General features: G+C 66.5%; 46 protein-coding genes and 1 pseudogene (2 of these 47 running past the window's edge). 21 read left to right on the top strand and 26 right to left on the bottom strand.

All coding sequences use genetic code 11. From position 1 onward, the window contains the following. Both OOT46_RS14115 and OOT46_RS14110 read right to left on the bottom strand, forming a co-directional pair. On the bottom strand, positions 1-609 hold the start of the coding sequence (locus OOT46_RS14115) for a PglL family O-oligosaccharyltransferase (RefSeq protein WP_265404244.1). Its footprint begins 1,104 nt before the window's first position; 609 of the gene's 1,713 nt are visible here — the first part of the coding sequence; it begins with the start codon at positions 607-609; the stop codon falls past the left edge of the window. A 156-nt stretch (positions 610-765) separates the two neighbouring features. Beyond that, positions 766-1,956, bottom strand: a complete 1,191-nt coding sequence (locus tag OOT46_RS14110) for a glycosyltransferase family 4 protein (protein WP_265404243.1) — start codon at positions 1,954-1,956, stop codon at positions 766-768. Positions 1,957-1,978: 22 nt separating this feature from the next. On the opposite strand from OOT46_RS14110, the gene OOT46_RS14105 reads away from it, so the two are divergent. Then, positions 1,979-3,028: a Gfo/Idh/MocA family protein gene (locus OOT46_RS14105; RefSeq protein WP_265404242.1), complete on the top strand. Its 1,050-nt coding sequence runs from the start codon at positions 1,979-1,981 to the stop codon at positions 3,026-3,028. Further along, positions 3,025-3,420: a GtrA family protein gene (locus tag OOT46_RS14100; protein WP_265404241.1), complete on the top strand. Its 396-nt coding sequence runs from the start codon at positions 3,025-3,027 to the stop codon at positions 3,418-3,420. The genes OOT46_RS14105 and OOT46_RS14100 overlap by 4 nt, the downstream gene beginning before the upstream one ends. On the opposite strand, the gene OOT46_RS14095 is transcribed toward OOT46_RS14100, so the two are convergent. From OOT46_RS14095 to recA, 14 genes are all read right to left on the bottom strand, one after another. Beyond that, positions 3,343-4,596 carry a glycosyltransferase family 2 protein gene (locus tag OOT46_RS14095; protein ID WP_265404240.1) on the bottom strand — a complete coding sequence of 418 codons (1,254 nt, stop codon included), beginning with the start codon at positions 4,594-4,596 and terminating at the stop codon, positions 3,343-3,345. The genes OOT46_RS14100 and OOT46_RS14095 overlap by 78 nt on opposite strands. An 8-nt stretch (positions 4,597-4,604) precedes the next feature. After that, positions 4,605-6,581: a hypothetical protein gene (locus OOT46_RS14090; RefSeq protein WP_265404239.1), complete on the bottom strand. Its 1,977-nt coding sequence runs from the start codon at positions 6,579-6,581 to the stop codon at positions 4,605-4,607. 68 nt (positions 6,582-6,649) lie between these two features. Then, positions 6,650-7,135 (bottom strand): pilin, encoded by a 486-nt coding sequence (locus tag OOT46_RS14085; protein ID WP_265404268.1) that lies wholly within the window; start codon positions 7,133-7,135, stop codon positions 6,650-6,652. A gap of 198 nt (positions 7,136-7,333) precedes the next feature. Beyond that, complete coding sequence (locus OOT46_RS14080) at positions 7,334-8,095, bottom strand: MBL fold metallo-hydrolase (RefSeq protein WP_265404238.1); 762 nt, start codon at positions 8,093-8,095, stop codon at positions 7,334-7,336. Between the two features lie 28 nt (positions 8,096-8,123). Next, positions 8,124-10,370 carry a CHASE2 domain-containing protein gene (locus tag OOT46_RS14075; RefSeq protein ID WP_265404237.1) on the bottom strand — a complete coding sequence of 749 codons (2,247 nt, stop codon included), beginning with the start codon at positions 10,368-10,370 and terminating at the stop codon, positions 8,124-8,126. Between the two features lie 64 nt (positions 10,371-10,434). Continuing rightward, positions 10,435-11,115 carry an FHA domain-containing protein gene (locus OOT46_RS14070; protein WP_265404236.1) on the bottom strand — a complete coding sequence of 227 codons (681 nt, stop codon included), beginning with the start codon at positions 11,113-11,115 and terminating at the stop codon, positions 10,435-10,437. Positions 11,116-11,160: 45 nt separating this feature from the next. Continuing rightward, on the bottom strand, positions 11,161-11,943 hold the full coding sequence (locus OOT46_RS14065) for a Stp1/IreP family PP2C-type Ser/Thr phosphatase (protein ID WP_265404267.1): 783 nt from the start codon (positions 11,941-11,943) through the stop codon (positions 11,161-11,163). Positions 11,944-11,967: 24 nt separating this feature from the next. Then, the gene (locus OOT46_RS14060; protein ID WP_265404235.1) at positions 11,968-14,685 is read right to left on the bottom strand and encodes a CHASE2 domain-containing serine/threonine-protein kinase; all 2,718 of its coding nucleotides are present in this window, start codon (positions 14,683-14,685) and stop codon (positions 11,968-11,970) included. A gap of 174 nt (positions 14,686-14,859) precedes the next feature. Further along, a complete protein-coding gene (locus OOT46_RS14055; protein ID WP_265404234.1) occupies positions 14,860-15,582 on the bottom strand; it encodes a TerC family protein in 723 nt (240 codons plus the stop codon). 194 nt (positions 15,583-15,776) lie between these two features. After that, entirely contained in the window at positions 15,777-16,670 is an 894-nt protein-coding gene (gene sucD / locus OOT46_RS14050; RefSeq protein ID WP_265404233.1) for a succinate--CoA ligase subunit alpha, read from the bottom strand. A 19-nt stretch (positions 16,671-16,689) separates the two neighbouring features. Beyond that, a complete protein-coding gene (sucC, locus tag OOT46_RS14045; protein ID WP_265404232.1) occupies positions 16,690-17,850 on the bottom strand; it encodes an ADP-forming succinate--CoA ligase subunit beta in 1,161 nt (386 codons plus the stop codon). Positions 17,851-17,861: 11 nt separating this feature from the next. Further along, positions 17,862-18,467 carry a DUF2889 domain-containing protein gene (locus OOT46_RS14040; protein WP_265404231.1) on the bottom strand — a complete coding sequence of 202 codons (606 nt, stop codon included), beginning with the start codon at positions 18,465-18,467 and terminating at the stop codon, positions 17,862-17,864. 264 nt (positions 18,468-18,731) lie between these two features. Continuing rightward, positions 18,732-19,178, bottom strand: coding sequence for a recombination regulator RecX (recX, locus tag OOT46_RS14035; RefSeq protein WP_265404230.1), 447 nt, complete (start codon positions 19,176-19,178; stop codon positions 18,732-18,734). Between the two features lie 25 nt (positions 19,179-19,203). After that, a complete protein-coding gene (gene recA / locus OOT46_RS14030) occupies positions 19,204-20,325 on the bottom strand; it encodes a recombinase RecA (protein ID WP_265404229.1) in 1,122 nt (373 codons plus the stop codon). 137 nt (positions 20,326-20,462) lie between these two features. On the opposite strand from recA, the gene OOT46_RS14025 reads away from it, so the two are divergent. The 5 genes from OOT46_RS14025 to OOT46_RS14005 all read left to right on the top strand — a co-directional run bounded on the left by OOT46_RS14025 (position 20,463) and on the right by OOT46_RS14005 (position 28,819). Continuing rightward, a complete protein-coding gene (locus OOT46_RS14025; RefSeq protein ID WP_265404228.1) occupies positions 20,463-21,134 on the top strand; it encodes a response regulator transcription factor in 672 nt (223 codons plus the stop codon). A gap of 99 nt (positions 21,135-21,233) precedes the next feature. Then, positions 21,234-22,703: a sensor histidine kinase gene (locus OOT46_RS14020; protein ID WP_265404266.1), complete on the top strand. Its 1,470-nt coding sequence runs from the start codon at positions 21,234-21,236 to the stop codon at positions 22,701-22,703. Between the two features lie 316 nt (positions 22,704-23,019). Beyond that, entirely contained in the window at positions 23,020-23,967 is a 948-nt protein-coding gene (locus tag OOT46_RS14015) for an esterase/lipase family protein (protein ID WP_265404227.1), read from the top strand. A gap of 9 nt (positions 23,968-23,976) precedes the next feature. Continuing rightward, positions 23,977-24,924, top strand: coding sequence for a lipase secretion chaperone (locus OOT46_RS14010; protein WP_265404226.1), 948 nt, complete (start codon positions 23,977-23,979; stop codon positions 24,922-24,924). 250 nt (positions 24,925-25,174) lie between these two features. Next, the gene (locus tag OOT46_RS14005; protein WP_416136192.1) at positions 25,175-28,819 is read left to right on the top strand and encodes a hydantoinase B/oxoprolinase family protein; all 3,645 of its coding nucleotides are present in this window, start codon (positions 25,175-25,177) and stop codon (positions 28,817-28,819) included. A 45-nt stretch (positions 28,820-28,864) separates the two neighbouring features. Here the strand turns inward: OOT46_RS14005 and OOT46_RS14000 are convergent, their stop codons facing one another. Both OOT46_RS14000 and OOT46_RS13995 read right to left on the bottom strand, forming a co-directional pair. Beyond that, positions 28,865-29,299: a hypothetical protein gene (locus OOT46_RS14000; protein ID WP_265404225.1), complete on the bottom strand. Its 435-nt coding sequence runs from the start codon at positions 29,297-29,299 to the stop codon at positions 28,865-28,867. Positions 29,300-29,440: 141 nt separating this feature from the next. Beyond that, positions 29,441-29,854, bottom strand: a complete 414-nt coding sequence (locus tag OOT46_RS13995; RefSeq protein WP_265404224.1) for a hypothetical protein — start codon at positions 29,852-29,854, stop codon at positions 29,441-29,443. Between the two features lie 307 nt (positions 29,855-30,161). Here OOT46_RS13995 and OOT46_RS13990 point away from each other — a divergent pair, with 307 nt between their 5' ends. Further along, complete coding sequence (locus tag OOT46_RS13990) at positions 30,162-30,872, top strand: autoinducer binding domain-containing protein (protein ID WP_265404223.1); 711 nt, start codon at positions 30,162-30,164, stop codon at positions 30,870-30,872. Positions 30,873-30,933: 61 nt separating this feature from the next. Here the strand turns inward: OOT46_RS13990 and OOT46_RS13985 are convergent, their stop codons facing one another. Then, positions 30,934-31,335, bottom strand: a complete 402-nt coding sequence (locus OOT46_RS13985; protein ID WP_265404222.1) for a DUF4902 domain-containing protein — start codon at positions 31,333-31,335, stop codon at positions 30,934-30,936. 476 nt (positions 31,336-31,811) lie between these two features. Here OOT46_RS13985 and OOT46_RS13980 point away from each other — a divergent pair, with 476 nt between their 5' ends. The 3 genes and pseudogenes from OOT46_RS13980 to OOT46_RS13970 form a co-directional block, all read left to right on the top strand. Beyond that, on the top strand, positions 31,812-32,477 hold the full coding sequence (locus OOT46_RS13980; protein ID WP_322114256.1) for an acyl-homoserine-lactone synthase: 666 nt from the start codon (positions 31,812-31,814) through the stop codon (positions 32,475-32,477). A gap of 78 nt (positions 32,478-32,555) precedes the next feature. Further along, complete coding sequence (locus OOT46_RS13975) at positions 32,556-33,713, top strand: hypothetical protein (protein ID WP_265404221.1); 1,158 nt, start codon at positions 32,556-32,558, stop codon at positions 33,711-33,713. A gap of 349 nt (positions 33,714-34,062) precedes the next feature. Then, positions 34,063-35,337, top strand: a pseudogene (locus tag OOT46_RS13970) (MATE family efflux transporter); the annotation flags it as partial. Between the two features lie 132 nt (positions 35,338-35,469). On the opposite strand, the gene rodA reads toward OOT46_RS13970, so the two are convergent. From rodA to OOT46_RS13945, 5 genes are all read right to left on the bottom strand, one after another. Further along, a complete protein-coding gene (gene rodA / locus OOT46_RS13965) occupies positions 35,470-36,627 on the bottom strand; it encodes a rod shape-determining protein RodA (protein ID WP_265404220.1) in 1,158 nt (385 codons plus the stop codon). Then, entirely contained in the window at positions 36,624-38,861 is a 2,238-nt protein-coding gene (gene mrdA, locus OOT46_RS13960) for a penicillin-binding protein 2 (protein ID WP_265404219.1), read from the bottom strand. The genes rodA and mrdA overlap by 4 nt, the downstream gene beginning before the upstream one ends. A gap of 39 nt (positions 38,862-38,900) precedes the next feature. Then, positions 38,901-39,416, bottom strand: coding sequence for a rod shape-determining protein MreD (mreD, locus tag OOT46_RS13955; protein ID WP_265404218.1), 516 nt, complete (start codon positions 39,414-39,416; stop codon positions 38,901-38,903). Then, positions 39,413-40,333, bottom strand: a complete 921-nt coding sequence (gene mreC, locus OOT46_RS13950) for a rod shape-determining protein MreC (RefSeq protein ID WP_265404217.1) — start codon at positions 40,331-40,333, stop codon at positions 39,413-39,415. The genes mreD and mreC overlap by 4 nt, the downstream gene beginning before the upstream one ends. Before the next feature lie 153 nt (positions 40,334-40,486). After that, positions 40,487-41,530: a rod shape-determining protein gene (locus OOT46_RS13945; protein WP_251777342.1), complete on the bottom strand. Its 1,044-nt coding sequence runs from the start codon at positions 41,528-41,530 to the stop codon at positions 40,487-40,489. Positions 41,531-41,802: 272 nt separating this feature from the next. Between OOT46_RS13945 and gatC the strand changes: the two genes are divergently transcribed. The 3 genes from gatC to gatB are packed head-to-tail and all read left to right on the top strand — an operon-like array spanning position 41,803 to position 45,054. Further along, entirely contained in the window at positions 41,803-42,102 is a 300-nt protein-coding gene (gatC, locus tag OOT46_RS13940) for an Asp-tRNA(Asn)/Glu-tRNA(Gln) amidotransferase subunit GatC (protein WP_265404216.1), read from the top strand. Between the two features lie 8 nt (positions 42,103-42,110). Next, positions 42,111-43,592 (top strand): Asp-tRNA(Asn)/Glu-tRNA(Gln) amidotransferase subunit GatA, encoded by a 1,482-nt coding sequence (gatA, locus tag OOT46_RS13935; RefSeq protein WP_265404215.1) that lies wholly within the window; start codon positions 42,111-42,113, stop codon positions 43,590-43,592. A 1-nt stretch (position 43,593) separates the two neighbouring features. After that, entirely contained in the window at positions 43,594-45,054 is a 1,461-nt protein-coding gene (gatB, locus tag OOT46_RS13930) for an Asp-tRNA(Asn)/Glu-tRNA(Gln) amidotransferase subunit GatB (protein WP_265404214.1), read from the top strand. A gap of 135 nt (positions 45,055-45,189) precedes the next feature. Here gatB and OOT46_RS13925 read toward each other — a convergent pair whose 3' ends face one another. After that, positions 45,190-45,885 (bottom strand): DUF4124 domain-containing protein, encoded by a 696-nt coding sequence (locus tag OOT46_RS13925; protein WP_265404213.1) that lies wholly within the window; start codon positions 45,883-45,885, stop codon positions 45,190-45,192. 136 nt (positions 45,886-46,021) lie between these two features. Further along, positions 46,022-46,696 (bottom strand): orotate phosphoribosyltransferase, encoded by a 675-nt coding sequence (gene pyrE / locus OOT46_RS13920; protein WP_265404263.1) that lies wholly within the window; start codon positions 46,694-46,696, stop codon positions 46,022-46,024. Positions 46,697-47,101: 405 nt separating this feature from the next. On the opposite strand from pyrE, the gene OOT46_RS13915 reads away from it, so the two are divergent. The 7 genes from OOT46_RS13915 to OOT46_RS13885 all read left to right on the top strand — a co-directional run. Then, positions 47,102-47,905, top strand: a complete 804-nt coding sequence (locus OOT46_RS13915) for an ABC transporter permease (protein ID WP_265404212.1) — start codon at positions 47,102-47,104, stop codon at positions 47,903-47,905. Positions 47,906-47,916: 11 nt separating this feature from the next. Beyond that, positions 47,917-48,615, top strand: coding sequence for an ABC transporter ATP-binding protein (locus tag OOT46_RS13910; RefSeq protein WP_265404211.1), 699 nt, complete (start codon positions 47,917-47,919; stop codon positions 48,613-48,615). Then, positions 48,612-49,715: a capsular biosynthesis protein gene (locus tag OOT46_RS13905; RefSeq protein ID WP_265404210.1), complete on the top strand. Its 1,104-nt coding sequence runs from the start codon at positions 48,612-48,614 to the stop codon at positions 49,713-49,715. The genes OOT46_RS13910 and OOT46_RS13905 overlap by 4 nt, the downstream gene beginning before the upstream one ends. Positions 49,716-49,720: 5 nt before the next feature. Beyond that, positions 49,721-51,514, top strand: coding sequence for a polysaccharide biosynthesis/export family protein (locus OOT46_RS13900; RefSeq protein WP_265404209.1), 1,794 nt, complete (start codon positions 49,721-49,723; stop codon positions 51,512-51,514). Positions 51,515-51,821: 307 nt separating this feature from the next. Next, positions 51,822-52,217, top strand: coding sequence for a pantoate--beta-alanine ligase (locus OOT46_RS13895; RefSeq protein ID WP_265404208.1), 396 nt, complete (start codon positions 51,822-51,824; stop codon positions 52,215-52,217). Further along, a complete protein-coding gene (locus OOT46_RS13890) occupies positions 52,210-55,596 on the top strand; it encodes a CDP-glycerol glycerophosphotransferase family protein (RefSeq protein ID WP_265404207.1) in 3,387 nt (1,128 codons plus the stop codon). Before OOT46_RS13895 ends, OOT46_RS13890 begins: the two co-directional genes overlap by 8 nt. Before the next feature lie 161 nt (positions 55,597-55,757). Then, positions 55,758-57,671 carry the start of an XcbB/CpsF family capsular polysaccharide biosynthesis protein gene (locus OOT46_RS13885; protein WP_265404206.1) on the top strand. It continues 3,258 nt past the right edge of the window, so 1,914 of the gene's 5,172 nt are visible here — the first part of the coding sequence; the start codon lies at positions 55,758-55,760; its stop codon lies off the right edge, out of view.

The following is a 57,671-nucleotide window of genomic DNA, read 5'->3' as shown; positions in this document are numbered from 1 at the left end:
CATCAGCCAGCCCATGCGAGAACTGGTCAACACCACGCCTAGCACCAGCAGCGCCTGCACCGGCAGCAGCGCCTGCCATCGCCAGCGCTGCACGCTGCCCATCCAGGCCAGCGCACAGATGGCGAGCATCAGCAAGGTGGCGAGCTGATTGGGCTGCCGGAGATTGCCGACCGCGCGCCCCGCAGTGGCTGGCATGGCGACGAGCCAGCGTGGCAGGAGATCGGGGGCGACGTACTGGCTCAAGCCGATCAGCGCGCTCAGCACGCCGGCACCGAGCCCAGCGAACGCCAGACCGCGCATGGCAACCGCCGCGTCGTTGCGCGACAGGCAGAAGCCGGCCGTCAGCACCGCGGCCGCCCCGGCCAGCAGCAGCGCGTTCAGCGGCGTGACCTGCCATGCGAGCCAGGCGGCTGCCGCGGTTGAAACGGCGAACGCGCCGGGGCCGGCCCAGCTTCCGCGCCAAGCCGGCAGCAGCAGCAACAGGAGACCGACGCCGAAGACGCTCAACGCGGCGTTGTAGAAGACGGTGATCGGGGCTTGGGAATACGCGACCCAGGTGGGAGCGGCGAAGGCGATGATCCAGAGCCAGGCGCGAGGGGGAACGGACACTTGCACAGGGCGGATTTTGCAGGAAAGGCGGGAAAGGTCGACCAGCCGCGTCGGTCGGGTGTCTGGGGTGAGCCGTTGACGGATGTCGGCAGCCTAACGGATCGCTCGGCAATCGACAGGCCAGTCACGGTGAAGCAGATCCCTTCAATGGGACGGCTACTTGCTGTTTTTTGATCCAACCAGGCTTAACAGCACTCGAAGATGCCGATCGGCGCTTCCCTCCCATGACCAATGCTTCTCGGCGAATGCGGCCGCGGTCCAACGGCGTTGCGCCAGCGTTTCTCCCTCTAGCAGAGGCTGAAGTAGTGCAAGCCATGTCTCGACATCGTGATTGGGCTGCCCGACGGGAGCATGAAAGACGACATCTGGGACCCCAGGCAACGCAGTGGCTGTCTCGGTCGCAATCGCGACCGGCAAGCCGCAGGCCATGGCTTCTTGCACGACCAGAGGAAAGCCTTCTCCCTGACTGGGAAGTACCAGCAGATCTGCCATGCGGTACAAGTGCGGGAGTTGCTCCTGAGGCAACCGGCCGAGCACCTCGACGTTCTCCAGCCCCCACATGCGGGGATCGATCGGGCCCCATCCGACGAACTGCCACTTGACGTCCCGCATCTGCTCAGCCAATGCTTGGAGCAGGGCGAGTCCCTTCTTCTCGACAAAACGACCGACGAAAAGAAACGTCTTTCTGAACGGAGGGGCATGATGAACCGCGCGGGTGCTGACCGCTTGACCGCTGGCCGGCGAAGGCTTGAAGAGCGCCCCGTCGACGCCGTTGGCAATCAGCTCGCAATGCAGTTTGCCCAACGGGATGAAGCGAGAAAAATAGGCCCGAACCACATCGCTGATGAAAATAACTGCGCCGGCCTTTCGCATCGCGAGCCGGCCTGCGGTGCGATTCCCCAGTGACACTAGCAGACGCAGCAGAGGATTTTTGAAGGGCACGAACCCCACGTGCTGCACGATGAGGTATGGCGTTCGCGCGACCAGGGCTGCGACCATACCGATCAGGTTGGGTAGGTACAGGATGTCATGAAACATGACGATATCTGCGCGCCTGATGAGTTGTACAAGGTGAAGCAAGGCTCGCGGTGACCACACAGGAAAGGGAACGCCGATTTTCTTCTCGACGGCATTCCAGGAGCGCATGGGCTCGCACCTGATACCTGCTTGTCGATTGGCGGCCGGGTCGTCCGTATCCGAGGCTGCCCATGTGACCGATGCGCCGCGCTGGACAAAGCGGCGAGCCAATTGCCCTGCCACAGCCTCAATGCCGCCCCCGTGATCGGAGAAGTAATGAGTGACAATCAGCACCTGCAGGTGCGGACTTGACCGCTCTGAGTCATTCATCTTTGTACACAGTAGGCGATAGATGAGCGTTGCCCGGATTCCAATCGTTGTCGTCGGCCTCGGCTGGGTAGGATTGAACCGCCATGTGGCAGCCCTCCGACGGAGCAAGGAGTTCGAGCTTATTGGGGTGGTGGATCACCATGATGGCAGGGCGGCGCACTGGGCGAACAAGCTGTCGCTCAAGAATTGGGCGCAATCCTACTCGCTCAACGATGTTCCATGGTTGAGGCAGGCGCATGCCGTCGCGATCGCCACTCCACCGCAGACTCACTTCGGTTTGGTCAAGCAGGCGCTCGACCAAGGTCTGCACGTGCTGACCGAGAAGCCGTTCGCAATGTCCGTGGATGAGGGCCGTCGCATGGTCGAGCAGGCCGAGCGGGTTTCGCGCATTCTCGCCGTGGTTCACAACTTCCAGTTCGCTACCTCGGCATTGGCGCTCCGGCGGGACATCGACAGCGGAGCCTTGGGCACCATCCATCGGGTGCACGCGATGCAGTTGAGCAATCCAGGCCGCCGTTTGCCGAGCTGGTACGAGGATCTTCCGTTCGGGCTCTTCTATGATGAAAGTCCTCACCTTCTGTATCTGCTGCGAGCCTTCTCTCCTGCCGAAATTCGTTTGAAAAACGCCATCGTCGTGCACGACTCGCCGCGACGTACTCCGGCGATGGTTCAGGGATTTTTCGAGTGCCACGCGGGTGGAAGAGAGATACCGGTCACGATCGACATGCAGTTCCTTGCGCCCCTTTCGGAATGGCATCTGGCGGTGGTCGGGGATAAAAGGATGGGCGTCGTCGATATTTTTCGGGATATCTACCTCTCACTGCCGAACGACGGTATGCATACGACGGGTACCGTTCTGAAAACCAGCCTTGCTGCCAGCCTTCAACATTGGGGGCAGCACTTCACGTCGGGCGTTCGTCACCTGCGGGGGACGCTCGACTACGGCAACAACGAGCTGTATGGCCGCTTTGCGCGGGCCCTGAGAACCGGCGTGCCGCCTGCTGGCATGGACGCGAAGGCGGCCCTGGATGTGCTGTCGATGCAGCACGACTTGATGCAGCGGGCAGAGTGAAGTTCGGTCCAGCAGGTAAGGATGTCGAGCAGTTCGCCAGGTATGGGCTGGTGGGCGGATCGTGCCTGGCGCTCAACCTTCTGATGATGTGGCTGTTCGTCGAACATGCCGGCATGCCGGTGCTTGGTGCGACCATCATCTGCTTCATCCTGATCAACCCGATCGGCCATCATCTGTCCCGTCTCCTGGCCTTCAAGGAGGCGCGGCGCACCTATGCGGCTTCCCTGACACGATTCCTTGTGGTCAGCGGACTCAGCTTGATGGCGAACGTCGGCTTGATGGGATTTGCCGTGTTCTGGCTCGGTCTTCCCTACCTACTGGCAAGCGTTTGCGTGGCCGCTCTTTTCTTCCTGCTGAATTTCCTGACCCACAGGAAGTGGACGTTTCGCTAGCTTGCCCCGTTCACCCAATCTGAGGGCCTCGAGGAAAAAGGCAGCGAGGAAGGACTCTCCGCCGAGCGCCATGGCGGTGACCGCTGGCACCACCCAGCGCATCGTGACGCTCGGATCCAAGGGCCCGAACGCTGCCGCAGACCAACTTCCGACGGCTTCGATGCTGAGCAAAATACCGACCAGCATGAGAGCTCCTGCTAAAACCAGGCATCGCTCGAGCGTCAGGCGGCTCAGACGGCGGGCGAACCGTTCATCCGGTGGCAGCCAGCCGTGCGTGATACCGAGGTACTTCGAGAACACCGCGAACAACAGCATCTGGTAGCCCAGGACGACACTCGCGCCGGCGTAGACCAGGGTGTGAATGTCCAGGCCGATGTTCCCCACCTTGACCCCGTGCAAGGCGAGTGTCGCAAAGCCCGTGATGCCCAGCATGGTCATCAGCAAACCCGGCACCAGGAAGAGCCAGCGCGGGCTGAACAGCAACAGGAAGCGCAAGTGCCGCCACCCGTCGCGCCATGTCCTGAGATGCGGAGGGCGCGACCGGCCGTCGGGCGAAAGCGTCACCGGTACCTCCGCGATCTTCAGGCCGTGCAGAGCGCTCTTGACCACCATCTCGCTGGCGAACTCCATACCGGGGGTATGCAGGTTGAGCCGCATGACAGCCTCGCGCGAGAAGCCTCGCAAGCCGCAATGGAAGTCCCCCACGGGCACCCGGTAGAGCAAGCGTCCGATGAAGCTCAGCACCGGATTCCCCAGATATCGGTGAAGCAGCGGCATGGCGCCCGGCTGGATGCCTCCCAGAAAACGGTTCCCCATCACCAGGTCGGCGCCTCCACGCAGCTCGGTCAGGAGGCCGTCGAGGGCTGAAAAGTCGTAGCTGTCATCCGCGTCGCCCATGATGACGAAGCGACTCTGAGCCGACTTGATGCCTTCGAGCAGCGCGGCCCCGTAGCCCCGCTCTTGGACATGTACGACGCGGGCGCCGGCAGCGAGAGCCAGTGCCTGCGAGCCATCCGCGGAACCGTTGTCGGCCACGAGCACCTCGCCGTGGACGCCTGCCCGGCGAAGAAAGGCCAGCCCTTTGCCCACGCACTGTGCGACAGTCTCCGCTTCATTGAGGCAGGGCATGACGATGGTGAGTTCGAAGGTGCTCGCTTGATCGGGGGAAGTGCTCATGGTGATGCTCAGTCCGGTGCCAACAGGGACCACATCTCGCAATTGATGGGCCGTTTTCCTTGCATGACTTCTTCGATGGAGCCAAGGTACTGGTCGATGTTGCGCCGTCCGTGCTGGACGATCACGCCCGCGGTCTCGGACACCGACACGATGGCGTCGGTGTTCGGGTAGAAGCGCTGCCATTGCAGCACCCCACGGTCGGTTGCCATCGCGGGGGGGCCGTATATGCGAGGACAGGTGCGTTCAAGCTTGTGGAACACTGCTTCGGCGGCTTTTCTCTCCGCCTCGTAGTTTGGCCATACGCGTTGGATAGGAGCGGCGCGGCAACTCAAAAGGCGTCGGCCGATCTTTCCGTCTCGATATTCACCGTGTAGCGAGGTCGCCCAGAGCCCGCTACCGGCGGAGGGGTTGCCGAACACAATAGTTTCGCAGTCGCTCCAATCCACATCCAGACCAAAGCGATACAAGGCATCCGAGAGCAGCACCGACACCTTGGGGCCTATCTTGGGGTCCTCCATCGAAAACGCGGGGAAGAGAAATCGAGTTCGACCTTCCCAGTGTTTCAGCCGGCGTTTCAGCTCATGCCCGGTGGGACCGTCCATCGGCAAGGCAAGTTGTCCGATAGGGTTGATCATTGCGCCGCCGTGGTGGAGAAACGGAGCAACTACACCGTTCGTTTGCAGCCCAAGCGTCAGATGCAGGAACGGTTCTGCCTTCAAGCGATCCGGCACCTGAACATCCAGGTAGGACTCGTCGTCCCAGGGTTTAGGTACGAAACGCACATCTCCGGCTGACGAGAAGTACAGCATTTGGGATACGCCAATGACCAGCAGGGCAATGCGTGCGACCGCCTGCGGCAACGCAAGGCAGGCCCAGCGCGCGAGTAGGACGCCGCAAACCATCAGTAGCGGCAAGCCGTAGCGGCCATTGCCCGACGTATAAAGCCAAAGGACGTAGCTGATCAGCGCGAAACCAGTGAGACTGGTGTCGACACGGGTCCACCCCGCCGCGCTCGCGCTCGTTGCCAAGACGCCGAGGCGTCGCAGCGCTGCTCCGGCCAAGCCGATCATCGCGACGCTCAGAGCAGCCGCTGGACGAATGTCAGGAGTGAAGATCTCCTGGTAGATGAATCGCTTCAACCAGGCCATTTCCCAAATGCGAGAAATCCACTGCATTCCGGTGTGCGGGCGGAAACGATCAGCGAGCATCGGCTGCTGCGGCGCGTAAGGTGATTGAAAAATATCGTTGAGAAGCGGGAAGAGCGGATTGCCGAATCGTTCCCAGAGCATCCAGCTCCACCAACCGATCCCAGCAGCAGCACCGGCGATACCTCCCAATCCAAAAAGGAGAACGGTGTGAAGCTTCCTCGTGCCGGTCCATGGCTGTAAAAGCAGCACACCCGCAAGGGCGAGGCAATAAGTCGCGTTACTCTGCTTGAAGGCAAAGGCGAAGCCCGCCAGGAGCCCCGCTCCCACCATCGCCCGGTCGGATTTTGCCGCTCCGGGATGGATCACACATAACAAGGCGCCAAGGACCAGGATGGATGTGAAGGGATCGATCGAGGACGTTCCTGCGTTTTGCAGAAAGACGGGCGTTATTCCGCCGAGGGCGGTGGCAATGAATGCCCACAGCCGCTGCTGATGCTGGTCCTTCCAGAGGCAAAGCGCTAGATGCCACAGAAGCACAAGATTTGCCGAGTGGAGGGCTGCGAGGACGAGACCGATACTCCACGCAGGCCACTCCGAGACGACCATGACGTAGAACGGCACGTAAGCCAGGGGATTCTGATAGCTCTGCGGGCCGACCGGGAACAGATCCGCGTCCGTGCGTCCCGAGAGCCAGGAAAAAGGAAGATAGAGATGATGGTTGACCACGTCCCAGCTGACGTCTTTGCCTGCCGCCATGGACCAAAGCACTGTCGCCAAAATAGCGACGATCCATGGGGTGGCGGCGGCGAAAAAGCGATGCGGGATGTGAGGCAGCATGGTGCAACGGTGCAAAAAAAGAGGTGCCTAGGGCACCTCTTCTGTGGAAGCCTAGGGTCTTCCGCGAATTAGCCGCGGCACGAGCCAGGCAGGTACTTGGCAGGAACTCCATCGGTAGCAGCCGGGCCGCACTTCCACCCCGCCACTTGTTTGCCGCCGTCGGTTGCCGAGTCCATCGCTTGAGTCAGACCAACGTCGGAAAAGGGCGTCAAGATAATTTGCTTGCCGTCGATGGTGTCGTCATTAAAGCCGGCTGCGGTAATGGTGACCACGCCGTCCGCGTCGGTCTCCACCAGTCCGACGTGTTTGGAGGTGGCCCCCGTCGTCTCGCAGCCCCAGCCGTTCTCGCTGACCGTGGCGCCCGAAGAAAGCGACTGGTACACCTCCGTGATGACGGTCCGGCAAGCCGAGGCCGCCAGGATCACTTCCGACATCTTGGCGCGCTTGGTGTAGTCCTGATACGCCGGCAGAGCCACGGCCGCCAGGATACCGATGATCGCCACGACGATCATCAACTCGATCAGCGTGAAGCCCTTCTGGGCGGCGCGCTTCATAGACTTCATCTGCTTCATGAGTACTCCTTCAGGTGTTAGGGGAAGCGCTTTTCACAATGCAGTTGGTGTGCCAGGGGGTTACAGCGCCGAGGGCGTGATTTCCTGCACGATCCGGGCGACCGGGGCTGTCTCCCGGGGGACCCGTCCTGTCATCCGGCCCGGGAAGCTGACAATATTTGTCACCTCCTGGAACCGATTTCAGACTTCGTAGTGCTGTCCCGCTTCCAGGTGGGTCGCCTGGTGCCCGCTTGCCAGGGCCCGGGTCTGTTCGGAGATGCAGTCCATCTCGCCCGGTTTGGTATGTGTTATGTAGACCGGCACGTCCTGCCGCAAGCCCGCCAGCTCGGATTCCAGCGTGCTGGGCGACAGGTGCTTGCTGATCCTGGCCAGTTCCTGCTCACTGTCGCTGAAGGCGGTCTCGATGACGAGCATCGCGACCGGGCGTGTCGCCAGCAGCGGCCAGAGGGCCGGATTGGGCCCCGTGTCGCCGGTGTAGACCCACCAGCCGGCGCTTCCCTGCACGGCGTACCCTACCGCGGGCACCGTGTGCTCGGCGGGCAGCACCTCGACGCGTTTGCCGGCGATCTCCAGCTGCTGGCCCACGCTCACGGCCTCGAACTTCAAGGCCGGATGCTCGACCGAGGGCAGTCTCGTGAAATCGGGCCAGATCACGCCGTTCAGCACGTGTTTGCGCAGCGCGTCCAGCGTTTGCTGCAAGGCATACACAGTGATGGGCGCGCTGCGCCGTTTCATCACCGCATCGGCGAGCAGCGGGATGGAGACGATGTGGTCGAGGTGCGAATGGCTGACCACGATGTGGTCGATGCAGGCCAGCTCGTCCAGCGTCAAGTCGCCGACGCCGGTGCCGGCGTCGACGAGCAGGTCGTCGTCGAGCAGAAAGGACGTGGTCCTGCAGCCTGCTGCGATCGCTCCCGAGCAACCCAATACCCGGACTTTCATCCGCGGGAACTTTCCTAAGAGAAGGTATTTATTTCGAATCAGCGCTGAAGGCGCCGTCCCAACCCGCGGCCGGCGGGTGCTTGCGCAGATGGGAGACGCGGTAGGCAAACAGACTGTACAGCCGCTTGCCGGGATTCAAGCGTTGCAAATTCAACAGTTGGACGTCCGCCTGGTCCCAATCCTGCGCCCGGTAGGCTTTCAGTGCCATATGCCACGCCATCAGCTCGCTGGCCAGCGCCTTGTCCTCGGCCGGCGCGGCCGGCAGCGGCGTGTAGAGGGTCAGCGGGCGCTCGCGGCCCTTGAGCAGGATGCGGTCCACCTCCTGCCACGGCAGCTGGTTGGCGGCGTCGCGCGTGCCTTCGCTCGCCAGGATCTCGAGGCCGTAGCTGCGGCTCAGGGCCTCCAGCCGCAAGGCCAGCTCGACCGGCTCGCCCAGCGCCGAGTAGCTCGGCCGCAGCTCGGAGCCCAGGTCCCCGACCCAGCTCATCCCGGTGCTCAGCCCGATCCCCATCGTGACCTCCGGCAAACCGCGCCCCCGCAGCTCCGCATTGAGCGGCGCCAGCGCCGCCACCATGGCGCGAGCCGCTTCCACCGCCTGGGCGGCATGATGCGGATCGGCCAGGGGCGCGCCCCAGAAGGCCACCAGCGAGTCGCCGACGTACTGGTCCAGGGTGCCGCGGTGCTGCTGCACCACCTCGGTCATCGCGCCCAGGAAACAACGCAGCAGCTCGGGCACCTGCTCGGCCGGGAGCTGCTGCGAGAGTTGGGTGAAGTGGCGCAGGTCGCAGACCAGGACCGTCAGCGGCGTGCTGATCGCTGCCTTGTTCCAGCGGCCGTCCGAGCGTGCCATCTCGTCCATCACCGGCGCCGCGAGATGCCCGGCGAATAGCCGGTCCAGCTCGCGCCGCGAGCGGCCCTCGAAGAAGTAGCCGTAAGCCACGTGGGCGGCGAACAGCAGCGCCACCAGCAGGAGCATCGAGGCCAGCGGCATCACCAGCTGGTGCGCCGAGTAGAGCCAGAAGTCGAGGCCGATCATCCCAACCAGGACGCCCGCTGTCGCCAGCAGCGCCGGCCAGGGCGCCAGGCGCGCCAGCAGCAGCGTCAGACCCGCGCCCATTACGATCAGCATCAGCACCTCGTAGCCGAGCGCGTAGTCGGGCTGCACCGGCAGGCGGCCGTCCAGCAGGCCCGACAGCAGGTTGGCATGCGCTTCGACGCCCGGATAGACCTCGCCCACCGGGGTCACCCGCAGATCGTACATGCCAGGCGCCGTCGTGCCGACCAGCACGATCTTGTCCTTGAGCTGCCCGGCCGCCAGGCGCCCGTTCAGCAGCTCGGCCGCCGACAGGTAGCGGAAGGAGCCGCCCTCCGGCCCACCGGGGCCACGGTAGGGCACGAGCGCACCGACCCGCGCGTCGACCGGAATATCGACGCGTTGCCCCGGGCCGTGCAACTGCAGGCTTTCCAGCCCCTGGTAGCTGCGCGGCAGCCAGCGTTCCTGGGGAAAGCCGGGGACCACCTGGGGCTGGCCCAGCAGGCGCCGGAACATCGCCAGTGCCAGCGATTCGTAGTAGTGCCCCTCGTGTTCGGCGACCAGGGCCACGGAGCGCACCACGCCGTCGCCGTCCTGCAGCGAGTTGAAAAACCCGGCCTGCGGCGCCGCCCGGGCCAGCAACGGCAGGTTGGCGGCGTAGCCGTCCCAGCGCGTGAAGCGCACCGGCCTGCCGCCGAGCGCGCTGCGCTCCATCACCGGCTGCGGCAGGGCGCCGCTCTTGCGTGCCTCGCGATCGCTGCTGAAGTAGTAGCCCAGCACCACCGGCTGGCCGCGCAAAGCGTCGGCAAACAACGCGTCATGGTCCAGGGCGCGGCGCAGCTTGCCCAGCTCGGCCTGGAACTGCGGCTGGTCCTTCAGCTCGTGCTGGGCGAGGCGCTCCAGCTGGGGCAATCCCGAGCTGCGGTCGGGCTCGGCGAAGACGATGTCGAAGCCGACCAGACGCACCTGCTGGCGCCCAGTCAGCTCGCGCATCAGCTGGGCCATGCGGTCACGGCCCCAGGGCCAGCGGCCGAACTCGGCCATGCTTTTCTCGTCGATGTCGACGATCACGATACGCTCGTCGAGCGTTTCGGGCAGGGTCGCCCTCAGGCGAATGTCATAGAGCACGGCATCGAGCCGGCGCACCGGCTCCAGCGGCACCAGGCCGCTGGCATGCAGCAGCATCACGAGCAGCGCCGCGGCGGCAAAGGCCAGACGGGGCCACGAAGACAGGAGGTTCATCGCAGGGCTGGCTGCCGCAGCGCCGGCCGGGCTGCGTGGGCCCCGGTCGCTGCAGGACCGGGTTTCAGGACTGCACGAACTGCATTTGCGTGCCGGCCAGTTCGATGACGTCGCCGTTTTTCAGGTGCAGCGGGTCGTTGCCCACCGGGCTGCCGTTGACGGTCGGCTTCATCGCCCCTTCGACGTGAGCGAACACATAGCCGCCCGGCCGCTTGGTGATGGAGGCGACCTGCACACCAGGCTTGCCCACGGTGGTGACGACCTTGGTCAGGCTCACTTCCCGGCCCGCGGCGGCACCGTTGAGCACCTTGATGGAGGCAGACGGCACCGGCGAGCCCCCGAGGCCGCCGAAAGCGGACGGCGCACTCAGCGGCGACGGGCTGCCGCCTGGGGCGCTGGCCGGCAGGCCGGGCGTGCTGCCCGGCTTCATCACCATGGTCTTTTCGTAGTCGTTCACCTCATCGGTCATGTACTTGATCTTGTACTTGCCGATCTCGACCGTGTCGTTGTGGGTGAGCAACTGCTTCTTGATGGCCTTGCCGTTGATGTAGGTGCCGTTGGTGCTGTTCAGGTCTTCGATGAAAACGTCCTGACCCACCATCTGCAGCACCGCGTGCTCGCCACTGACGGCCAGGTTGTCGATGACGATGTCGTTGTAGGGACGCCGTCCGAGGGTGGTCTTGTCCTTCGTGAGCTGGACTTCCTTGATCACCACCCCGTCGAGCGAAACAACCAGTTTCCCCATGCTAGACCTCTTTGGATATGTCTTGTGACGCTGCTCGGCTCGTCATCAGCGTCTGAACGGCCACCATGAGCGGCCGGTAGTTGCGGTCCCCTGGGCACGCACCAGTACCACGGCGATATTATCCCGTCCGCCTGCGGCATTGGCGGCGGCCACAAGGCCGGCGCCGGCTTCCCGCAAGTCGTTGGTGCCTTGCAACACGGCGGCGATCTGGTCGTCGCTGATCATGTCGGACAGTCCGTCCGAACACAGAAGTATCGTGTCCCCGGAAAGCAGGTCGTGAAGGTGGGTCTCCAGCAGCACACTGTCTTCCACCCCGACGGCACGGGTCACGAGGTTTTTGTTCGAGGAGTAGGCGGCCTGCTCGGGCGTGATGAGGCCGGCGTCGATCTGCTCCTGCAGCAGCGAGTGGTCCTTGGTGATCTGCGTCAGCCGGCCGTTGCGGAAGCGATAGCCGCGCGAGTCACCGATGTGCCCCATCAATAGGCGGCTTTCCCGGCAGACCGCAAGCACCAGCGTAGTGCCCATGCCGGAATACTGCGGATTTGAGTTCGCGGCGTTGAAGATCGCCCGGTTCGCGTTCTCGACGCAGATGTCCATCGCGCGGCGCACATCCGTGTCGCTGGCGTTGCCGGCGGCCTCGGTGAGCCAGCGGCCCAGCTCGGACTTGATGAAGGCGGTGGCCATGCCGCTGGCGATCTCGCCGGCGTTGTAGCCGCCCATGCCATCGGCGAGCACGGCCAGCCCGGCCTGTTCGTCAACTGCTACCGAGTCTTCGTTGTTGTCGCGGGCGCGACCCGGATCGGTCAGGCTGAAGAACTCGAAGGACATCGCAGCAGAACTCAAGGCCGGCACCTATTGTTGGGATTTAGAGCGTTTGGGGGTCGCCGGGTGGGCCGGATTGTGCCGCGGATCGGCGTCCGGGGCGTGCGCGCGGCCCCCCTGTTCCTGGGGGTTCATGCGCACCGTCGGCTCCTGATCGGGCACGGGCGCGGCGACAGAGCCCGAGGGCGTCAGCACCGCGGCAGCGGCGTCCGCCGGCAGCACCCGCGTCGCGCCGTCGTCGGGTTCCTGCGTGGCGGCGGTATCGCCGTCCAGCGTCTCGGCCACCTTCAGCAGATCGGCCGCCAGCTGCTGCCCGTCGGCATAACGCACTTCGGGCCGCTTCTCCATCGCCAGCGCCACGATGTTGGCAAGCGCCTCCGACAGCCCCGGCCGCACGCCACGGATATCCGGCGCCGGCTCGTTGGCGATCTTATACATCAGCTCCGCCATCGACTCGCCGCGGAAGGGCAGTTGCCCGGTCAGCAACTGAAACAGCGTGACGCCCAGCGAGTACAGGTCGCTGCGCCCGTCGATCTTCCTGCCGGCCATCTGCTCGGGCGACATGAAGGAGGGCGTGCCGAGCACCAGGCCGGTCTTGGTGCGGGAACTGTCGGTGACGCGCGCAATCCCGAAGTCCGTGACCTTGACGGCGTCGCTCGCCGGGTCATACATGATGTTGGCGGGCTTGATGTCCCGGTGCACGACGCCCTGTGCATGGGCATAGGCCAGCGCCTGCGCGACGCGTGCGACGATGCTCAGCACCTGGCGCACTGGCAGCAGCGCTCCCGGGCGGCAACTGCCCATCAGGTCCTGGCCGCGCAGGAATTCCATCGCGATGTAGGCCAGGTCGTGCTCCTCGCCAGCGTCGAAGATCGTGACGATGTGGGGATGCTGGAGCCGCCCGGCGGTTTCGGCCTCGCGGAAAAAGCGCTGCCGCGCGTCTTCGAGCTCGGGGCCCTCGAACTCCTGGCTGAGGGCCAGCGTCTTGATCGCGACCATGCGGCCGATCTTCGGGTCCTTGCCGAGGTAGACCACACCCATCGCGCCCTTGCCCAGCTCCTTTTCGAGCTGGTAGCGGCCGAGCATGGGCTTCTCCACCCGGCCGTCGCCCAGCAGGATCTGGCTGCCGCCGCTGGCGACGGCACCCCCGAGCAGCACGGTTTCCGAGAGGTTGCGCGCGCGCGAGAGTTTGGTCTCGATGTCCTTGTACTTCGGGTCGAACCCGGCCATGTGTTCGTAGACCGCCTGCGCCTTGTTGAACTGGCGCCTGCGCTCGAAGTCCAGCGCCAGGCTGTAGAGGTTGTCCATCACCGCGGGCCCGAGCGGCACCCGCCTGAACTTGTCGAAGGCCATGTCCAGCTGGCCCTGGCCCTGCAGCGCGAGGCCCAGCATGCGGTTGGTCTCGGCCGATTCCTCGTCGGACTTCAGCTTGCCGGCTTCGGTGACCAGGAAACGTTTGGTGGTCAGGAGCAGGTGGCCGATCAGCAGCAGCGCCGCGGGCAGCACCAGCGGCAGCCACACCGCGCTGCCGCTGAGCAGCAGCGTCTCGCTCGTCAGCAGCGCGACCAGCAGCAGGCCGGTGGCTGTCGCGGCAACGCCGGCCGACAGCCTGGGCAGCAGCGCAACGAGGTAGAGCGCGATGAGTAGCACGGCCGCCAGTGAGACGCCGCGCGCCCAGCCCGGCGTCGTGACAAAGTGGCCCGAGAGGATGCTGGAGGTGATGTGCGCCATCGTCTCCACCGGCATCGTCGAGGCATCGACCGGGGTGGCGAGCTGGCTGCCGACGCCGGAGGCGGTGGCCCCGATCAGGACGATCTTGCCGGCGTATTTGGTGGCCGGGATCCTGTCGTTGAGCACGTCGTAGAAGGAATCGACCTGGAAAGCCGGCCGCCCGTCGCGGTCGGCATAAAAATGCGGGCGCAGCAGCGCCGCCCCGTCGGTCACGATGCGCAGCCGCCCGAGCTCCACCACGTCGTCGGCGATGCGGATGTCGGCGGGGCCGAGATTGAGGCTTTTCGCAGCGGCCAGCAGCGGCAGCGAAGGAATCGCGCGGCCGTGGTAGTCGATCAGCAGCGCATCGCGGCGCACCGCCCCGTCGGGATCCTGGATCTGGCGCAGGTGGCCGGTGCCCGCGGCCTGCGCGCCGAGCAGCTCGATGGGCTGCTGGGTCACGTCGGCCGTCAGCAGCGAGGTCCCGGCAGTGGCGATGGTGCTGGCCTGCGCGAAGGCCGGCAGCGGTCGATCCGGCCTGCCGAGTGGCGTGCCCAGGTGCAGGTCGGATGCGAGCAGCACGTTGCCCGCCTTGGCGAGGCTGGCCGCCAGGCGCGAGTCGGTGTCGAGCGCCTGCTCGGCCTCCTCGATCAGGCGGGCCGCCTCGGCCTGGCCGGGGCCGAGCAGGGGCTTGAGCCGGCGGATGTAGGTGAGCCCGAGGTCCTGCTGGGGTTCGAAAAAGAAGGCCGTGTGAACGATGGTCTTGGCGCCGGCCTGGGCGAGCTTGTCGACCAGCCGCGCGTGCACGTCGCGCGACCAGGGCCAGCGTCCGATATTGGCGATGCTCTGATCGTCGATCGCGATCACGGCGATGCGGTCGGAGGGCACCCGGGCGGCGCTTCCCATGCCGACGTCGTAGTAGCGGCGCTCCATGCCCTCGATGAGGTCGGTGCCGGCGTGCACGGCCAATACGCCGAGCACCACGCACACACCGACAAACCAGTCAGCCCGCCAGACGCTCCCCTTCCTCTTGCCCATCGCTTTCTCGTGCCTTGGCGCTGCCGCCGTTGGAGTGTGCTGGCACGTTAGCAGAGCCCCCATGCCAACACAAGAAGGGCCTCAGATCACTGAGGCCCTGGGTGTGCGAGCAGTCTAGCGGGAAGCGCCAGGCCGGCGAGTCCCTCTTGCAGGGGACCCGCGCAGCGACGCCGTTCAGACCGCGTCGGTGGCCGGCGTCTTGCGGCGAGCCGCGACCAGCTTGCCGATGGCCAGCACCAGCAAGGCGCCGCCGATGCCGAAGCTGTACTTGAGCGTGTTGCTGTGCTGATCCAGCTGCGGCAGGTAGGTGGCGACGGCCGGGTCGGTGAGGGCCATCGTGCCGGCGATCCAGCCGAGCAGCATGCCGCCCAGCGTGATGATGACGGGGAAGCGGTCCATCAGCTTGATGACCAGCTGGCTGCCCCAGACGATGATGGGGATGCTGACCAGCAGACCGAAGATGACCAGCGGCATCTGGTGCCCGCCGCCGGCGGACTCGGCCGCGCCGGCGATCGCGATCACGTTGTCCAGGCTCATCACGAAGTCGGCCACGACGACGGTCTTGACCGCCGCCCAGAGCTTGTCGCTTGCCTGGATGTTGCTGTGCTCGTCCTCGTCCTCGGGGGCCAGCAGCTTGACGCCGATCCACAGCAGCAGCAGCGCGCCAGCGAGCTTCAGGAAGGAGATCTTCAGCAAGGTCAGGGCGAAGAAGATCAGGATGACGCGCAGCCCGATGGCGCCGGCGGTGCCCCACAGGATGCCCAGGCGACGCTGGGCCGGAGGCAGCTTGCGGCAGGCCAGTGCGATGACCACCGCGTTGTCCCCGCCCAGCAGGATGTCGATCATGATGATCTGGCCCACGGCGAGCCAGAACTCGGGCGTCATGAATTGCTCCATGTCGTGTCCTTCGGATGTGAAATATAGGGGCGGCACGGCCCCAACCTATCGGCCCGCAAGTTTAGGCGGCCCGGAGGACAGGCCCTTGCGAGGAACTACGTAGCGCGGCGACTGACAGCGCGGTGACAGTTGCGCCCCGCCGGAAAGACGGAAGGCCGCAACTGCGGCCTTCGCTCTCCCGGGGTGCCTTCGGTTTACAGCACGCTCTTGAGGAGCTTGCCCATCTCCGAGGGGTTGCGCGTGACCTTGAAGCCGCACTCTTCCATGATGGCGAGCTTGGCGTCGGCGGTGTCGGCGCCGCCGGAGATCAGCGCGCCGGCGTGGCCCATGCGCTTGCCCGGGGGCGCGGTGACACCGGCGATGAAGCCGACCACCGGCTTTTTCATGTGGTCCTTGCACCAGCGGGCCGCTTCGGCTTCGTCGGGGCCGCCGATCTCGCCGATCATGATGACCGCCTCGGTCTCGGGATCGTCGTTGAACATGCGCATGACGTCGATGTGCTTGAGCCCGTTGATCGGGTCGCCGCCGATGCCGACCGCCGAGCTCTGGCCCAGGCCCAGCTCGGTCAGTTGCGCCACCGCTTCATAGGTCAGCGTGCCGGAGCGCGAGACCACGCCGATGCGGCCCTTGCGGTGGATGTGACCGGGCATGATGCCGATCTTGATCTCGTCGGGCGTGATCAGGCCGGGGCAGTTGGGGCCCAGCAGCAGGGTTTCCTTGCCACCGGCGGCCACCTTGGCCTTCATCTTGTTGCGCACTTCCAGCATGTCGCGCACGGGGATGCCTTCGGTGATGCAGATCGTCAGGTCCAGGTTGGCCTCGACGGCTTCCCAGATCGCGGCGGCGGCGCCAGCGGGCGGCACGTAGATCACCGAGACCGTCGCGCCAGTGGCCTTGGCGGCTTCGCTCACGTTGGCGTAGATGGGGATGCCTTCGAAGTCCTCGCCGGCCTTCTTCGGGTTCACGCCGGCGACGAAGCAGTTCTTGCCATTCGCGTAGTCGCGGCACATGCGGGTGTGGAACTGCCCGGTCTTGCCCGTGATGCCCTGGGTGATGACCTTGGTGTCCTTGTTGATCAGGATGCTCATTTCGATTCCTTCAGGGCGATTACTTCACTTCGGCCACGACTTTTTGCGCGGCTTCGGCCATGGTGTCGGCGCTGATGATGGGCAGGCCCGACTCGGCCAGCATCTTCTTGCCGAGGTCTTCGTTGGTGCCCTTCATGCGAACCACCAGCGGCACCTTCAGGCCCACCGCGCGGCTGGCGGTGATGACGCCGTCGGCGATCACGTCGCAGCGCATGATGCCGCCGAAGATGTTGACCAGGATGGCCTTCACGTTCGGGTTCTTCAGCATGATCTTGAAGGCCTCGGTGACCTTCTCGGCGGTCGCGCCGCCGCCCACGTCCAGGAAGTTGGCCGGCTCGCCGCCGAACAGCTTGATGGTGTCCATCGTCGCCATGGCGAGGCCCGCGCCGTTGACCAGGCAGCCGATGTTGCCGTCGAGCTGGATGTAGGCCAGGTCGAACTTGGAGGCCTCGATCTCGGCGGGGTCCTCTTCATCGAGGTCGCGGTAGGCGACGATCTCGGGATGGCGGAACAGCGCGTTGGCGTCGAAGTTGAACTTTGCGTCCAGCGCCTTGATGTTGCCGTTGCCTTCGAGGATCAGCGGGTTGATCTCGGCCAGGCTGGCGTCTGTCGCCATGTAGCACTGGTAGAGCTTCTTGAACACGTCCACGGCCTGGGCGATCGAGCCGTCCGGCACGCCGATGCCCTTGGCCAGCTCGGTGGCCTGCGCGTCGGTCAGCCCGGCAGCCGGGTCGACGAAGACCTTGATGATCTTCTCGGGGGTCGAGTGCGCCACTTCCTCGATGTCCATGCCACCTTCGCTGGAGGCCATCATCGCGACACGCTGGGTGCCGCGGTCCGTCACGGCCGCGACGTAATATTCCTTCTTGATGTCGGCGCCTTCCTCGATCATCAGGCGGCGCACCTTCTGGCCCTCGGGGCCGGTCTGGTGCGTCTTCAGTTGCATGCCGAGGATCTGTTCCGACAGACTCTTGACCTCGTCCAGCGAGCGAGCCAGCTTCACGCCACCGCCCTTGCCGCGGCCGCCGGCATGGATCTGCGCCTTGACGACCCACACCGGGCCGCCCAGTTTCTGCGCCGCCTCGATGGCTTCTTGCACGGTGAAGGCGGGATAGCCGCGCGGCACCGGCACACCGAAATTGCGCAAGATCTCCTTGCCTTGGTACTCATGGATCTTCATGGCGTGTCTCTCTAGGACGGTTCTACGGAAGTGGGTTGCAGGAGACCGGACTGGCCTTCGTGGGGCCGGTACCAGCGCGGGTAGAAAAGGCGTACCGCTTCGCCGTCGGAGCGCAGCGCGTGGCAACGGTCGAGCTGGAAGGGGGCTTGCTGATCGGCGGCGTCGCCACCGCTCTCGCGGACATCGAATACTTCGCCGGCGAAGGCCTGGATCACCGCAGTGGGCAGGATGGTGGCCATCTCGGTCAGGTGCGTGCAGCCCGCGATGCCGCCGAGCCGCTCCTTGACCGACCGGCGGAAATTGCGGAAGAGGTTGAGCCCGACCAGGCGCGCATAGGCGTCGCCGTGCTGGTCACAGTGGCCCGGATAGGGCATGCCGGTGGTGCTGGCGCCGGCCTCGACGATGTTGAGCTGGGTGTCGATCACCAGGCGCAGCACCATGTCGTGCAGCGGCTCGCCAGCCTTGCGCGTGCCGGTGGCCAGAGACATGTCGCGTGTCTTGACGTCGACCAGGCGGGCATCGATCTCCCAAAGGCCATCATCGCGGGCATAGACCGAGAGGTCGATGCTGCGGCGGTGCTTGAGCTGGCGTTGGGGGGCAGCCGGAGGAAAAGCCATGTCAGCCGGTTTCAGGCGGGTTTCGGCAAGCCCGTCACTTTAGCATGGTGCGTTGCACCAAACCTTTCAGCGGGCTGTCAAGCGCTGGGCAGGGGTTGTGAAGCTGTGAAGAAAGCAGAACAAAGCAGAACAGGCGGCTCGTGGCCGCTTGCCTAGTGTAGCGAGGGCAGCGCCGCGCCACGAGGGCTGTGAGATGTTGGCAGGGGAATCGCGCGTGAGGCCCGACGGCGCGCAGCCCATGCCGGCATGCTGGCGAGGGCGACCTCAGTCGTCGTCGCCGCGCACCACGCGGCGGATGACCTCGGCCGAGAAGCCCCGGCCGGCGAGGAAACGCATCTGCCGCGCCCGCTCCGCCGGCTCGGCGGCCGCCTCGCCGAACTTGCGCTGCCAGACCGCCTGGGCGCGTTCGTATTCGGATTCGCGGGTGCGCTGGAGCGCGTCGGCGACAAGCTCGGCGTCCAGCCCGTGGCCCTGCAGCTCCTGGCGGATGCGGGCGGTGCCGAAACGGGCCGACTTGCGGTGCAGGACCGATTCGACAAAACGGGCCTGCGAAAGCAGGCCCTTGGCTTCCAACTCGTCGAGCACGGCTTCGACTTGGCCGGGCTCTTCTTCATGGGGCCGGAGCTTGCGCTCGAGCTCGGGGCGCGAGTGCTCGCGCGCCGCGAGGTACTTGAGCGCCCGCCCCTTCAGCGACAGCTTGGCGAACCCCATGCCCCGGCCGCGGCGGCTGCGCGGCTCACTCGTCCTTGGCGGCGGCCCGGCCCTTGCCCGCCGGCTTGTCGGCCTTCTCGACCTTGTCCGCCTTGTCGGTGTCCCCGCGCGGCGTGGGAGCCGCGGCGAGCAGGGGGATGTTGAGCGTCTCGCGCACCTTGTTCTCGATCTCGAAGGCGATGTCGGGGTTCTCGCGCAGGAACTCGCGGGCATTGTCCTTGCCTTGGCCGATCTTCTCGCCGTTGTAGGCATACCAGGCGCCCGATTTCTCGACGATGCGCGCGTTGACGCCCATGTCGATGATCTCGCCTTCGCGGCTGATGCCTTCGCCGTACAGGATGTCGAAGTCGGCAGTCTTGAACGGGGGCGAGACCTTGTTCTTGACGACCTTGACCTTGGTCTCGTTGCCGATGACCTCCTCGCCCTTCTTGATCGAGCCGACGCGGCGGATGTCCAGGCGCACCGAGGCGTAGAACTTCAGCGCGTTGCCGCCGGTGGTGGTCTCGGGCGAACCGAACATCACGCCGATCTTCATGCGGATCTGGTTGATGAAGATGACCATGCAGTTGGTCTTCTTGATCGTGGCGGTCAGCTTGCGCAGCGCCTGGCTCATCAGGCGGGCCTGCAGGCCGGGCAGGCTGTCGCCCATCTCGCCTTCGAGCTCGGCCTTGGGCGTGAGCGCGGCGACCGAGTCGATGATGATCAGGTCGACCGAGCCGGAGCGCACCAGGGCGTCGACGATTTCAAGCGCCTGCTCGCCGGTGTCGGGCTGGGAGATCAGCAGGTCCTGCAGGTTGACGCCCAGCTTCTGGGCATACTGCACGTCCAGCGCGTGCTCGGCGTCGATGAAGGCGCAGACGCCGTTCTGCTTCTGCATCTCGGCGACGACCTGCAGGGTCAGGGTGGTCTTGCCGGAGGATTCGGGGCCGTAGATCTCGATCACACGGCCGCGCGGCAGGCCGCCGACGCCCAGCGCGATGTCCAGGCCCAGCGAGCCGGTCGAGACAACCTGGATGTCCTCGATGGCCTCGCCTTCGCCCAGGCGCATGATGGAGCCCTTGCCGAACTGCTTTTCGATCTGGGCCAGGGCGGCCTGCAGCGCTTTGGCCTTCTCTGTGTTGAGGGCAGATTTGGTGGGTGCGTCCATGCGGTTCTCCGTTGATCGGCGGCATTATCGCAAAAGCTGGATGTTTGTACAGTAGTGCCTAGCGTATTTCCCGGAGGGATATTTGTGGGCCTGACCCCTACAATCGCCGCCGCACCAGCAGTTCCAGGAGACAAGAGATGCGGATCCTGATCGCGGAGGACGATCAAGTGCTGGCCGACGGGCTGCTGCGGTCGCTGCGCAACTCCGGCTATGCGGTCGACCAGGTCGGCTCGGGCACCGAGGCCGACGCCGCGCTGTCCTCGCACGAATTCGACCTCGTCATCCTCGACCTCGGCCTGCCCAAGCTGCACGGGCTGGAGGTGCTCAAGCGCCTGCGCGCCCGCGGCACCGCGACACCGGTGCTGATCCTCACGGCCGCCGACAGCATCGAGGAGCGCGTGAAGGGCCTGGACCTGGGCGCCGACGACTACATGGCCAAGCCCTTTTCGCTGCAGGAGCTGGAGGCGCGTGTGCGCGCCCTCACCCGGCGCGGCCTCGGCACCGCCTCCAGCGTGATCCGGCACGGGCCGCTGACCTTCGACCAGACCGGCCGGGTCGCCTACATCAACGAGCAGATGATCGAGCTCTCGGCGCGCGAGCTGAGCCTGCTGGAGGTGTTGCTGCAGCGTGCCGGCCGCCTGGTGAGCAAGGACCAGCTGGTCGAGCGCCTCTGCGAGTGGGGCGAGGAAGTCAGCAACAACGCGATCGAGGTGTACATCCACCGCCTGCGCAAGAAGATCGAGCAGGGGCCGGTGCGCATCGCCACGGTCCGGGGGCTCGGGTACTGCCTTGAGAAGATCCCGGGCTAGCTTCGACGACGCCGACACGCCGGCCGCGGGCGGCCCGGGAGGCCGGCCACCGTGGTGAACCGCGAACAACGTTCGCTGTTCGGCGAGATCCTCGACTGGATGCTCGCGCCGCTGCTGCTGCTGTGGCCGATGAGCGTGGCGCTGACCTGGCTGGTGGCGGAGAACATCGCCAACCGGCCCTTCGATCGGGCACTCGGCGAGGTGGCCCGCACGCTCGGGCAGCAGGTCGCGTCGGCCGACGTCAAGGGCGGCCTGCAGCTGCCGGAGACCATTGCCGAATTCCTCAAGGCCGACAACGCCGACACGGTCTACTTCCAGGTGCGCGGCGCGAGCGGCGAAGCCGTCGGCGGCGACCCCTCGCTGCCCGCCCCGGCCAGCGAGCCGAACGCTCCGGGCCAGGGCGAGCTGCAGTTCCGCAACGCGGAGGTCCACCACGAGCCGGTCCGCGTCGCCTACCTCTGGGTGGCGGTGCCCGGGGCGCCGCCCGGGCGCGCAGCGCTGGTTCAGGTGGCCGAGACGCTCAACAAGCGCTCCCAGCTGGCGACCGAGATCATCAAGGGCGTGATCCTGCCGCAGTTCGTGATCCTGCCGGTCGCGGTGCTGCTGGTGTGGCTGGCGCTGGCGCGCGGCATCGCGCCGCTGGCGGAGCTGCAGCAGCGCATCCGGCGCCGCCAGAGCGACGACCTGAGCCCGATCGACGAACACGAGGCGCCCGAGGAAGTGGCGCCGCTGGTGCGTTCCATCAACGACCTGCTGGCGCGACTGGACCAGTCCATCAAGGCCCAGAAGCACTTCCTCGCTGATGCCGCCCACCAGCTCAAGACGCCGCTTGCGGGCCTGCGCATGCAGGCCGAGCTGGCCGAGCGCGAGATCGATGCCGGTCAGCGCGATCCCGCCGAGCTGAAGAAGTCGCTGCGCCAGATCGCTCGCTCCAGCCACCGTGCGGGGCACCTGGTCAATCAGCTGCTCGCGCTGGCGCGGGCCGAGAACCAGGGCCAGATGCTGCACCGGCACGAAGTGCCGCTGGCGCGGCTGGCCGCCGACGCGGTGCGCGAGTTCGTGCCGCGCGCCATGGAAAAGCGCATCGACCTCGGCTACGAAGGCCCGGACACTGCGCCGCCGGGCACGGCGACGCTGGCGCGCATGGTCGGCAACCCGCTGCTGGTGAAGGAGCTGATCCGCAACCTGGTCGACAACGCCATCCTCTACACCCCCGAGGGCGGAACGGTGACGGTGCGGGTCGTGCACGATCCCTTCGGGCAGGTCAGCGTGCTGCAGGTGGAGGACTCCGGGCCGGGCATCCCTGAGGGCGAACGCGAGCTGGTGTTCCAGCCCTTTTACCGCGCCCTCGGCACGGACGTGGACGGCAGCGGCCTGGGCCTGGCGATCGTGCGCGAGATCGCTCAGCAGCACACCGCCGAGGTCAGCATCGAGGACGTGCGCAGCGGCCCCCTGCCGCCCGACGCCGGGCGCGGCACTCGCGTCACGGTGCGCTTCCCGGTGCTCGCCGAGCGCCCTGACGACCCGGCCTCGGCTGCGCCCGTCTCGCCCAACGAAGTCCACCCCTGAAGCCGGTGTCCGGTCCGCCTGGGGCGGGCCTGTCTGCGTCACTGCAGGCAGCTTTGACACAGCTGCGCCCGGACGTGCCTGCGGCGCCGGGCGACCCCTGGCCACGGGGGGACGTGATCGTAGTTTGGCCTTCGCATCGAGGCCGGCGGCCGCGATCATTTTGTTGCGCTGCAGCTGTGGGAAAACCCCGTGGAGACGGGATCTGGACTCGCCTTTCAATCTGCCGACCGGGGCCGGACAACGCAGGTCGGCAGCATCTGCTGATGCCCGCGGCGCTCCGGCCGCCAGGGGCCTTGCCACGGAAGGAGTACCCAAAGTGAACCCCAGCTTGTTGGCCCGCTTCACCATCGCCGGTGCCTGCCTCGCGGCAGCTGCTTCAAACGCCACCCGGGCCGCCGAACCGGCGGACAGCGGCTACACCCGGACCCGCTACCCCATCGTCCTGGTGGCCGGCCTGCTCGGCTTCGAGAAGATCGGCAGCATCGATTACTTCTATGGTATCCCCGCCGCATTGCAGGACGGCGGCGCCACTGTCTACGGCTCGGCCGTCTCGGCCGCCAACTCCTCGGAAGTGCGCGGCGAACAGCTGCTGCGCGAGCTGCGGGCGCTGCAGCAGGTGCACGGCCACGCCCGCTTCAACCTGGTCGGCCACAGCCACGGCGGCCCGACCATCCGCTATGTGGCTGCGGTGGCGCCGGAGCTGGTGGCGTCGGTCACCACGGTGGCCACGCCCCACTTCGGCAGCAAGACCGCCGACGGCATCGAGCACCTCACCTCCTGGACCGGGACCACGGGGGTGTTTGCCGAGATCGCCAATGCGCTGGCCCGCCTGATCGGCGTGATCGCCGGCAGCCCCGAGCTGCCACAGGACTCGCTGGCGGCGCTGCAGTCGCTCAACACCCGCGGTGCGCTGGACTTCAACCGCCGCTTTCCGCAGGGGGCACCGACCCGGGAGTGCGGCGTCGGGCCGGCCGAAGCCGGCGGGGTGCGCTACTACTCGGCCGGCGGGACCGAGGTCCACACCAACGCGCTCGACGTGGCCGACGTGCTGATGGTCCTGACCGGCACCTTCTTCGGGAGCGAGCGCAACGACGGCCTGGTGGGCCGGTGCTCCTCGCATTGGGGCCAGGTCCTGCGCAGCGACTACGGCTGGAACCACCTCGATGCGGTCAACCACACCTTCGGGCTGCGTGGTGCGTTCGCGCCCGACCCGGTGCAGTTCTATCGCAACCAGGCCAACCGGCTGCGCCTGGCAGGGCTCTGAGGAGATCGTGTGGGCAAGACCGTGAAGACCTATACAGGGGAGCGAGGCAAGGCCCGGGCTGCCGGTGCGGCCGTCGCGGTGGCCGGGGTGGCGGCGCTGGGGGCCTGGGCCCTGCGTGACTCGCCGTCGCCCGCGGCGCCGCCGGCCGTGGCGTCGGCCTCGACCGGCCTGAGCCTGATGGCCGCCGGCGGCCACAGCACGGCCGCGACCGCGGACCAGGCGGCGCCGCTGCGCGAGGTGGAGCGGCGGCTGTTCGTGCAGGGCTCCTTGCGTGGCACCGAACCCGACGGTGGCTGGTCGGTGGACGCGCAGGGCAAGCTGCAGCCGTCGATCGCGCTCAGGCGCCGCTTCGACTACTACCTCAGCACGCTCGGCGAGGCGAAGCTCGAGGAGATCAGCGCCCTGCTGCTCGCCCATGCCGCGCGCGACCTCACGCCCGAGGCGGTGGCCCAGGTGCGGCAGGTGTGGGAGCGCTACCTGGCGCTGCAGCAATACGGCTTCCAGCATCAGGTGAACCTGAACGACCGCGCGACCTGGGCCGCCGCGCTGGCCGAGCGGCGCCAGGTGCGACGGCAGGTGCTCGGCACCGCCTGGGCCGAGGCCTTCTATGCCGAGGAGGAAGGTGAGCTGGCGCACCGCCTGGCCGAGCCCTCGGGCACCACCCAGGTGGCGACTTCGGCGCTGCTGCCCGATCCGCGGCGCGTCGATGCCGCGACCCTGCATCAGCAGCGCATCGAGCAGTTCGGTGAAGCGGCGGCATTGCGGCTGCGCGAGGAGGACGCGCTGTGGGCCGCCTGGGAGCGTCGGCTGTTGCAGGCGCATGCCGAGGTGGACCGGCTGCGCAAGGCGCCCGAGCTGTCCGACCTGCAGCGCGACGAGGCGATCACGCAGTACCTGGCGGCCAACTTCAACGAGCGCGAACGCCTGCGCGTGCGAGCGCTGATGCAGCTACCTTGACGCTTCCCGGGGCCCGGGCGATGCCGGCCCGGCGGCTCTGCCCGGCGTCGCGAAGGCCGGCCCCGCGGGGGCTGGCCTTGTCCATCCAGGCGCCGAGAAGTCCGCTAGAGTCCGAGGCATTCCAAGCGGCCCGCGATCGTGCGCCGCATGGCGGCCGCCGGGCTGTGCGAGCTGCAACTCGGCCGCGCCGACGTGTTGCCGGGCCACGCGGCGACGCGGGCCCGGCGGATCCTCCGAGCAAGGACCTGTGATGATGACTGCAAGGCCACGCTGGCAATTCTGGATCGACCGCGGCGGCACCTTCACCGACATCGTCGGCCGCCGGCCCGACGGCGGCATCGTGACCGCCAAGCTGCTGTCGGACCAGCCCGAGCAGTACCGCGACGCCGCGGTGGCCGGGATGCGCCGCTTGCTGGGGCTGGGGCCGGAGGAGCCGATCCCGCCCGAGCAGGTCGAATGCGTGAAGATGGGCACCACCGTCGCGACCAACGCGCTGCTCGAACGCAAGGGCGAGCGCACGCTGCTGGTGACCACACGCGGTTTCCGCGATGCGCTGCGCATCGCCTATCAGAACCGGCCGCGGCTGTTCGACCGCCATATCGTGCTGCCGGAGCTGCTCTACGAGCGGGTCATCGAGGCCGACGAACGTTATGGCGCGCACGGCGAGGAGGTCGAGGCCCTGGCCGGCTCCCCTTTGCGCCGCGCCCTCGAGCAGGCCTATGAAGACGGCCTGCGGGCCTGCGCGATCGTGTTCCTGCACGGCTATCGCTACACCGAACACGAGCGCCTGGCGGCGCAGCTGGCCCGTCATGCCGGCTTCACCCAGGTGTCGGTTTCGCACGAGGTGAGCCCGCTGATGAAGTTCGTCTCGCGCGGGGACACCACCGTCGTCGATGCCTATCTCTCGCCCATCCTGCGCCGTTACGTCGAGCAGGTGGCCGACGAGATGCCGGGCGTGCCGCTGTATTTCATGCAGTCCTCGGGTGGTCTGACCTTGGCCGACCGCTTCCACGGCAAGGACGCCATCCTCAGCGGCCCGGCCGGCGGTATCGTCGGCATGGCGCGCACCGCGGCGGCGGCCGGTCACGAGCGGGTGATCGGCTTCGACATGGGCGGCACCTCGACCGATGTCTCCCACTATGCCGGCGAATTCGAGCGCAGCTTCGAGACCCAGGTGGCGGGCGTGCGCATGCGCGCGCCGATGATGAACATCCACACCGTCGCGGCCGGTGGCGGCTCGGTCCTGAGCTTCGACGGCGCCCGCCTGCGGGTGGGCCCGGAGTCGGCCGGCGCCCAGCCGGGGCCGGCCGCCTACCGTCGCGGCGGGCCGCTGACGACCACCGATGCCAACGTGATGCTGGGTCGCATCCAGCCCGACTGGTTCCCTCGGGTGTTCGGCGAGACCGGCGACCAGCCGCTCGACCGGGAGGTGGTGTCGCAGCGCTTCGAGGCACTGGCTCGCGAGGTGGGCGAGGCGACCGGGCGGCCGATTGGCCCCGACGCGCTGGCCGAAGGTTTCCTGCAGATCGCGGTGACCCACATGGCCAACGCCGTGAAGAAGATCTCGGTGGCGCGCGGCCATGACGTCACCGGCTACACCTTGCAGTGTTTCGGCGGTGCCGGTGGGCAGCACGCCTGCCTGGTGGCCGACGCGCTGGGCATGACGCGGGTTTTCGTGCATCCGATGGCGGGCGTGTTGTCGGCCTATGGCATGGGCCTCGCCGACCAGATCGTGATGCGCGAGGCCGCCGTCGAACAGCGCCTGGATCCGGCCGGGCTGGACAGCGCCGGGCAGGCCCTCGAGCGCATCGGATCGGAGGCGCGACGGGAGCTCGCGAGCCAGGGCCATGCGACGGCCGAGGTTCAGGTGGTGCAGCGCCTGCATCTGCGCTACGAGGGCACCGACACCGCGCTGCTGGTCCCCTTCGGCGAGGAGGCGGAGGTGCGCGCGGCCTTCGAAGCCGCGTACACGCAGCGTTTTGCTTTCCTGATGCCGGGGCGGCCCCTGGTCGTCGAATCGGTCTCGGTGGAGGCGGTCGCCGCCGGCATGGCCGTCCAACCAACGCCGCAGCCGGCCGCGCCGCACACTCCGGCAGCCGATGCCCGCGTGCGCCTGCATGCCGACGGCCGCTGGCACGACGCCGGGCTTTACGTGCGCGAGACGCTGACGCGCGGCGCCCGCATCCACGGGCCGGCGGTGATCGCCGAACGCAACGCGACCACGGTGGTCGAGCCGGGCTGGCAGGCCACCGTGATGCCGCTCGACCACCTCGAGCTGGTGCGCGTCGCGGCCCGTCCCGAGCGCCATGCCGTGGGCACCGAGGTGGACCCGGTGATGCTGGAGGTGTTCAACAAGCTGTTCATGAACATCGCCGAGCAGATGGGCCTGCGGCTGCAGAACACGGCGCACTCCGTCAATATCAAGGAGCGGCTGGACTTCTCCTGCGCGGTGTTCGACCAGCAGGGTCAGCTGATCGCCAACGCGCCGCACATGCCGGTGCACCTGGGCTCGATGAGCGAGTCGATCAAGACGGTGATCGCGCGCAATCCGGCCATGGCGCCGGGCGATGTGTTTGTGCTCAACGATCCCTATCACGGTGGCACGCACCTGCCGGACGTGACGGTGGTGACGCCGGTCTGGAGCGAGGGTGGCAACGAGGTGCTGTTCTACGTTGCCTCGCGCGGGCATCATGCCGACATCGGCGGTATCACACCGGGGTCGATGCCGCCGTTCTCGCGCCACATCGATGAGGAAGGCGTGCTGCTCGACAACATCCGGCTGGTGAGCGGCGGCCGGCTGATGGAAGACGAGTTGCTCGACCTGCTCACGCGTGGGCCATACCCGGCGCGCAACCCGCGCCAGAATCTGGCCGACCTGCGGGCGCAGGTGGCGGCCAATGAAAAGGGCGCGCGTGAACTGCGCGCCATGGTGACGCGCTACGGGCTGGACACCGTGCAGGCCTACATGCGACACGTCCAGGACAACGCCGAAGAGAGCGTGCGCATCGCGATTTCGCGGCTCGATCCGGCGCTGGCGCGAGGCGGTCGCTTCACGGTCGAGCTGGACAACGGCGCGCGCATCGAGGTGTCCGTGCACATCGACGCGGCGGCGCGTTCCGCGCGGATCGATTTCACCGGCACGTCGGCTCAGCTGCCCGACAACTTCAATGCGCCAAGGGCGGTGACGATGGCGGCCGTGCTCTACGTGTTCCGCACCCTGGTCGACGACGACATCCCCCTCAATGCCGGCTGCCTCAAGCCTCTCGACATCCGCGTGCCCGAGGGCTGCATGTTGAACCCCCGGCCCCCGGCGGCCGTGGTGGCGGGCAACGTGGAGGTCTCGACCTGCGTCACCAACGCCCTGTACGGCGCGCTGGGCGTGCTGGCGGGCAGCCAGCCGACGATGAACAACTTCACCTTCGGCAACGAGCGCTACCAGTACTACGAGACCATCTCGGGCGGATCCGGGGCAGGCCTGCATGTCGGCATGCCAGGCGAGACGCCCCAAGGTTTCGACGGCACCTCGATGGTCCAGACCCACATGACCAACTCGCGGCTTACCGACCCGGAGGTGCTGGAGTTCCGCTATCCGGTGCGCCTGGAGCGCTACGAGATCCGCACGGGCTCGGGAGGCGCGGGGCGCTGGCGGGGCGGAGACGGGGGCACGCGGGTGGTGCGTTTCCTTGAACCGATGACCGCCTCCATCCTGTCCAACGGCCGCCGCCACCCGGCCTTCGGCCTGGCCGGTGGCGCGCCGGGGCAGCCCGGCCGCAACCAGGTCATGCGCGCGGACGGGGCGGTGCAGACCCTGCAGCACATCGGCTCGGTGGAGATGGCCGCGGGCGACTGCTTCCTCATCGAGACGCCGGGGGGAGGGGGATATGGAGTCCTGTGACGCAGGACGGGCGGCTCTGCGGCACCCACCGGGCCTGCTGTGCGCTTACCGTTGCGAGTCGGTTTCGAGCAGATCCTTGCAGTCGTCGCAAGCGAACAGCCAGCGACGATCGGCGCAGCGGACCCAGCCGGTGGCTCCGGCGTCCACGGACCAGTCGCAGGTTTGCCCCTGGTACTTCAGCGTGCCGAGCACTCGGCAAGGCGCGATGTCGTAGTTGTCGTGCAGCGTTCGAGAGTCCACTTCGCGGGCACGACGGAAGAAGGCTCCCGCGCGAGCGTGATCGAGGTTGACGTCCGAGGCACGACATCGGCGGGCCGGCTCGGATGATTCGAAGTCCTTGACGAAGACCTCTTCAAACAGCGGCGACGGCAAGGCCACCGAGTGGGTGCATGCGCTGAGAAATGCGCAGGTCGCAAGGATGAGCGCTCTCATTTCCAGACGGCCGAAGCGGCCTCTCCCGGATGGCCCGTTCGACGACATTTGCGCCTCCTCGAGCACGGTTGTTCTGCCCGCTGGCAGCGCGCGAAGCTTAAGCGTTGGAAAGAAGGCGGCAAGGGCAAGGCCGACCCATGGCCTTCCCGCAAGGCCGCACGTTGTCGCGAACCTTCTTGTCCGACCGTTTTACTGGCGCAGAAACGTCCCCACGACCTGCTGGAGCCGTTCGGGGTCGGCCGACTCCAGCCGCCTGAGGGCCAGCCGCGCTGCATCGGCCAGCGCTTCGCGGCGGCTGTCCTTGAGGCGCTGGATCTCCTTCCAGAGCGCGAGCAGCTCCTCATGCCGCTGCTTCGCCTGTTCATTGGGCCAGCTAGCCTGCTCGGCCAGCGCGAGCACGACGTCCATCAACAGGCCGAGTTGCCGGCCGTAGGAGGCGTGCTCGAAAATCTCCTTCTCCAGCCGCCCGACGCCGGCGCCCGGCGGGATGGCGTTGAAGAACCAGTCCGTGTCGGGCGCGATGTCCTGAACGACATCGCCGCTGAACGGCCAGCGCACGCTGGTGGGTGCACACAACCAGAACCAGGGCAACCAGGGCAGCATGAATTTCCTCCCGTCCCCTGCGCCCTGCAGGCGCCGCGCAGAGGGCGTGCAGGGGCGAGGGTCAAGCTGCCATATACCACCTTCCGGGGCGCAGTGCACGGTTTGGCTTGCACATTCCAGGGGTCGCCTAACCCCCCTTTGCTACGCTTGCATACATGTTGTCTGCGGCCGCACCGCGAATAATGCGGGCGGGGAGTTTCGTGCGAACAGCGCGCATGTGGCTGTATATGCACGTTGCTTGAAATATCGACGGGAGTGTTTGCCTCCCGCACATCGGCGCGGCGAGTTGCTGCGTTTAGGAGGATCCATGAAAGCCTGGCAGGAGGAAGACATCCACTCCCTGCTCACGACCGGGACGGAGGGGGAGCTGTTCGCACGGCTCACATCGGCGGTGCGTGATCTCGGTTTCGATTTCTGCGCTTACGGCATGCGCATGCCCCTGCCGTTGTCCAATCCGCGCATCGCGATGTTCAACAACTATCCGGTGGCCTGGCAGGAGCGCTACCAGGAGCGCGGCTACGTCGCGGTCGACCCGACGGTGCACCACGGGATGCGATCGTCGTCGCCGCTGATCTGGTCGGACAGCGTGTTCTCGACCAGCCGTGAGCTGTGGGAGGAGGCCCGCTCCTTCGGCCTCAGGGTGGGCTGGGCAATGGCCTACCGCGATCCCAGCGGCATCCGCAGCCTGATGACCTTTGCTCGAACCAGCGGGGAAATCACTCCGACCGAGCTCAAATCCAACCTATCGAAGATGTATTGGCTGGCGCAGGTGGGACATCAAGGCATGAGCGACCGCGTGGCTGCCCGCCTCATGCCCGAGTTCGAGATCCGGCTCAGTGAGCGTGAGACCGAGGTGCTGCGCTGGACGGCGGACGGCAAGACCTCGAACGAGGTGGCCGACATCCTCAACATCTCCGAGCGCACCGTCAACTTCCACATCAGCAATGCGATGGGGAAGCTGGGCGCGAGCAACAAGACGGCGGCCGCCATCCGGGCCGCCGTGCTCGGGTTCCTCTAGGACGCAGACAGGCCGCTGTCCGCTGTTCGCGAAGCGAAAGAGGCTCATGCTCGTATCCGGTTCATCCGTACCTTCGCATACCGAGCGCGGCTGCCACGGTGGCTTCCCAGTCCAGCAGCTGAAGGCGTTTGTTGAGCAGGTGCATCGTGATGCTGACGCCAAGGTCGGCTTGTTCGTCGTCGACCAGCATCACGTTGCTGCGCACGCTGGCCACCGCCAACTGCGGCAACCCGGTCTCGACGTCCAGCCGCCAGTCCCATCCCAGCGAGATCGACGGCTCCTCGCGACTGACCCACTCGGTATAGCCGCTGATGAAGCCGGTCACCTCACCACAGCGTGGCGGCGGGTCGTATTCGAGGTCGAGGCCCGAGAAAAGGTGCACCAGGCTGGCCTCCCGCAGGGCGGACCAGTTGAGGCGCAGGTAGCCGTCCTCGGGCGACCCACGGGGCAAGGCAGACAGCATCAGCGCCAATGCGGCGGGCAGGTCAGGAAAGTCCGGCAAGAAGGCTCGCGCATGATCGTCGCCGACCGCGTCGATGCTGCGCTCCGGCCAGGCGGACCGCCACGTGTCAGCAGCGGGCGGGGCACCGACGTGAGACGCCCGATGTCGCCCGTGGCCGGAACGGCGGCCCGAACGGAAAGTCCTCGTCATGGAAACTCGACTGGAATAGTGAGGGCCGACCAGCGCTGGGCGCCTGTCCCCTTGTGTTCTCTGGGCAAGGAGCCTGGATCCTATGGGTGCGGCGTGGGGCTGAGTAGTGTCGATGTTGTCAGGCGCCTGGGGTCGGCAGGACAAAAGCGCTTTCTGAACTGATGAGCGGTCGCGAAACCGGATTGAAACACTTGTGATGAATCTGTCAGTCCTGACAGTTGCTCCGGGTGGGGGCGTGAACTGAAATCTGGCGCTCCTGAAAATTACCTTGCTGGAGGAGGATCCCTGTGGAGATCATTTGCGGAACCGGCACGAGTCTCTCGCCCAGCATGCTGAGCGCGCTCGCTGCCTATCGGTACCGGGTGTTCGTCGAGACCCTCGGGTGGGATCTCGCTGTGCAAGGGCGTGCGGAGACCGACGAATTCGACGGTCCGGACACCTCCTATGTGATCGCCCGCAACGCACAGGAGCGCATTTGTGGCTGCGCGCGCCTGTTGCCGACAACGGGCTCCTACCTGCTCGCCAAGGTCTTCCCGCAATTGCTGCGGGAAGCGCCGCCGGCAGGCGCGGAAATCTGGGAGCTGTCGCGCTTCGCGGCGATGGACTGCGCCGCGCCTTTCCGCCTGTCGCAGATCCTCGACGTCAGGGTGGCCGAGCAGATCCTGGCGGCCTCGCTCGAATGCGCGGCCCGGCACGGCGTGAAGCGCTTCATCACGGTGTCGCCGCTCGGGGTGGAGCGGCTGCTGCGTCGCGCCGGGGTGCATGCCCATCGGGCCGGGCCGCCGGTGCTGTTCGAGGGGCGGCCGCTGTTCGCCTGCTGGATCGAGGCCGACAAGCATTCCATCCAGGCGCTGCGACAGGGCGTGGCGGGCAAGGCGCCGCAGGGCGCCGGCCACGTGCGCCACCGCATGCAACTGATGGCGCCGCCCGGCGCGCGCACGCTGTCGGCCTGAGCCAAACAACGGCGTCATCCGACGGTCTCCCACGCTTCAAGTTTCGTCGCGGGGCCCCCGCGCAGTTGTTGACTCGCAGTGCAAGCTTCCGCTGTCCCGTCCTCCACCCCGCCCGGGCGGCAGCTGCCGCCCGCCATCGGCTGCGCCGTCCGCAGGGAGGTCGCGCCCGAGCCTCGCGGGGTCTATTTCGACACCGCTCTGGGCTTGTGGGTGGCGTCCGGCTCTCAACTCGTTGCTGAAGTCCTCGCCCATCCTGCCTGCCGGGCGTGCGAAGCCGCACGGCTGGTGTCGGCCTTGTGTGCCGCTGCTTGCTTTCCGGCCAACCCGGCAGGGGCCGCCGCGGCGGCCTGCCCCGGCCGGCTGGAAGGGCTGGTCGCGGCCCTGCTGGAAGGTGTGCTGCCGGCACAAGTGCGTGAGCTGGCACGGGATTGCGCGGCCACGTCACTGAAAGCCGCTGGCGGCGCCCTACAGGGTGGCGCGCTGACGCTCTACTGCCAGGCCGTGCCGGCGCATGTGCTGGGGCGGGTGCTCGGAGCCCAGAGCTGCGACCTGCAGCGCCTGAGCCACTGGGCGGTGAGTCGGCTGCCTTGCTCATCGCCGCAGGCCTCGGAAGACCAGCACCTGCAAGGTCGCCGGGCGGCGCAGGAACTGGTGGCCTACATGGCGGCGCTGATGGACACGCCGCCGGGCGGCGTGCCCGGGCACGAGGTGCTGACGCGTCTGAAAGCCCTGTCGCTGCGCCGGCGCGACCTGCCGGTGACGCAGGTGCTGGCCCGGCTCGCCCTGCTCTTCTATCAGGTGCACGAGGCCAGCAGCGAGCTGATCGCCGCTACTTTGCTGGCCCTGCATCTCCACCCCGAATTGGCCTCGCTCGCGAAGGCCGAGCCGGTTCTTCTGCCACTGCTGGTGCGCGAGGTCCTGCGCCAGAGCCCGCCGCTGCGCCAGGCGATGCGCCTGATGGCCGAGGACATGGTGCTGGCAGGTGAACGTGTGGCGGCGGGCGACACGGTCCTGCTGTTGCTGGCCGCAACCCGTCGGCCCTGCACCGGCACGCGGGGTTTCCAACTCGACCGGAAAAGCGCCAAGGTGTTCACCTTCGGCGCCCAGCCCTTCGCCTCACCAGGCCAGATGATGGCCGAGACCATTGCTGCCGAGGCGGTGCGCGCGCTGCTTCGAGCAGGCTTGGACCTCGGCCGCCTGGGTTACGGGACCGGCCCGTGGCCAACGGCGACCTGACATCCAGGCAGATGCCACAACGAGCGTCGGCGTTCCGCAATACCCTTTATGGGGGATAGACGTCTGTGGCGCTACGGCAACTCGGCACGGCATCGCGGAGAGGCTGCACTCCCTAGAACTAGGGGGGCATTGGGACAGGTACTCCCACGCCGCGCCGCACACCGAGAGCCGGAAGAAGTCCGCGCGTCAGTGAAGTAATTAGTCTTCTAGTCAAACTAACACATCGCATCCGGAATAACGAGAGGAACGAGGCGGTTACGTCGCCACAATCGATCGCATCGAGGCCTGCGTGCCCGACGGTCCCTGCTCCTGGTCCGGCCTCTCCTGCTTCTCCTCCTTGCCTCGCCGTATGACCTCCCTATCCGCCGCTCCCGCGGCAAGCGTTCGCGGCCCCGTGCAGGCCGTGCCGCGGCCGGCTCTCTTCACGCTCACCTGGCCGCTGTTCACCGAGCTGCTGCTCGGCATGGCGGTCGGGCTCTGCGGCTTGTGGATGGCCTCACGCATCTCCGATGCGGCCTCGGGAGCCTTTGCCCTCGTCAATCACCTGCACGCCGCGTTTTTCATCCTGTTCCGCGTGGTGAGCATGGGCGTCAGCGTCGTCATCACGCAGAACCTCGGCGCCGGCAATCGTGCTGCCGCGGACGAGACGGCGCGTGCCTCGCTGGCCGCGACCAGCTGGATGGGCTGGATCGCGGCAGCCGTGGTCGCGCTGTCGGCGCCGCTGCTGCTGCAATGGATGAACGCGCCGGACAGCGTGCTGCCGCTGGCGGTGCCCTTCCTCACGATGGCCGCGGCGGCCCTCGCGCTGGACGCCTACAACGCGGCCATGGCGTCGGTGATGCGGGCCCACCTGCACGCCCGCGACACGCTCTACAACATGCTGGCCATGCACAGCCTGCACCTGCTGCTGTCGGTGCCGCTGATGTCCGGCTGGGGGCCGCTGCCGCCGCTGGGCCTGGTCGGCTACGCCCTGGCGATGACGATCAGTCGCGCCTTCGGGCTGGCCTTCCACCTGTGGCTGTGGCGCGTGCGGCTGCAGCTGGTGCCGAGCGGGCGCGACTGGCGCGTGGTGCACTGGCCGCGGCTGGCTCCGGTGCTGCACATCGGGCTGCCGGGTGCGGCGGAAAACATCGCCTACCGGCTGGCGTTGATGGTCAGCATCGCGGTGGTCGCTCGCATGGGCGCCGCCGAACTGGCCACCCACAGCTACACGATGCAGGTGATGTACTTCATCCTGCTTTCTGGCCTGGCGATCGGTTTCGCGAGCGAGATCCTGGTGGGCCACCTCGTCGGTGCCGGGCAGTTGCACGACGCGCACCGCCTGGTCCGCAAGAGCCTGCACCTCGGCCTGTTGGCATCGACCGGCATCGCGCTGGTCGCTGCGCTCACGGCGCCCTGGTACCTGGGTCTGTTCACGAAGGATCCGAAGATCCTCGCGACAGCCACCCAGCTGCTCTGGATCACCGTGCTGCTGGAACCGGGCCGCACCTTCAACCTGGTCGTGATCAACGCCTTGCGTGCCGCCGGCGATGTGCGCTTCCCGGTCCTGGCCGGTGCGGCATCGATGGCGGTCGTGCTGGCGGGCGGGTCCTGGTTCCTCGGCGTCCACCTGGAGCTGGGCCTGGTCGGGGTCTGGATCGCTTATGCCGCCGACGAGTGGGTACGCGGCCTGACGATGGCCGCGCGCTGGTACCGGCGCGGCTGGGTGCCGCATGCGCGCGCCACCCACCGCCGCGTGCTGCGCAAGCGGCTGCAGCTAGGAGTGCATCATCCGCCGGCTCTTGGCGATGGACATCAGGATGCCGACGCCCATTCCCAGGGTCACCATGGCGGTGCCGCCGTAGCTGATGAAGGGCAGCGGCACGCCCACCACCGGCAATACGCCGCTGACCATGCCCATGTTGACGAATGAGTAGGTGAAAAAGGCCAGCGAGAAGGCGCCCGCCAGCAGGCGCGCGAACAGCGTCGGCGCTTCGCCGGCGATCATCAGCCCGCGGAAGATGAGGAAGGTGAAGCCCAGCAGCAGCAGGACGTTGCCCACCAGCCCGAACTCTTCCGAATAGGCGGCGAAGATGAAGTCGGTGGTGCGTTCGGGGATGAACTCCAGGTGGGTCTGGGTGCCCTTCATGAAGCCCTTGCCGTGCAGGCCGCCCGAGCCGATCGCGATCATGCCCTGCAAGGTGTGGAAGCCTTTGCCCAGCGGGTCCTTGGTAGGGTCGAGCAGGGTGCAGACGCGGCCCTTCTGGTAGCCGTGCAGCACCGGCCACTCGACCTCGGGCTGGCAGATCCTGTCTTCGGAGACGACCAGCGCCGTGATCGCGATGGCCGCACCGCTGAGCACCGGGATGATGAGCTTCCACGACAGCCCGGCAAAAAAGATCACATAGAGTCCGCCCGACAGCACCAGCAGCGCCGTGCCCAGGTCGGGCTGCTTCATGATCAGCCCCACCGGCACCGCGAGGATCATCAGGCCGACCAGGAAGTCCGGCAGGCGCAACTGGCCTTCGCGGCGCTGGAACCACCATGCCAGCATCAGCGGCACCGCGATCTTGAGCAGTTCGCTCGGCTGGATCACGGTGACGCCGATATTCAGCCAGCGTGTCGCGCCCTTGCGGGTGATGCCGGCGAACTCGACCCCCAGCAGCAGCAGCACCCCGACGATGTAGAGCGGCACCGCGATGGCCATCAGCCGCTGTGGCGGGATCTGCGCGATGACGAACACCACCGCCAGCGCGATCAGCATGTTGCGGCCGTGGTCCACGAAGCGGGTGCCGTGGTCGAAGCCCGCCGAATACATGATCAGCAGGCCGGCCCCGCACAGCAGCAGCACCGCCAGTGCCAGCCAGCCGTCGAAGCCGAGAAACAGCGGCTTGATGCGCTGCCACAGCGAGGGTTTCTTGAACGCGACGTTCATCGGACCTCCACGGCGGGCTGAGGAGCAGCCTGCGGCTGACGGATGGGTGTCACGCCGGACGGCGCGGCGGGGGCCGGCGCGGGGGCCGGCGACGGTGCCGGACTTGGTGCCGGGGCTGGGGCCGGGGGGGGCGTCGGATGGCCCGGCAGCGGTGCCGGCGGCTTGCCCTGGCCCGCTGCTGCCGGCGCGCTCGCCGGTGCTGTCGCGATCACCGGTACCGCGGCGCCGGCCGGCACCACCGCCGCGGTCGCCGGCGCGGCGGCGCTCGCGCCGGTCGACGGCAGGGCCGCCACCGGGGCCGGCAAGGGCACCTCGGCCGCCACGCGCGGCGCGCCGATGGGCGCGGCGGACTCGCCGCGGCGCGTGGCGGCAATGTCTTCCTCGCTCGGGTAGGTACCGGTCAGCCAGTAGTCCAGCACACGGCGCGCGATCGGGGCGGCCGCCTGGGCGCCGAAGCCGGCGTTTTCGACGATGACTGCCAGCGCGATCTGCGGATCATCCAGTGGCGCGAAGGCGGTGTAGAGCGAGTGGTCGCGCAGGTACTCCGCCAGGCGGGCCGCGTTGTAGCGCTCGTTCTGCCGCACACCGATGGCCTGCGCGGTGCCGGTCTTGCCGCCGCTCTGGTAGGCCGCGCCCATGAACACCCGGGTGGAGGTGCCTTCCTGCGTCACACCGTGCATCGCGCGGCGGATCACCTCGACATGCTCGGGCTTGAGTTCGAGCGGCTCCAGCGGCTCGGTGCCCACGGGGCGGCGCTCGCGCGTGACCACATCGCGGATCTCGCGCACCAGGTGGGGCCGGTGGCGCTCGCCGCCGGAGACCAGGGTGGCAAGCGCATGCGACAGCTGCAGCATCGTGAAGTTGTTGTAGCCCTGGCCAATGCCCAGCGAGATGGTCTCGCCGGCATACCATTTCTGCTGCTCGGGACGCTTGTAGGCGCGCCGCTTCCACGAGGTGGACGGCAGCACACCGCGCACCTCGCCGTCGATGTCGATGCCGGTGATCTGGCCGAGGCCGAAGGGGGCGAGCTGGTCGTGCATCAGGTCCACGCCCATCTCGTTGGCCAACGAGTAGTAGTAGACATTGCTCGACTTCACGATGGAGCGGTGCATGTCCACCATGCCCAGGCCGCCGTCACCGTGGCTGCGGAAGCGGTGGTTGCCGAACAGGAACACGCCCCCGTCGTGGATCGCCTCGTGGGCGGCGCGCTTGCCGCTGTTGAGTGCGGCGATCGCCATGAAGGGCTTGAAGGTCGAACCCGGCGGGTAAGTGCCGCGCAGCGCGCGGTTGAGCAAGGGTTTGTCGATCGACTCGTTGAGAGCCTTCCAGTTCTCGACGTCGATGCCTTCGACAAAAAGGTTGGGGTCGAAGGTGGGTTTGCTGACGAAGGCCAGCACCTCGCCGGTTTTCGGATCGATCGCGACCAGCGCACCGCGCCGGGTGCCGAACAGCTGCTCGACCAGTGCCTGCAGCTTGATGTCGATCGACAGCATCACGGTGTTGCCCGGTGTGGCCGGGCTGGAGCGCACCCGGCGCACCGCGCGGCCGCCAGCACTGGTCTCGACCTCCTCGAAGCCGGTGATGCCGTGCAGCTCGCGTTCGTAGCTCTGCTCGATGCCCAGCTTGCCGATGTAGTCGGTGCCGCGGTAGTTGGCAGCGTCCTCGGACTCGTCGATCTTGAGCTTCTCGGCCTGGTTGATGCGGCCGATGTAGCCGATCACGTGGGCGCCGACGTCGCCCAGCGGGTAGTTGCGGAACAGCCGCGCCTTGATGTCCACCCCCGGGAAGCGGTAGCGTTGGACCGCGAAGCGGGCCACTTCCTCATCGCTCAGCCGGGTGCGCAGCGGCAGCGATTCGAAGCTCTTGGACTCCTCCATCAGCCGCTTGAAACGGCGCCGGTCGTGGGCCGAGACATTGACCACGCTGCTCAGCGCGTCGATGGTGGCGTCCAGGTCCTCGATCTTGGAGGGCGTCAGCTCCAGCGTGTAGGCTGAGTAGTTGTTGGCCAGCACCACGCCGTTGCGGTCGAGGATGAGGCCGCGGTTGGGCACGATGGGAACCACCGAGATGCGGTTGTTCTCGGCCCGGGTCGAGAGCTCGTCGTAGCGCAGCACCTGCAGGTAGGCCAGCCGGGCGAAAACCAGCCCGAAACACAGCAGCACCATCGCGCCGGCAAACAGCAGCCTCGCGCGAAAGCGCGACAGCTCGAGCTCGACGTTTTTCAGTTCGGTCACGGGACGCTCGGCCCTTCAGCCTGAAAAGAAGCCTGAAAACTACAGAGGCCGGTTCTGGTCCGGGTCGGGCGGACGCCGCTGGGGCGCCAGCAGCATCCAGGTGGCCACCGGCCACAGCAGCGCTTCGAACGCCGGCGCCAGCAGCAGTTCCCAGCCCGGGAAAACGCCGCCGGCCAGGAGGCGAATAATTACCGAAACCGCGTGCGCCGCGAAGAACAGCGGCACGATCTGCACCGCCTGCGAGAGCACCGGGAACCAGAGCAGCCGGCGGTGGATGGTGATCGCGAAAAAGCTCAGCAGCGTGTAGGCCAAGGCATGCTGGCCGAGCAGCGCCGCCTCGTGGACGTCGATCATCACGCCGAAGGTGAAGGCGGTGCCCACACCGACACGGCGCGGCTGGTGCACGTTCCAGAACACCAGGGTGAGCGCCAGCAGGTCGGGCATCGCCGTGGTCTTGCCCAGCGGCACCAGGTTGACCAGGAAGGCGAACAACAGGGAAAACCAGATGAAGACCGGGTTCACCGGCAGCAGCAGCTGGTCGCCACGGGGCATCATCGCCGTTCTCCCGGTTTCTTCTGCACCGGCGCCGCCGGCTCGACCGGCTCGGGGCGTGCCGGCTGCTGCTCGCCGATGGGCTGCAGCACCAGCACATGGCGCGCGCTGGCCGGCGAGCTGACCGGCTGCAGCGCGATCTTCGCGAAGGCCGAGTCGGCCCGGCGGTCGACCTTGAACACCTTCGCGACAGCCAGTCCCGGCGGGTAGACGCCGTCGACGCCCGAGGTGCTGAGCAGGTCACCCTCCTGCACATCGGCGTTGGTCGCCATGAAACGCAGCTCCATCGCGTCGTTGGCGGCGTCGCCGTAGGCCACGCCGCGTGCCATCGTGCGGGTGTTGAGGATGGGCACGACGGCGTCCTTGTCGGTCAGCAGCGTGACCTCGGCGGTGAGCGGGTAGACCCGGGTCACCTGGCCCAGCACGCCCGTCTCATCGATCACCGGCGAGCCGCGCGCCACGCCGTGGGTGCTGCCGACGTCGACCACCACCTTGCGGCTGAACGGATCGGGCGCGTCGTAGAGCACTTCGGCGGCGCGGGTGCGCGCGGCTATCGCGGGGCGCAGCCCGAGCAGCGCGCGCAGGCGGGCGTTCTCCTGCTCCAGCAGCTCGACGCGCGCGATCCGCTGCGCCTGCACCGACAGCTGGCGCTGCGCTGCTTCCTCCTTGGTGAGCGCCTCGTTGAGGCCGCTCAGGTAGTCGCCGCCGGTGCGCAGGAAGTCCACCGGCACGAGCAGCGAGCGCTGCACCGGATGCAGCACGGTGGCCACGACGGCACGCAGCGGCTGCGTCAGGTTCAACCGCGTGTCCGCGACCATCAGGAAAAAGGCGAGGGCAGAGAAGAACATCAGCCGCGTCAGTGCCGATGGCCCCTGCTTGAAGAAGGGCGGAGGGGTGCGATCGATCGTGCCGAGTGGCATGGCAGCTCAGAGCGCGCGGCGGTCAGCAGGACCGCCGGATGGAGGAATGGCTGGCAGGCGCCGGAGCCCCGACGACACGGGGCCCGCGCGGGCGGGCGCGACAGCCTCGACAACGTCAAGCATACGGCGCTCGAGTGTCCTGCGGCTGTCGGATCACTCCGACGTGAAGATGGCGCCCAGGCGCTCCATGCGCTCCAGCGCCATGCCGCAGCCGCGCACGACGCAAGTCAGCGGGTCTTCCGCCACCAGGACCGGCAGGCCGGTTTCCTCCGCCAGCAGGCGGTCGAGGTCGCGCAGCAGCGCCCCGCCGCCGGTCAGCATCATGCCGCGCTCGGCGATGTCGGCGCCCAGTTCGGGCGGGGTCTGCTCCAGCGCGTTCTTGACGCTGGAGACGATCTGGTTGAGCGGGTCGGTCAGTGCTTCGAGGATCTCGTTGCTGGAGATCGTGAAGCTGCGCGGCACGCCTTCCGAAAGGTTGCGGCCCTTGACTTCCATCTCCTTGACTTCCGAGCCGGGGAAGGCGGAGCCAATTTCCTTCTTGATCGCCTCGGCCGTCGGCTCGCCGATCAGCATGCCGTAGTTGCGGCGGATGTAGTTGATGATGGCCTCATCGAACTTGTCGCCGCCGACGCGCACGCTGCCCTTGTAGACCATGCCGCCCAGCGAGATGACGCCCACCTCGGTGGTGCCGCCGCCGATGTCGACCACCATCGAGCCGGAGGCTTCGGAGACCGGCAGCCCGGCGCCGATGGCGGCGGCCATCGGTTCCTCGATCAGGTAGACCTCGGAGGCGCCGGCGCCGAGCGCGGATTCGCGGATCGCGCGACGCTCGACCTGCGTGGAGCCGCAGGGCACGCAGATGATGATCCGCGGGCTGGGCTTGAGCACCGAGCGCGGATGGACCATCTTGATGAACTGCTTGAGCATCTGCTCGGTGACCGTGAAGTCGGCGATGACGCCGTCCTTCATCGGGCGGATGGCCTCGATGTTGCCCGGCACCTTGCCGAGCATGGCCTTGGCCTCCGCGCCCACCGCCTGGATGGTCTTCTTGCCGTTGGGACCGCCTTCGTGGCGGATGGCGACCACCGACGGCTCGTCCAGCACGATGCCCTTGCCGCGCACGTAGATCAGCGTGTTCGCGGTACCCAGGTCGATAGCGAGGTCCGTCGAGAAGTAGCGACGAATGGATTCGAACATGTTCTTTCACGGGTCCGCCCCGGCTGTGAGCAACTGGCATTGGAGCCGGGCGGACGAAGGATTTTTCGGGTTATCACCGGGACCGCCAAAGGACGCATCCGAGGCGGCCTTTTGCGCGCTTTTCAGCACGAAACCGGCACTGTTCGCGCGCGACGGACGCCTTGGCGACCCTGGCAGCTGAGCGATCAGGCCGGCTGTGGATAACGCGCGATAATACCCGATCCCACCCGCGCCGATCCTCGCGGGAACCAGGCAAAAACGAACTAATTTACATGGCCCTGACTTCAGACGACGTCAGCCGCATCGCCCTCCTCGCCCGGCTCGAACTCAGCGGCGAGGAGCAGGCGGCAATGCTGCACCAGCTCAATGACTTTTTCAGCATCGTCGAACGCATGCGCGCGGTCGACACGACCGGGGTGGAGCCGCTCTACACGCCGCTGTCGGCGGTGCAAGACGTGGCCCTGCGACTGCGCGAGGACGTGGTGACCGAGAGCAACCGGCGCGAGGACAACCAGCGCAGCGCTCCGGCGATCGAGGACGGCCTCTTCCTTGTTCCCAAGGTCATCGAGTGAGGGCCGGCATGGATCTGCACCGCATGACTGTGGCGGAGCTCGGCCGCCAGCTTGAGGCGAAAGCCGTGTCGAGCACCGAGTTGACGAAGCATCTGCTTGCACGCGTTGCTGCCCATGAACAGTTGGGGGCTTTCCTCTGCACGGATACCGATGTCGCGATGCGCCAGGCCCAGGCCGCCGACGCCCGCCGCGCCCGTGGCGAGAGCGGGCCGCTGCTGGGTGTGCCGCTGGCGCACAAGGACATCTTCGTCACGTCCGATTTCCCCAGCACGGCGGCCTCGAAGATGCTCGAAGGCTACCGGAGCCCCTTCAACGCCACCGTGGTCGAGAAGCTCGCGGCAGCCGGCACGGTGGCCTTGGGCAAGCTCAACTGCGACGAGTTCGCGATGGGCGGCAGCAACGAAAACTCGGCCTATGGCGTGGCCCGCAACCCCTGGGACACGAGCCGCATCACCGGCGGCTCCTCGGGCGGCTCGGCCGCGGCGGTGGCGGCCGGCCTGGTGCCCGCCGCCACCGGCACCGACACTGGCGGCTCGGTGCGCCAGCCGGCCTCGCTGTGCAATGTGACGGGCATCAAGCCGACCTACGGCCGCTGCTCGCGCTACGGCATGATCGCCTTCGCCTCCAGCCTGGACCAGGCGGGTCCGCTGGCGCGCAGTGCCGAGGACTGCGCGCTGCTGCTGGCCGCGATGAGCGGCTTCGACGAGCGCGACGCCACCTCGGCCGAGCGCCCGGCCGAGGACTATGCCGCCGCGCTGCGCACGCCGCGCGCGGGGGCCGACGCGGCCCGGCCGCTGCAGGGCTTGCGCATCGGCCTGCCCAAGGAATTTTTCGGCGGAGGCGTCGCGCCGGACGTCGCGAAGGCCGTGCGCGCGGCGCTGGCCGAGTACGAAAAGCTCGGCGCCCGGCTGGTGGACGTGTCGCTGCCGCGGACCGAGCTGGCGATCCCGGTCTACTACATCATCGCCCCGGCCGAGGCCAGCTCCAACCTGAGCCGCTTCGACGGGGTGCGCTACGGGCACCGTGCCAAGCACTACAAAGACCTGCTCGACATGTACCGCAAGTCGCGCGCCGAGGGTTTCGGCCCGGAGGTCAAGCGCCGCATCATGATCGGCACCTATGTGCTGAGCCACGGCTACTACGACGCCTACTACCTGCAGGCGCAGAAGCTGCGGCGCATGATCGCCGACGACTTCCAGGCCGCGTTTGCCGATTGCGACCTGATCGCCGGCCCGGTCTCGCCGACCGTGGCCTGGCCGATCGGCGGCAAGACCGACCCGCTGGCCAACTACCTGGCCGACATCTTCACCTTGCCCGCCAGCCTGGCCGGCCTGCCCGGCATGAGCGTGCCGGCCGGCTTCGGCGAAGGCGGCTTGCCGGTCGGCCTGCAGCTGATCGGCAACTATTGGAAGGAAGGCGAACTGCTGCATGCGGCCCACGCCTTCCAGCAGGCGACCGACTGGCACCTCCGCACGCCGGAGGGCTACTGATATGAGCACGACCCGAACCAGCCTCCTGGTGCGCGGCTACGAGGTGGTGATCGGCCTCGAGACCCACGCCCAGCTGTCGACCCAGTCCAAGATCTTCTCGGGTGCGAGCACTCGCTTCGGTGCCGAGCCGAACACGCAGGCCAGCCCGGTGGATCTGGCGTTGCCCGGCACGCTGCCGGTGATGAACCGGGCGGCCGTCGAGCGCGCCATCCGCTTCGGCCTGGCGGTCGGCGCGACGGTGGCACCGCTGTCGATCTTCGCCCGCAAGAACTACTTCTATCCCGACCTGCCCAAGGGCTACCAGATCAGCCAGTACGAGATCCCGGTGGTCCAGGGCGGGCAGATCGAGTTTTATGTCGGAGAGCAGCGCCACGGCGTGCGCCTGACCCGGGCCCACCTCGAGGAGGACGCCGGCAAGTCGCTGCACGAGGACTACCACGGCCAGACCGGCATCGATCTGAACCGCGCCGGCACGCCGCTGCTGGAGATCGTCTCCGAGCCCGACATGCGCAGCAGCCTCGAGGCGACCGAGTACGCCAAGGCGCTGCACGCCCTGGTGGTGTGGCTGGGCATCTGCGACGGCAACATGCAGGAAGGCTCGTTCCGTTGCGATGCCAACGTTTCGGTGCGCAAGCCGGGTGGGCCGCTGGGCACCCGGCGCGAGATCAAGAACCTCAACAGCTTCCGCTTCCTGCAGCAGGCCATCGACGCCGAGATCCACTGGCAGATCGACCAGATCGAGGACGGCGGCAAGATTCAGCAGGCGACCGTGCTGTTCGACCCCGACAGCGGCGAGACACGGGCCATGCGCACCAAGGAAGACGCGCATGATTACCGCTATTTCCCCGACCCCGACCTGCCGCCGCTGGTGATCGCGCCGGAGTGGGTGGAGCGCGTGAAGGCCGAGATGCCCGAGTTGCCCCGGGTGATGGCCGAGCGTTTCCAGCGCGACTACGGCCTGCCGGCCTACGACGCGACGATGATGACCCAGAGCAAGGACTTCGGCGCCTTCTTCGAACAGGCCGCCCAGGCCTGCGGCGCGCCCAAGCTGGCGGCGAACTGGTTGATGGGCGAGGTGTCGCGCCGGCTCAACGCCGAGGGGCGGGAGCTGGCAGACAGCCCGGTGGACGCGGCGACCCTGGCCGCGATGATCCGCCGCATCGCCGACGGCACCATCTCGAACAACGGCGCCAAGCAGGTGTTCGAGGCGCTCTGGACCGGCGAAGGCCGAGAGGTCGACGCGATCATCGAGGCCAAGGGCCTGAAGCAGATGTCCGACACCGGCGCGCTGGAAGCCATCCTCGACGAGGTGCTGGCCAACAACGCCAAGTCGGTGGAGGAATACCGCGCCGGCAAGGAGAAGGCCTTCAACGCGCTGGTGGGCCAGGCCATGAAGGCGACCAAGGGCAAGGCCAACCCGGCGCAGGTGAACGAGCTGCTGAAAAAGAAGCTGGGCGGCTGAGGCGGCGCCCGGCAAAGCCCGGGCGACGGTCGCACGCTGCGGCGGCCAGCCTCCTGTCCGGCTTTTTTCTATCTATCTATCTATATAGATAGTAGATAGAGGACCTTGGGCCGGCCGGGAGCTCCCGCTCGCGGGCTACCGGGAGCGGGGCGCCACCTTCTCGTCGGGAGATGCGGGGACGCTGCCCGGGGCAGCGCCGGCCCACAGGCGGCGAAGCCGCTCCAGTTCCTGGTCAAAGATGAGGTTGATGCGCTGCAGCTCGGACTGCTGGTTCTGGATCAGCGTCTTGTGGGCATCGACCGCCACATCGACGAACTCCATCGATTGCTTCAGCTTGGCCGGCAAGGTCTTGCCCTTGTAGAACTCGGCTTCGGCCTGCAGCGGCGTGCGTTCCTTCTCGAGTTCGGCGATGCGCCGCTCCGAGTTCTTAATGGACTGCCGCACGTCGTCGAGCGCCGCCTCGCGCGCGGCCCGGTGTTCGGCATCGCTCGGATAACGCGTGAGCAGCAGGCGGTCGCGGCGGACCGCCTCCTGGTGGGCCATCCGCTCCTGGGCGCGGCGCCGCTCCTTGGCTTCCAGCTCGGCGCGCTCTTCGGCGGTCAGGCTGGGTGGCAGCACGCTGCGGGTCGAGCCGTCGCGGTTCATCACGCGTTGCTCGCGGTCCAGGCATTCGATGATGGGGCGGTCGGAGGTGAGCCGGCGCCCCTTGGCGTCGGTGCAGGTGTAGATGCCTTGCGCCAGCGCCGGCATGCAGAGGAGGGCCAGCGAAACGCTAGCCAGCCCGGCGGCTGCAGCGCTGTGCAGGCGAAAGCGGACGACGGGCCGCCTCATGAGCGGCCGGCTTCCCGGAGGTCGCGGTGGCACGGGCGGGCGGGGCTGGCTGTCTTCATGTCCTGCTCGGCGCCAGGAGAGGGGTCGGCATGTTTTGGGGTACTCCGCAGCGGCAGGCGACCGTCGAGCCGGGGAGCTACACCCCGTAGCGGTCGCGGTAGGCCGCGACGCTTGCGAAATGTGTGCCCAGCTGCGGATCGGCGTTCGATTGCAGATACTGGAGCAAGTCTGTGAGGGTGGCAATCGAGCAAACGCGTAGGCCCAACGCTTGCTCCACCTGCTGCACTGCCGAATATGGCGCATCGTTGCCGTTTTCGGTCGCCTTTTCCTGTCGGTCCAGTGCGATGGCGACGCCACAGGGCGTGGCCCCGGCGGCCTGGATCATCGCGACGGATTCACGCACGGAGGTGCCGGCGGAGATCACGTCGTCGATGATCAGAACCTTTCCCTGCACCGGTGCACCGACCAGGGTGCCACCTTCGCCGTGGTCCTTGGCTTCCTTGCGGTTGTAGGCGTAGGGCACGTTCTTGCCGAGCCGGGCCAGCTCGATCGCGACCGCCGCGGCGAGGGTGATGCCTTTGTAGGCGGGGCCGAAGAGCATGTCGAACTCCAGGCCGGCGTCGAGCAGGCGGCGGGCGTAGAACTCCGCCAGTCGGCCCAGCTTGGCGCCGTCGTTGAAGAGGCCGGCGTTGAAGAAGTAGGGCGAGAGACGGCCGGCCTTGGTCTTGAACTCGCCGAAGCGCAGGACGCCGGATTGGACGGAGAACTCGACGAAGGCGGGGGCGAGGGCGTCAGGGGAAGAAGAGGACATGGAAGGAAGCGTGGCAGAAGGCAGGCCGCAGGACGGCGGGTGCGGGTCATGGCAACCGCCGCATCGCGGCATTTTAGGCTCCTGTTGGGGAGGAAACGACCGTGAAAGAGTGGACATCGGAACGGAAAGGCGGTTGTTCTCGGTGCATAACCGGTAGGGACACACATGGCGACACTACAATGTTCAGCTTGGTTCGGGCGCGCCGATGGGCAGTGACCGCTTCCTTGACTTTGCTCCCGAGCCTCCGGAATCCCAAGGACGCTTGGCTGGACTCTCGCCCTGCTCGCTTTGATTCCGATCTGCCTTGAAGCCTGTTGCTGTCTTTTGTCGCGATTGTTCGGGCTCGGCCATGACGAGGCGCACGCCTGCTTGGAGGGGGCGCGGCGTTGGTTTGAAGGGCACCGCGTGAGCGCCATTCCAGACCGCCCGGTAAAACGCACGCCGTGGCAGGTGCAGCGCGCCGTACTTTTCGCGCTGTTTGTTCGGGAGTTGAAGACGCGCTTCGGTGGGCGGTGGCTGGGCGTGTTCTGGGTGCTGTTGGAGCCACTGGCGCATTTGACCATCCTGGTGCTGATCTTCGGCTTCATTCGCCATCGCGTGCTGCCCGGGGTCGAGTTCCCGGTGTTTCTGTTGACCGGCTTGGTGCCGTTTTTCCTGTTCAAGAACCTGACGCTGCGGCTGATGGAATCGATCACCTCCAACCAGGGGCTGTTCGGTTACCGCCAGGTCAAGCCTTTTGATCCGCTCGTTTCGCGCGCCATGCTGGAGGTCAGCCTGTATAGCGTGGTGTACCTCATCATGCTGGGCGTGCTCGGTTGGCTCGGCTTTACGTTCCTGCCGGTGCGGCCCTTGGAATTGCTGGCGATCAGCGTCCTGCTGATCCTGATGGGCGCAAGCCTCGGTTTGTTGTTCGCCGTGACGACGCACGAATTTCCACACGCCCGCTCCTTCGTGCGCATCGTCTTCATGCCCCTGTACCTGATGTCGGGTGTCGTGTTCCCGGTATCGGCGCTGCCCCCCTCCGTGCTCCCTTGGCTGCTGTGGAACCCAGTCCTGCACGCCATCGAAATTTCGCGGGGTTACTTCTTTGCCCAGTACCACGTCATCCCGTCGGTGAGTGGCACCTATGTGGCGGCAATCACCCTGATCGTTCTGGCGCTGGGCATGAGCTTGTATCGTGTCCGCCGGCACAAGCTGCTTGCCAGCTGAGGGCAGGCAGGATGATCGAGCTCGAGTCCGTGACGAAGTCCTACCCCACACCCCACGGGCGGCGCTATGTGTTTCGCGACCTCAGCTTCAGCTTCCCGGAAGGCGCCAGCATCGGCCTGATCGGTCCCAACGGCGCTGGCAAGTCCACCTTGATGCGGCTGCTGGGTGGCATTGATTCTCCGGATTCGGGCAGCGTCCGCACGGATGCCAACATCTCCTGGCCGGTGGGCCTGGCGGGCGGCTTCCAAGGGTCGCTGACCGGCCGCGACAATGTCAGATTCGTCTGCCGCATCTATGGCGCAAGTGGTCCGGCAATGCGTGAAAAGGTGCGCTATGTCGAAGACTTCGCCGAGATCGGCGAGTACTTCGATTTGCCGGTGAAGTCCTATTCCTCCGGCATGCGCTCGCGGCTCGCCTTTGGCCTGAGCATGGCCTTCGATTTCGACTATTACCTCATCGACGAGGTCATGGCCGTGGGCGACGCTCAATTTCGCAAGAAGTGCCAGGAAGTGTTCCGCTCCAAGCTGGAGAAATCCAAGCTCATCCTGGTGTCGCACAACATGCGCGATATCCAGGAGTGGTGTGACATGGTCGTGCTCGTCAACCAGGGCGCCCCGACGCTCTATGAAGACGTGGCAGCCGGGATCGCTGCTTATCAAGGCAAGCCACCCGCCATAGCGGGCAAGAAACCTCCTACCGTTCCCGCATGACATTCGTTCAGAGCCTCACACCGCGTCGCCTGAAGATCGCGTTGATTGCCGTGCCCCTGTTGTTGGCCACGCTGTACTACGTGTTCTTCGCCGCCGACCGCTACGTCAGCGAATCCATCGTCACAGTGCGCCAAACCAACCAGGAGTCCAGCAACCTCCCGGGCGTCGCGTTGCTGCTGGGCGGGGTCAACCCGCCGTCGCGTGAAGACACGCTGTATTTGCGCCAGTACATCCACTCGCTGGAGATGCTCAAGCGCTTGGACGCGAAGTTGAACTTGCGGGCGCATTACGAGGCCGAAAAGCTGGACCCCCTTTACCGTTTGTACGGAGGAACCAGCCAGGAATGGTTCCTGGAGTACTACCGCAGCCGGGTCGAGGTGCTGTTCGATGAAGTTGCCTCGCTGCTGACGGTCCGAGTTCAGGGCTTCGAGCCCGCTTTTGCACAGCAGGTGGCTCAGGGCATTCTGCAGGAGAGCGAGCAGTTCGTGAACGCCTTTTCGCACCGGATCGCCCGGGAGCAGATGGGCTTCGCCGAGCAAGAGCTCCAGCGCGCGGCGGAACGCTTGCAAGCGGCCAAGGCCAAGATGGTTGATTTTCAGGACCGGCATCGGCTGCTCGACCCTGCGGCACAGGCGCAAGCCAGCGGCGCCCTGACGGCCGAATTGCAGGCGACGCTGGCCAAGCATGAGGCCGAGCTGCGTCACTTGCGCAGCTTCCTGAACGAAAACTCCTACCAGGTGCAGGCGCTGCAAAGCCAGGTGGAGGCCTTGCGCAAGCAACTGGAGGCGGAGCGTGGCCGCGCGACGAGCGGCAAGAGCAGCGACCGTCTGAACGCGCTGGCCTCCCAGTTCCGCGACCTCACCCTGCAGGCCGGCTTTGCCGAAGACGCCTACAAGCTGGCCTTGTCGGCGGTCGAGAACGCACGCATCGACGCGACGCGCAAGCTCAAGAGCCTGGTCGTGATCGAGCCGCCAGCGAAGCCCGAGATCGCGATTTACCCGCGTCGGGTCTACGACCTCGTGACACTATTTGTGGTGTGCTGCCTGCTGTATGGCGTCACGCGCCTTGTCGTGACGACTGTGCGCGACCACCAGGATTGACGGACATGTTTTTTGCCCACGCATTGCAAGCCCTCCCCGCGGCGGCCCCGGGTACGCGGGATCCGCGCCGTTTCACGCTGCACCGCGTGCTCGGCGCGCTGGCGCTGAGTCTGCCGCTGGCGGTATCGGCGCAGACCTTTACCGATCCCCTGAATACCAGCCCGCGCGGCTTGACGGCGATCGACGCCGGCGCGCCGCCCGACCCGGCCGCACAAGCGTCCGGGGTGAACGGGCCAGGCACACCGACCGCCGCCAGGCCGATTTCAACGTCGGAGCCTCCGAAAGCCCTGCCTCTCGATCCGCTGGCATCGCCGCAGCCCGTCGTCTTCGGTTCGCAGATGTTCACGGGGCGCTTTGCACGCGTCCCGTTCTCCGGCTTCAATCCGAACTACCAGATTTCCGTCGGCGACAAGGTCAACCTGCGGATGTGGGGTGCCTTCACCTTCGACGCCCAGCAGGAGGTCGACGCGCAGGGCAATATCTTCGTGCCCAACGTAGGCCCGGTCCGCGTCCTCGGTATTCGCAATGCCGAGCTGAACCAGCACGTCGAGACACAGGTGAAGCGGGTCTACAAGCACAACGTCGGCATCTATGCGACGCTGGGGGCAGCCCAGCCAGTCAAGGTGTATGTGACCGGCTTTGTCCGCGCTCCCGGGCTTTACGGCGGCCTGTCGTCCGATTCCATCCTCTATTACCTGGACCAGGCCGGCGGCATCGATCCGGATCGCGGCAGCTATCTGGAGGTGGACGTGCTGCGCGCGGGGCAGGTGCGGGCCAAGTTCAATCTCTACAAGTTTCTGCTCAGCGGGCAGATCGAGCATGTGCAGCTGCAGGACGGGGACACCGTGGTCGCCCACCCGCGCAAGTACACGGTCCAGGTCGGCGGCGAGGTGCTCAATCCCTACATCTTTGAATTCGGGGACAGCAGCGTTCCGGCCAGCCGGGTGCTCGAAGTGGCGCGCGCGAAACCAGGCGCGACGCATCTGAGCATCGTGCGAAAAGTCGGCGCGGAGTTGCGCAGCGAATATCACGCCCTGTCTGCCGCCGGCGAGGTCATGATTCAGAACGGTGACGAGATCAGCGTCACGTCGGACAAATATCCCGGCACGATCCTCGTGCGCATCGAAGGCGCGCACCTCGGCGAACGCACCCTCGTGCTGCCCTACGGGTCCCGCCTCAAGGACGCGCTCGTACGCCTGAAGCCGGCGCCCCAGGCCAATGTCGCGGCGGTTCAGCTGTTCCGCAAGTCGATCGTGTTGCGGCAGAAGGAAATGCTGGAGGCGTCGCTGCGCAGCCTGGAGACCTTCGCCTTGACCGCCCGCAGCGCGACCAGCGAGGAAGCGGTGCTGCGAACCCGCGAGGCCGACCAGATCCTGAAATTCATCGATCGCGCGCGCAACGTGCAGCCGCGGGGGCAGGTGGTGCTCGCCCGGCGCGACGAGGCGCCGAACACCTTGCTCGAGGACGGCGACATCATCCGCGTCCCTGAGCAGAGCAATCTCGTGCTCGTGAGCGGCGAAGTGCTGTTTCCCAACGCGCTGGTGCACGAGGCAGGCAAGAGTGCGAAGGACTATGTCGAGAGCGCCGGCGGCTTCAACCAGGGGGCGGACAAATCCCGCCTGATCGTGCTGCGCCAGGACGGTACCGTCGTCCCGAGCACCGAAGACGCCAGCCTGCAGCCCGGCGACGAACTCATGGTGCTGCCGAAGATCGAGACGAAACGTGTCGAGCTCACGCGCGGCATCACGCAGATCATTTACCAGATCGCCGTGTCGGCCAAGGTGCTGTTCGGCCTGTGAGCCCGCCATGAGGGGGAACCTCTATCGGGCTGCGAGTCCCGATTGCCCCCTCGACCGGCGAGGCGCCCCCCACCCCCGGCGGGGCTGCAGCCGTAGTGATTGGCCACCCCCACTGGCAGTGGTATCCTTGTAAGGGATTGTTGCCCATTCCATGACTTGCCTCACCGGGCCTGAATGGTGTGCGCGGTTCCACTTGCTTGCAGGCCGCTTAGCTTCTCGCGCGCGCACTCTGGCTGTACCGGGCGCGTTTGGCCGCAAGCGAATAAACACTAAGTCTGCAACGCCTTGTGCGGGTGAGGGGTCGGTCGTGAAGACGGTAATTACATTCGGCACTTTCGATGTGCTGCACATCGGGCACGTCAAAATTCTCCAGCGCGCGAGGATGCTGGGGTCGAAGCTTATTGTCGGGGTGTCGTCCGACGCCTTGAACTACTCCAAGAAGCAGCGCTATCCGGTGTATCCCGAAAAGGAACGCATGGACATCGTGGCCGCCATTCAAGGTGTCGATCACGTCTTCCGCGAAGAAGCGCTCGAGCTGAAGGGTGAGTACATCAAAAAGTACTCGGCCGACGTTCTTGTCATGGGCAACGACTGGGAAGGTCGCTTCGACGAATTCAAGTCGCTGTGTGAAGTCGTCTACCTGCCGAGAACCGATGGTGTTTCGACGACTCAACTGATCGCTGAAATCAAGAAGTATGCCTGACACGGCAGTGCCGACGATCGGTTTCATCGGCTGGAATCCCTTCCAGCTGGTGCACGTCCGAAAATTGGTGGCGGCACTGCCAGGGGCCTGCTTCGTCCTCGAACGGCGCAAGGACTATATCGACGAGTTCAACGGCGACCTTCTTACGGACCCGCAGGTCCCGGTTCTGGTATGGAACAGCACGCGGCTGGCGCAACTGGATGGCGTGTTCGACGTCCTCGTGTGCCAGACGCCTTTCCCGAAAATCGAATCCTTCCGCCGTACGCGTATCGCGATGCTGCAATACGGGTACGCAAAGGAAGCCCACAACTACGGGCCTTGGCGCGCGTTCGCCGATCTGACGCTCGCGTATGGGCCTTACGCCGCCGACAAGATCTCGCACTTCTCGCCGGCGGTGCCGGTCGGCAACCCGCGCTTCGACGACTGGCACCTGGCGGACTTTCACTCCCGAGCGAATGAGCGCCTGGGCGGCTGCCTCGATCCCTCGCGCAAGACCGTCCTGTATGCGCCGACCTGGGGCGACCTTTCCAGCGTGGATCGGAACCTGGCGGCAGTTTATGCCTTGGCCGACGAGTACAACGTGCTCGTCAAGATGCACCACAACACGGAACTCCTCGAGCCCGCCCGCAAGCGCGCGATGGCTGCTGGCCGTGTGCAGCACTTCGGCGCCAACGATGATTTGCTGGAGTTGCTCGCGCTGGCGGACGTGGTCGTCTCCGATTACAGCGGCGCCATTTTCGACGCGGTCTTCTGCCAGAAGCCGGTGGTCTTGCTGGATGGAGAGATCGATGCCTCTCTGGGCCACAAGGTGGACTTGCACAGCCTCGAATACGCCCGCCGCGACGAGATCGGCATGCGCGTCAGCGACCCTTCGGGCCTTCGCGCCGCCGTGGCGCAAGCCACGGGTGGTGCCGCAGCCATCGTGCGTCAGGCCCAGGATCTGCGTGCCCAGCTGTTCACCGCGGAGCCCGGGGCCACGCAACGGGCGGCAAACGCGCTGCTCGCCTTGGCCAGCGGACAACCTGCGCCGGGGCAAATGCACTCCTACATGCGCAAGTGCATGGTGGAGTTGCATCAGCTCAGGGCAATGGGCAGTGCCTCTCCCGCCCCCGCGCCCTATGCGGGCGCCGAGAAGCGGGTGAGGTTCGTGATGCCGGGCCTGGTGCGAACTCTCAAGTTCCTGGGCGCCAAGCGCGCCCCGCTGCTCCTGTTTGATCGCTTCGGCGCGCAGGCCTCATCGGTGCAACTGTTGCGCGAGATGATTTCGCTCGCCAAGCGCAGGGGCGACGCCGAGCGGCGCAGCCGCTACATCGAGTGGGCGTTGCGGCGTTTCCCCTCCAATACCCTGGGGTACCTGGAGGCGGCCCAACAACAGGTGGAAGCGGGCGACTTCGACAAAGCTCACCAGACACTTGTGCGCGCCCCCGATTCCCGCCGGATCAAGGAGGCTCTGGCTTGGCTCGACGGGCTGAGACAGGACAAGGGCGTGGTCGTGTCGCACGAGCCGCCATTGAGAAATCTCACCGAGCCCGGCGCTGGCGTGGGGCGCTGGCCGGCCGGGACGGATTGGGGCCGGCGGGTCTGGCGCTCCCTGAAGCGTTCGCGCATGGCGGCACCGGTGCTCAACAGCCTGCCGAGCGTGGTCAAGCAAGGGGTCAACCACCACCTTCTGCTGGCCGACAGTCACGCGGCTCAACGCGACCAGGCGGCAGCACTGCGGGTGCTGCTCGAGGCCCAGAAAAGGCATCCGAACGACAGGCGCCTGTTGCTGCGCATCAGCGCGATCTACCGGGACGACGGCCAGACCGCTCTGGCCTACACCTTTGTCAAAGCGGCGCAGGCCTGCTACCCGGGTTACGGGTCGGTCCGGCGTTTGACCTTCGAGGCCGATCACGAGCTGTTCGACGAAGCGGCACAGACCTTGGACCGTATTGCCGCCTTGGCACCCAAGGACTGGCTCCAGTTCATGCCGATGCTCAACCGGGTGTCGGTATTTTTCCCCGAGCATGCCGAGCGCATGGCCGGCTGGCGCGAAGCCGCCCGGCGGGCCCTCATGGCCAACGCACCCGGCGACAAGAACGAGCTGGAGGCGCGGGTACAGCTTGCCGTCAAGTGCCGCTGGGTGAACGAAGCGCTCGAGCTGGTGCGGCAAGGCCGGCAACGCGGGCTGCGGCTGTCAGGGGCGACGCGGGAGTGGTTGGACAGGGTTCGGACGTCGCTCGAACCCATGGCGCCTATCCTTGATCTTGCCTCTCGCAACGAGCAAGGCGGGGGGCTGGCGGGTGTGATCGACGGCAGGCGGGTCGCGCTGGATCCCGGCACGATCGATCCCGACCGGATCGTCGAGTTTTTCATTCCCACCGTTTTCTTCTCGGACCCTGCCGACGAGAAGCCGAGCTACCGGACGGTACGTGCGGCTCTGCGGCACGCCTATGCCGCTCTGCTGCGCGTGCCGGGCCTGACCGTCGTGCCTCGGTACCAATACAACTGGCGGCACTGCGTGCCTCGGCTGGGCGGGCGCTCGGTCAGCTATCACACTCGGGCCACCTACAACAGCGCCTGGCTGCACATCCAGGAGTCGCCCTTGGCAGGGCGTTGCTCGGTCGACCCTCAAGGATTTGCCGGCTACTCGAGCCTGGCGAACGGTTTCAGCGAGCTGGAGGCACACTGCGAAGGCCTGGATCAAGAGCAGCTGCTGCGCAATCACCGCGACTTGCACGAGACCTACGTCGCCGCCAACGTGTCGAAGTACGAACAGGCCGCGCCCGGTGCGCAGGTGTCGGGTCCCTATGTCTTTGTCGCGCTCCAGATTCCCACCGACACGGTGGCCGATCTGGCGGATGTCGACGGCATCCAGCTGCTGCACACGGTAGCGCGCCACTACGCGGGGACGGGCATCAAGGTGATCGCCAAGCGCCACCCGTACTGCAACAGTTTGAGCGTGCAGCGGGCGACGGCAGCATTGCAGGCCGAGGGGCTGATCGAGTTGACGGAAGCCTCGGTGCACGAGCTGATCGCGGGCGCCCAGGCGGTGTTTACTGTCAATTCGGGTGTCGGGCTGGAGGCTTTGATCCACCTGAAGCCCGTGGTGGTGACGGGCGACTGCGACTATGCGTATGGGGTGGCTGCGCGAGCGCGCAGCGTTGACGAACTTGCGCGAATTCTGCACGCGCCCCTCGTGGCGGATACCGGCCGCATCTACCGGCTGCTTCACTACTATGTGCATCGCTTCACGGTCTGCGCGGACGACACGGACGAAATTGACCGGCGAATCAGGGCGTGGCTGGCAGTCGACTCGGAACGAGCAACGGACGACAACGTCGGTCATGCCGAAGGGCCTGCGTCGGAGGACAAGAAACGGCTTCCTTGCCTGGCCTGAGCGGAGACCGATTCTCGCAGCGACTCCTCCACGAAGCGCCTCGCTCTTGCATCCCTGAGCTGCTTTTGCTCGCCTGCATCGTCTGGAAAACTGCTTCGACCTGAGCACCCCGCCCGGGCGCTCATCGATGAACATCTCTCAATTATTAGTGGCGCCAACAAATGCTGCAGTACTTCGACTATCTGGCTGGCCGCTTGCTTGAAAAAAATAAAAAGTGGAAAAGAGCGGCTGCGGCATACAAGCGCGCCCTGAGAAACGGCGGCAACAATGCGCACTGGCGATATCGGGCCGGATTTGTCCTGCTGAAGACGGGAAGCTTCGAGGAGGCGGTTGAACAGCTCACCAGCGCGTTGGCTCTCGACCACGGCCGAGCCAACTGGTACTTCAAGCTGGGGCTTGCCTGGGAAAAGCAAAGGAAATGGCGTGAGGCCGCGGCCTCCTACGAGAAGGCGCTCGCGCTCGATCCTCTCAAGGAGACATCGAGCGATCACCTGATCAAGTGCCTGAATCATCTGCAGGCCTGGCCGCGGGTGGAGGCGCTGCTTCGGGCGCGCATCGCGGAGCAACAAGGACCGGGTGAGGTTTCCGCCCGGCTGCATGCGAAGTTGGGCGACTGCCTTAGAAAACAGGCGAATTGGAGTGCTGCGGCGGAGGCCTACGGCGACGCTCTCGCCACCACCCCGGACCAATCGCTTTGGCACTATCACATGGGGCTGTGCTTCCTGGCCCTGAAGCAATGGGCCAGTTCTGAAGACGCTTTTCGAAAAGCGATTGACATCGACTCTCTGCATCTGCCCAGCCATCAGAGACTCTGTGAAGCGCTGCGGCGGCAGAAAAGACTGTGGCAAGAAGCCGACGCCCTGGAATTCGCTGTCGGCCACCATCCGAACGAGGCCGAACTGCACTTTCAGCTCGGCGTCGCAAGAGAAAATATGGGGCGCCACGAGGAAGCCGTCGAAGCGTACAAAACGGCGATCCGGCTCAAGCCGACCGAAGACGATTGGAAATACCGGTTGGGTTGCGCGTACGAACAAACGGGACATCGCTCCGCAGCACAGGCGGCTTACCGAGATGTTGCAAGCCGTGCATCCGACGCTGCAGTGCGCATGTTCGGCATCGGCGCACTGCATCAGAAAAGAGGACTGTGGGAACTCGCTGGGGGGGAATACCGCAGAGCCATGGAAAACGATCCTCTGAACGCTGAGCTGCATTACCGGCTCGGCATGTGCCATGAGCGCAGCTACCAGTGGCGTGAGGCGGTCGAGTGCTACCAAAGGGCTGTCGCGCTCGATAAAACCAGGGCTGCATGGCACTTCGGACTGGGCCTGGCGCTGGAGCGCTCAGGCCAATGGGACGGGGCGGCTGTTGCCTATCAGGCCGCTGCTGCCCTCCGGGAGGACCACGACGCGTACTGGTTTTATCGGCTGGGGTATGCGCTGCAGGCAGCCAACCGGCCCGAGGCTGCTTGCGCTGCCTATCTGCGAATGTCGCAAACGCCCGATCTGGCGTTCGACCTATCGGCCGGCACCGATCCATCGTCCTGTGCGCTGGGAACAGAAGCGGATGGGCCCCAGCTGGACCGCTATCTGACGGAGCTGTCGCAGACACGGCTCGAGTTGACGCGCGCGGCCCTGGGAAAGAACGCGACCGATGGCGCGCGTCATTTCATGCTGGGCAACGCGGCAGAGCAACTGGGAGACTGGGCGCAAGCGGCGTTGGCCTATCGGGAAGCCTTGGCACGCAAGGAAGACCATGCTTTCGCATGGCACTACCGCCTCGGCTATGTCCTGGCCAAGGACGGGCGGCATGCGGAAGCTTGCGACGCATTCAAGTCAGCATGGGTGTTGAAGCGCGCGTACGGCGTCGAAAATGCTCCGTATCAGAAAGAATCCGAGGCAGCCGTTGCCGTGATGGAGTACACGGAGTACTGCGAGACCTTGCCAGTCGACGGGCAAGTGGTGCTCTACGAGAGCTTTCATGGGGCCTCCCTGAGCTGCAATCCTTTTGCAATATTCAAGCACTTGCTGGGGAACCCGGCATATCCGGGTCTGCGCCATGTCTGGGTGCTGAACGAA

The organism is Aquabacterium sp. A7-Y, from assembly GCF_026153205.1.
GTDB lineage: Bacteria > Pseudomonadota > Gammaproteobacteria > Burkholderiales > Burkholderiaceae_C > Caldimonas.
Note: the sequence above shows the minus strand (reverse complement) of the source record. Positions and strands in the feature narration are given on the sequence as shown.

What these genes read in the sequence shown, in the direction of transcription:
- OOT46_RS14105 (WP_265404242.1), top strand. Translation starts at nt 1,979, where the DNA reads ATGAGCGTTGCCCGGATTCCAATCGTTGTCGTCGGCCTCGGCTGGGTA.
- OOT46_RS13890 (WP_265404207.1), top strand. Translation starts at nt 52,210, where the DNA reads ATGCCTGACACGGCAGTGCCGACGATCGGTTTCATCGGCTGGAATCCC.
- OOT46_RS13945 (WP_251777342.1), bottom strand. Translation starts at nt 41,530, where the DNA reads ATGTTCGAATCCATTCGTCGCTACTTCTCGACGGACCTCGCTATCGAC.
- OOT46_RS14070 (WP_265404236.1), bottom strand. Translation starts at nt 11,115, where the DNA reads ATGGGGAAACTGGTTGTTTCGCTCGACGGGGTGGTGATCAAGGAAGTC.
- rodA (WP_265404220.1), bottom strand. Translation starts at nt 36,627, where the DNA reads ATGAACGTCGCGTTCAAGAAACCCTCGCTGTGGCAGCGCATCAAGCCG.
- OOT46_RS14040 (WP_265404231.1), bottom strand. Translation starts at nt 18,467, where the DNA reads ATGGCTTTTCCTCCGGCTGCCCCCCAACGCCAGCTCAAGCACCGCCGC.
- OOT46_RS14110 (WP_265404243.1), bottom strand. Translation starts at nt 1,956, where the DNA reads ATGAATGACTCAGAGCGGTCAAGTCCGCACCTGCAGGTGCTGATTGTC.
- OOT46_RS14085 (WP_265404268.1), bottom strand. Translation starts at nt 7,135, where the DNA reads ATGAAGCGCGCCGCCCAGAAGGGCTTCACGCTGATCGAGTTGATGATC.
- OOT46_RS14025 (WP_265404228.1), top strand. Translation starts at nt 20,463, where the DNA reads ATGCGGATCCTGATCGCGGAGGACGATCAAGTGCTGGCCGACGGGCTG.
- OOT46_RS13900 (WP_265404209.1), top strand. Translation starts at nt 49,721, where the DNA reads ATGTTTTTTGCCCACGCATTGCAAGCCCTCCCCGCGGCGGCCCCGGGT.
- recX (WP_265404230.1), bottom strand. Translation starts at nt 19,178, where the DNA reads ATGGGGTTCGCCAAGCTGTCGCTGAAGGGGCGGGCGCTCAAGTACCTC.
- OOT46_RS13985 (WP_265404222.1), bottom strand. Translation starts at nt 31,335, where the DNA reads ATGCTGTCTGCCTTGCCCCGTGGGTCGCCCGAGGACGGCTACCTGCGC.
- OOT46_RS14000 (WP_265404225.1), bottom strand. Translation starts at nt 29,299, where the DNA reads ATGTCGTCGAACGGGCCATCCGGGAGAGGCCGCTTCGGCCGTCTGGAA.
- OOT46_RS13925 (WP_265404213.1), bottom strand. Translation starts at nt 45,885, where the DNA reads ATGAGGCGGCCCGTCGTCCGCTTTCGCCTGCACAGCGCTGCAGCCGCC.
- OOT46_RS14055 (WP_265404234.1), bottom strand. Translation starts at nt 15,582, where the DNA reads ATGGAGCAATTCATGACGCCCGAGTTCTGGCTCGCCGTGGGCCAGATC.
- pyrE (WP_265404263.1), bottom strand. Translation starts at nt 46,696, where the DNA reads ATGTCCTCTTCTTCCCCTGACGCCCTCGCCCCCGCCTTCGTCGAGTTC.
- OOT46_RS14060 (WP_265404235.1), bottom strand. Translation starts at nt 14,685, where the DNA reads ATGGGCAAGAGGAAGGGGAGCGTCTGGCGGGCTGACTGGTTTGTCGGT.
- OOT46_RS14095 (WP_265404240.1), bottom strand. Translation starts at nt 4,596, where the DNA reads ATGAGCACTTCCCCCGATCAAGCGAGCACCTTCGAACTCACCATCGTC.
- OOT46_RS14005 (WP_416136192.1), top strand. Translation starts at nt 25,175, where the DNA reads ATGATGACTGCAAGGCCACGCTGGCAATTCTGGATCGACCGCGGCGGC.
- OOT46_RS14065 (WP_265404267.1), bottom strand. Translation starts at nt 11,943, where the DNA reads ATGTCCTTCGAGTTCTTCAGCCTGACCGATCCGGGTCGCGCCCGCGAC.
- mreC (WP_265404217.1), bottom strand. Translation starts at nt 40,333, where the DNA reads ATGCCACTCGGCACGATCGATCGCACCCCTCCGCCCTTCTTCAAGCAG.
- OOT46_RS14075 (WP_265404237.1), bottom strand. Translation starts at nt 10,370, where the DNA reads ATGAACCTCCTGTCTTCGTGGCCCCGTCTGGCCTTTGCCGCCGCGGCG.
- OOT46_RS14020 (WP_265404266.1), top strand. Translation starts at nt 21,234, where the DNA reads ATGCTCGCGCCGCTGCTGCTGCTGTGGCCGATGAGCGTGGCGCTGACC.
- OOT46_RS13990 (WP_265404223.1), top strand. Translation starts at nt 30,162, where the DNA reads ATGAAAGCCTGGCAGGAGGAAGACATCCACTCCCTGCTCACGACCGGG.
- OOT46_RS14090 (WP_265404239.1), bottom strand. Translation starts at nt 6,581, where the DNA reads ATGCTGCCTCACATCCCGCATCGCTTTTTCGCCGCCGCCACCCCATGG.
- gatA (WP_265404215.1), top strand. Translation starts at nt 42,111, where the DNA reads ATGGATCTGCACCGCATGACTGTGGCGGAGCTCGGCCGCCAGCTTGAG.
- gatC (WP_265404216.1), top strand. Translation starts at nt 41,803, where the DNA reads ATGGCCCTGACTTCAGACGACGTCAGCCGCATCGCCCTCCTCGCCCGG.
- OOT46_RS13910 (WP_265404211.1), top strand. Translation starts at nt 47,917, where the DNA reads ATGATCGAGCTCGAGTCCGTGACGAAGTCCTACCCCACACCCCACGGG.
- OOT46_RS13995 (WP_265404224.1), bottom strand. Translation starts at nt 29,854, where the DNA reads ATGCTGCCCTGGTTGCCCTGGTTCTGGTTGTGTGCACCCACCAGCGTG.
- OOT46_RS13905 (WP_265404210.1), top strand. Translation starts at nt 48,612, where the DNA reads ATGACATTCGTTCAGAGCCTCACACCGCGTCGCCTGAAGATCGCGTTG.
- sucD (WP_265404233.1), bottom strand. Translation starts at nt 16,670, where the DNA reads ATGAGCATCCTGATCAACAAGGACACCAAGGTCATCACCCAGGGCATC.
- OOT46_RS14080 (WP_265404238.1), bottom strand. Translation starts at nt 8,095, where the DNA reads ATGAAAGTCCGGGTATTGGGTTGCTCGGGAGCGATCGCAGCAGGCTGC.
- recA (WP_265404229.1), bottom strand. Translation starts at nt 20,325, where the DNA reads ATGGACGCACCCACCAAATCTGCCCTCAACACAGAGAAGGCCAAAGCG.
- mreD (WP_265404218.1), bottom strand. Translation starts at nt 39,416, where the DNA reads ATGATGCCCCGTGGCGACCAGCTGCTGCTGCCGGTGAACCCGGTCTTC.
- gatB (WP_265404214.1), top strand. Translation starts at nt 43,594, where the DNA reads ATGAGCACGACCCGAACCAGCCTCCTGGTGCGCGGCTACGAGGTGGTG.
- sucC (WP_265404232.1), bottom strand. Translation starts at nt 17,850, where the DNA reads ATGAAGATCCATGAGTACCAAGGCAAGGAGATCTTGCGCAATTTCGGT.